This is a genomic window from Streptomyces sp. NPDC096132 (genome assembly GCF_044763345.1).
Lineage (GTDB): Bacteria > Actinomycetota > Actinomycetes > Streptomycetales > Streptomycetaceae > Streptomyces.
On sequence record NZ_JBIWGA010000006.1, the window covers coordinates 55081 to 110508 of the forward strand.

Annotated in this window: 52 protein-coding genes (2 of these 52 cut by a window edge); 22 read left to right on the top strand and 30 right to left on the bottom strand. The window is 72.3% G+C overall.

The features are described 5' to 3' along the window. Positions 1-556 carry the 5' portion of an SDR family oxidoreductase gene (locus tag ACIRF9_RS15900; protein WP_403821393.1) on the bottom strand. 266 nt of this gene lie to the left of the window's left edge, so 556 of the gene's 822 nt are visible here — the first part of the coding sequence; the start codon lies at positions 554-556; the stop codon falls past the left edge of the window. A 104-nt stretch (positions 557-660) separates the two neighbouring features. After that, complete coding sequence (locus ACIRF9_RS15905) at positions 661-1086, bottom strand: hypothetical protein (RefSeq protein WP_403821396.1); 426 nt, start codon at positions 1084-1086, stop codon at positions 661-663. 119 nt (positions 1087-1205) lie between these two features. Here ACIRF9_RS15905 and ACIRF9_RS15910 point away from each other — a divergent pair, with 119 nt between their 5' ends. The 4 genes from ACIRF9_RS15910 to ACIRF9_RS15925 all read left to right on the top strand — a co-directional run bounded on the left by ACIRF9_RS15910 (position 1206) and on the right by ACIRF9_RS15925 (position 3258). Further along, positions 1206-1496, top strand: a complete 291-nt coding sequence (locus tag ACIRF9_RS15910; protein WP_403821399.1) for an SHOCT domain-containing protein — start codon at positions 1206-1208, stop codon at positions 1494-1496. 22 nt (positions 1497-1518) lie between these two features. Next, positions 1519-2112 carry a GNAT family N-acetyltransferase gene (locus ACIRF9_RS15915; RefSeq protein ID WP_403821402.1) on the top strand — a complete coding sequence of 198 codons (594 nt, stop codon included), beginning with the start codon at positions 1519-1521 and terminating at the stop codon, positions 2110-2112. Between the two features lie 80 nt (positions 2113-2192). Further along, a complete protein-coding gene (locus tag ACIRF9_RS15920; RefSeq protein WP_403821405.1) occupies positions 2193-2768 on the top strand; it encodes a DUF4232 domain-containing protein in 576 nt (191 codons plus the stop codon). A gap of 49 nt (positions 2769-2817) precedes the next feature. Beyond that, complete coding sequence (locus tag ACIRF9_RS15925) at positions 2818-3258, top strand: MarR family winged helix-turn-helix transcriptional regulator (protein WP_403822415.1); 441 nt, start codon at positions 2818-2820, stop codon at positions 3256-3258. Here ACIRF9_RS15925 and ACIRF9_RS15930 read toward each other — a convergent pair. Then, complete coding sequence (locus ACIRF9_RS15930; RefSeq protein ID WP_403821408.1) at positions 3233-4495, bottom strand: MFS transporter; 1263 nt, start codon at positions 4493-4495, stop codon at positions 3233-3235. The genes ACIRF9_RS15925 and ACIRF9_RS15930 overlap by 26 nt on opposite strands. Before the next feature lie 81 nt (positions 4496-4576). Between ACIRF9_RS15930 and ACIRF9_RS15935 the strand changes: the two genes are divergently transcribed. The 3 genes from ACIRF9_RS15935 (at position 4577) to ACIRF9_RS15945 (ending at position 7066) form a co-directional block, all read left to right on the top strand. After that, positions 4577-5611 carry an ArsR/SmtB family transcription factor gene (locus tag ACIRF9_RS15935; RefSeq protein WP_403821410.1) on the top strand — a complete coding sequence of 345 codons (1035 nt, stop codon included), beginning with the start codon at positions 4577-4579 and terminating at the stop codon, positions 5609-5611. Further along, positions 5608-6111, top strand: coding sequence for a glutathione peroxidase (locus tag ACIRF9_RS15940; RefSeq protein ID WP_403821413.1), 504 nt, complete (start codon positions 5608-5610; stop codon positions 6109-6111). Before ACIRF9_RS15935 ends, ACIRF9_RS15940 begins: the two co-directional genes overlap by 4 nt. Positions 6112-6181: 70 nt before the next feature. Beyond that, the gene (locus ACIRF9_RS15945) at positions 6182-7066 is read left to right on the top strand and encodes a MerR family transcriptional regulator (RefSeq protein WP_403821416.1); all 885 of its coding nucleotides are present in this window, start codon (positions 6182-6184) and stop codon (positions 7064-7066) included. Positions 7067-7189: 123 nt separating this feature from the next. Here ACIRF9_RS15945 and ACIRF9_RS15950 read toward each other — a convergent pair whose 3' ends face one another. The 3 genes from ACIRF9_RS15950 to ACIRF9_RS15960 all read right to left on the bottom strand — a co-directional run bounded on the left by ACIRF9_RS15950 (position 7190) and on the right by ACIRF9_RS15960 (position 9518). Continuing rightward, positions 7190-7381, bottom strand: a complete 192-nt coding sequence (locus ACIRF9_RS15950) for a DUF397 domain-containing protein (RefSeq protein ID WP_403821419.1) — start codon at positions 7379-7381, stop codon at positions 7190-7192. A 190-nt stretch (positions 7382-7571) separates the two neighbouring features. Next, the gene (locus tag ACIRF9_RS15955; protein ID WP_403821422.1) at positions 7572-8429 is read right to left on the bottom strand and encodes a helix-turn-helix domain-containing protein; all 858 of its coding nucleotides are present in this window, start codon (positions 8427-8429) and stop codon (positions 7572-7574) included. Between the two features lie 330 nt (positions 8430-8759). Beyond that, the gene (locus tag ACIRF9_RS15960; RefSeq protein ID WP_403821425.1) at positions 8760-9518 is read right to left on the bottom strand and encodes a GPP34 family phosphoprotein; all 759 of its coding nucleotides are present in this window, start codon (positions 9516-9518) and stop codon (positions 8760-8762) included. Positions 9519-9747: 229 nt separating this feature from the next. Here ACIRF9_RS15960 and ACIRF9_RS15965 point away from each other — a divergent pair, with 229 nt between their 5' ends. Together ACIRF9_RS15965 and ACIRF9_RS15970 are read left to right on the top strand one after the other, a co-directional pair. Continuing rightward, positions 9748-12342 carry a D-alanyl-D-alanine carboxypeptidase gene (locus ACIRF9_RS15965; RefSeq protein ID WP_403821428.1) on the top strand — a complete coding sequence of 865 codons (2595 nt, stop codon included), beginning with the start codon at positions 9748-9750 and terminating at the stop codon, positions 12340-12342. 170 nt (positions 12343-12512) lie between these two features. After that, the gene (locus ACIRF9_RS15970) at positions 12513-14504 is read left to right on the top strand and encodes an MFS transporter (RefSeq protein ID WP_403821431.1); all 1992 of its coding nucleotides are present in this window, start codon (positions 12513-12515) and stop codon (positions 14502-14504) included. Here the strand turns inward: ACIRF9_RS15970 and ACIRF9_RS15975 are convergent, their stop codons facing one another. Further along, entirely contained in the window at positions 14505-15344 is an 840-nt protein-coding gene (locus tag ACIRF9_RS15975) for a hypothetical protein (RefSeq protein WP_403821434.1), read from the bottom strand. A 77-nt stretch (positions 15345-15421) separates the two neighbouring features. On the opposite strand from ACIRF9_RS15975, the gene ACIRF9_RS15980 reads away from it, so the two are divergent. The 3 genes from ACIRF9_RS15980 to ACIRF9_RS15990 all read left to right on the top strand — a co-directional run bounded on the left by ACIRF9_RS15980 (position 15422) and on the right by ACIRF9_RS15990 (position 18868). Beyond that, the gene (locus tag ACIRF9_RS15980; RefSeq protein WP_403821437.1) at positions 15422-16207 is read left to right on the top strand and encodes an SDR family oxidoreductase; all 786 of its coding nucleotides are present in this window, start codon (positions 15422-15424) and stop codon (positions 16205-16207) included. Between the two features lie 141 nt (positions 16208-16348). Continuing rightward, the gene (locus ACIRF9_RS15985) at positions 16349-17908 is read left to right on the top strand and encodes a sodium:solute symporter family protein (protein ID WP_403821440.1); all 1560 of its coding nucleotides are present in this window, start codon (positions 16349-16351) and stop codon (positions 17906-17908) included. Positions 17909-18001: 93 nt separating this feature from the next. Continuing rightward, positions 18002-18868 carry a GyrI-like domain-containing protein gene (locus tag ACIRF9_RS15990; RefSeq protein WP_403821442.1) on the top strand — a complete coding sequence of 289 codons (867 nt, stop codon included), beginning with the start codon at positions 18002-18004 and terminating at the stop codon, positions 18866-18868. Positions 18869-18887: 19 nt separating this feature from the next. Here the strand turns inward: ACIRF9_RS15990 and ACIRF9_RS15995 are convergent, their stop codons facing one another. Both ACIRF9_RS15995 and ACIRF9_RS16000 read right to left on the bottom strand, forming a co-directional pair. After that, the gene (locus tag ACIRF9_RS15995; protein ID WP_403821445.1) at positions 18888-20006 is read right to left on the bottom strand and encodes an ADP-ribosylglycohydrolase family protein; all 1119 of its coding nucleotides are present in this window, start codon (positions 20004-20006) and stop codon (positions 18888-18890) included. A gap of 110 nt (positions 20007-20116) precedes the next feature. Beyond that, positions 20117-23425 carry a tetratricopeptide repeat protein gene (locus ACIRF9_RS16000; RefSeq protein ID WP_403821448.1) on the bottom strand — a complete coding sequence of 1103 codons (3309 nt, stop codon included), beginning with the start codon at positions 23423-23425 and terminating at the stop codon, positions 20117-20119. 101 nt (positions 23426-23526) lie between these two features. Between ACIRF9_RS16000 and ACIRF9_RS16005 the strand changes: the two genes are divergently transcribed. Continuing rightward, the gene (locus ACIRF9_RS16005) at positions 23527-24048 is read left to right on the top strand and encodes a DUF2165 domain-containing protein (protein WP_403821451.1); all 522 of its coding nucleotides are present in this window, start codon (positions 23527-23529) and stop codon (positions 24046-24048) included. Here ACIRF9_RS16005 and ACIRF9_RS16010 read toward each other — a convergent pair whose 3' ends face one another. The 3 genes from ACIRF9_RS16010 to ACIRF9_RS16020 form a co-directional block, all read right to left on the bottom strand. Beyond that, complete coding sequence (locus tag ACIRF9_RS16010; protein WP_403821454.1) at positions 24049-24645, bottom strand: L,D-transpeptidase; 597 nt, start codon at positions 24643-24645, stop codon at positions 24049-24051. A gap of 50 nt (positions 24646-24695) precedes the next feature. After that, positions 24696-27299: a bifunctional FO biosynthesis protein CofGH gene (locus ACIRF9_RS16015; RefSeq protein ID WP_403821457.1), complete on the bottom strand. Its 2604-nt coding sequence runs from the start codon at positions 27297-27299 to the stop codon at positions 24696-24698. A 1396-nt stretch (positions 27300-28695) separates the two neighbouring features. Continuing rightward, complete coding sequence (locus ACIRF9_RS16020; RefSeq protein ID WP_403821460.1) at positions 28696-30378, bottom strand: MDR family MFS transporter; 1683 nt, start codon at positions 30376-30378, stop codon at positions 28696-28698. A 252-nt stretch (positions 30379-30630) separates the two neighbouring features. Between ACIRF9_RS16020 and ACIRF9_RS16025 the strand changes: the two genes are divergently transcribed. Continuing rightward, on the top strand, positions 30631-32451 hold the full coding sequence (locus ACIRF9_RS16025; protein ID WP_403821463.1) for a BTAD domain-containing putative transcriptional regulator: 1821 nt from the start codon (positions 30631-30633) through the stop codon (positions 32449-32451). A gap of 98 nt (positions 32452-32549) precedes the next feature. On the opposite strand, the gene asnB is transcribed toward ACIRF9_RS16025, so the two are convergent. Next, the gene (asnB, locus tag ACIRF9_RS16030; protein ID WP_403821466.1) at positions 32550-34427 is read right to left on the bottom strand and encodes an asparagine synthase (glutamine-hydrolyzing); all 1878 of its coding nucleotides are present in this window, start codon (positions 34425-34427) and stop codon (positions 32550-32552) included. 91 nt (positions 34428-34518) lie between these two features. Next, on the bottom strand, positions 34519-34956 hold the full coding sequence (locus tag ACIRF9_RS16035; RefSeq protein WP_403821469.1) for a DUF6069 family protein: 438 nt from the start codon (positions 34954-34956) through the stop codon (positions 34519-34521). Positions 34957-35110: 154 nt separating this feature from the next. On the opposite strand from ACIRF9_RS16035, the gene ACIRF9_RS16040 reads away from it, so the two are divergent. The 3 genes from ACIRF9_RS16040 (at position 35111) to ACIRF9_RS16050 (ending at position 37904) form a co-directional block, all read left to right on the top strand. After that, a complete protein-coding gene (locus ACIRF9_RS16040; protein WP_403822418.1) occupies positions 35111-35623 on the top strand; it encodes a MarR family winged helix-turn-helix transcriptional regulator in 513 nt (170 codons plus the stop codon). 125 nt (positions 35624-35748) lie between these two features. Further along, the gene (locus tag ACIRF9_RS16045; RefSeq protein ID WP_403821472.1) at positions 35749-36906 is read left to right on the top strand and encodes a hypothetical protein; all 1158 of its coding nucleotides are present in this window, start codon (positions 35749-35751) and stop codon (positions 36904-36906) included. Then, a complete protein-coding gene (locus ACIRF9_RS16050; protein WP_403821474.1) occupies positions 36903-37904 on the top strand; it encodes a beta-ketoacyl-ACP synthase 3 in 1002 nt (333 codons plus the stop codon). The genes ACIRF9_RS16045 and ACIRF9_RS16050 overlap by 4 nt, the downstream gene beginning before the upstream one ends. Before the next feature lie 151 nt (positions 37905-38055). Here the strand turns inward: ACIRF9_RS16050 and ACIRF9_RS16055 are convergent, their stop codons facing one another. From ACIRF9_RS16055 to ACIRF9_RS16075, 5 genes are read right to left on the bottom strand one after another with little or no spacing between them, the layout of a single operon-like run. Further along, positions 38056-38373 carry an antibiotic biosynthesis monooxygenase family protein gene (locus tag ACIRF9_RS16055; RefSeq protein WP_403821477.1) on the bottom strand — a complete coding sequence of 106 codons (318 nt, stop codon included), beginning with the start codon at positions 38371-38373 and terminating at the stop codon, positions 38056-38058. After that, positions 38370-38681 (bottom strand): antibiotic biosynthesis monooxygenase family protein, encoded by a 312-nt coding sequence (locus ACIRF9_RS16060; RefSeq protein ID WP_403821480.1) that lies wholly within the window; start codon positions 38679-38681, stop codon positions 38370-38372. Before ACIRF9_RS16060 ends, ACIRF9_RS16055 begins: the two co-directional genes overlap by 4 nt. 1 nt (position 38682) lies before the next feature. Continuing rightward, on the bottom strand, positions 38683-39432 hold the full coding sequence (locus ACIRF9_RS16065) for an SDR family NAD(P)-dependent oxidoreductase (protein ID WP_403821483.1): 750 nt from the start codon (positions 39430-39432) through the stop codon (positions 38683-38685). A gap of 52 nt (positions 39433-39484) precedes the next feature. Next, on the bottom strand, positions 39485-40537 hold the full coding sequence (locus ACIRF9_RS16070) for a methyltransferase (RefSeq protein WP_403821486.1): 1053 nt from the start codon (positions 40535-40537) through the stop codon (positions 39485-39487). Positions 40538-40587: 50 nt separating this feature from the next. After that, positions 40588-41055 carry an anthrone oxygenase family protein gene (locus tag ACIRF9_RS16075; RefSeq protein ID WP_403821489.1) on the bottom strand — a complete coding sequence of 156 codons (468 nt, stop codon included), beginning with the start codon at positions 41053-41055 and terminating at the stop codon, positions 40588-40590. Positions 41056-41295: 240 nt separating this feature from the next. On the opposite strand from ACIRF9_RS16075, the gene ACIRF9_RS16080 reads away from it, so the two are divergent. Beyond that, positions 41296-41742 (top strand): anthrone oxygenase family protein, encoded by a 447-nt coding sequence (locus ACIRF9_RS16080; RefSeq protein ID WP_403821492.1) that lies wholly within the window; start codon positions 41296-41298, stop codon positions 41740-41742. A gap of 38 nt (positions 41743-41780) precedes the next feature. After that, positions 41781-42521 carry a SchA/CurD-like domain-containing protein gene (locus tag ACIRF9_RS16085; protein WP_403821495.1) on the top strand — a complete coding sequence of 247 codons (741 nt, stop codon included), beginning with the start codon at positions 41781-41783 and terminating at the stop codon, positions 42519-42521. A gap of 81 nt (positions 42522-42602) precedes the next feature. Here ACIRF9_RS16085 and ACIRF9_RS16090 read toward each other — a convergent pair whose 3' ends face one another. The 10 genes from ACIRF9_RS16090 to fabG all read right to left on the bottom strand — a co-directional run bounded on the left by ACIRF9_RS16090 (position 42603) and on the right by fabG (position 49824). Further along, the gene (locus tag ACIRF9_RS16090; protein WP_403821498.1) at positions 42603-43037 is read right to left on the bottom strand and encodes an SCP2 sterol-binding domain-containing protein; all 435 of its coding nucleotides are present in this window, start codon (positions 43035-43037) and stop codon (positions 42603-42605) included. After that, a complete protein-coding gene (locus ACIRF9_RS16095) occupies positions 43034-43363 on the bottom strand; it encodes an antibiotic biosynthesis monooxygenase family protein (RefSeq protein ID WP_403821502.1) in 330 nt (109 codons plus the stop codon). The genes ACIRF9_RS16090 and ACIRF9_RS16095 overlap by 4 nt, the downstream gene beginning before the upstream one ends. Further along, positions 43360-43821, bottom strand: a complete 462-nt coding sequence (locus ACIRF9_RS16100) for an SRPBCC family protein (protein WP_403821505.1) — start codon at positions 43819-43821, stop codon at positions 43360-43362. Before ACIRF9_RS16100 ends, ACIRF9_RS16095 begins: the two co-directional genes overlap by 4 nt. 1 nt (position 43822) lies before the next feature. Continuing rightward, a complete protein-coding gene (locus ACIRF9_RS16105) occupies positions 43823-44077 on the bottom strand; it encodes an acyl carrier protein (protein WP_403821507.1) in 255 nt (84 codons plus the stop codon). A gap of 46 nt (positions 44078-44123) precedes the next feature. Next, positions 44124-45356 carry a ketosynthase chain-length factor gene (locus tag ACIRF9_RS16110; protein ID WP_403821510.1) on the bottom strand — a complete coding sequence of 411 codons (1233 nt, stop codon included), beginning with the start codon at positions 45354-45356 and terminating at the stop codon, positions 44124-44126. Then, positions 45353-46618, bottom strand: a complete 1266-nt coding sequence (locus tag ACIRF9_RS16115; protein ID WP_403821513.1) for a beta-ketoacyl-[acyl-carrier-protein] synthase family protein — start codon at positions 46616-46618, stop codon at positions 45353-45355. The genes ACIRF9_RS16110 and ACIRF9_RS16115 overlap by 4 nt, the downstream gene beginning before the upstream one ends. Beyond that, positions 46615-47040, bottom strand: coding sequence for a cupin domain-containing protein (locus tag ACIRF9_RS16120; RefSeq protein WP_403821516.1), 426 nt, complete (start codon positions 47038-47040; stop codon positions 46615-46617). The genes ACIRF9_RS16115 and ACIRF9_RS16120 overlap by 4 nt, the downstream gene beginning before the upstream one ends. A gap of 71 nt (positions 47041-47111) precedes the next feature. Beyond that, positions 47112-47432, bottom strand: coding sequence for a TcmI family type II polyketide cyclase (locus ACIRF9_RS16125; RefSeq protein WP_403821519.1), 321 nt, complete (start codon positions 47430-47432; stop codon positions 47112-47114). Positions 47433-47614: 182 nt separating this feature from the next. Beyond that, entirely contained in the window at positions 47615-49087 is a 1473-nt protein-coding gene (locus ACIRF9_RS16130; protein ID WP_403821522.1) for a peptide MFS transporter, read from the bottom strand. Next, positions 49084-49824, bottom strand: coding sequence for a 3-oxoacyl-ACP reductase FabG (fabG, locus tag ACIRF9_RS16135; RefSeq protein WP_403821524.1), 741 nt, complete (start codon positions 49822-49824; stop codon positions 49084-49086). The genes ACIRF9_RS16130 and fabG overlap by 4 nt, the downstream gene beginning before the upstream one ends. 124 nt (positions 49825-49948) lie before the next feature. Between fabG and ACIRF9_RS16140 the strand changes: the two genes are divergently transcribed. Beyond that, positions 49949-52504, top strand: a complete 2556-nt coding sequence (locus tag ACIRF9_RS16140; RefSeq protein WP_403821527.1) for a multicopper oxidase domain-containing protein — start codon at positions 49949-49951, stop codon at positions 52502-52504. Here the strand turns inward: ACIRF9_RS16140 and ACIRF9_RS16145 are convergent. Further along, the gene (locus ACIRF9_RS16145) at positions 52465-53514 is read right to left on the bottom strand and encodes an acyltransferase domain-containing protein (RefSeq protein WP_403821529.1); all 1050 of its coding nucleotides are present in this window, start codon (positions 53512-53514) and stop codon (positions 52465-52467) included. The two genes, ACIRF9_RS16140 and ACIRF9_RS16145, sit on opposite strands and share 40 nt — an antisense overlap. Positions 53515-53609: 95 nt before the next feature. Here ACIRF9_RS16145 and ACIRF9_RS16150 point away from each other — a divergent pair, with 95 nt between their 5' ends. Next, positions 53610-55187 carry an acyl-CoA carboxylase subunit beta gene (locus ACIRF9_RS16150; RefSeq protein ID WP_403821532.1) on the top strand — a complete coding sequence of 526 codons (1578 nt, stop codon included), beginning with the start codon at positions 53610-53612 and terminating at the stop codon, positions 55185-55187. Continuing rightward, a protein-coding gene (locus ACIRF9_RS16155; protein WP_403821535.1) for an acyl-CoA carboxylase epsilon subunit crosses the window boundary here: on the top strand, positions 55184-55428 show its 5' portion. Its footprint extends 7 nt past the window's final position; only the first 245 of its 252 coding nucleotides appear in the window; it begins with the start codon at positions 55184-55186; its stop codon lies off the right edge, out of view. The genes ACIRF9_RS16150 and ACIRF9_RS16155 overlap by 4 nt, the downstream gene beginning before the upstream one ends.

Genomic DNA, 55428 nt, shown 5'->3' on the forward strand with positions numbered 1-55428 from the left:
AGAGCGTGGCCATCAGCATCAGCACCCCGCCCTTGGACGCCGCGTAGTTCACGTGTCCGGACCAGGGGATGAGCTGGTGCACCGAGCTCATGCAGATGATCTTCCCGGCGGAGCGCGACACCTCGGGGACGACGCCCCGGCGCAGGAACTCCTTGGTGGCCTCGCGCGCGCACAGGAACTGGCCGGTGAGATTGACGTCCAGCACCTTGTGCCACTGGGCCAGCGTCATGTCGGTGACGGGGGCGTCCCGCTGCAGGCCCGCGTTGGCGACCATCACGTCGATGGTCCCGAACTCCTTGACCATGCGGTCGACCATCGCGACGACCTGGTCCTCCTGTGAGACGTCCGCCTCGTGCGCGTAGGCGCGGACCCCGAACCCCTCGATCTCGCGGACGACTTCCTCGGCGGCGTCCCGGCCGGCCACGTAGTTCACCACGACATCGGCGCCGACCCTTCCGAGCGCGACGGCGGTCGCCCTGCCGATACCGGAATTGGCTCCCGTGACGAGAGCTTTCTGTCCCCGGAGAAGAGGAATGTCGATCTGCTGAATATCCACCCGCCCACGAAAACACCGCGGGGGCGCGACGGCCCGGCGGCGCAGGCCCCGGCGGCACGTGCGGGTGAAGGCCGGGGCCGAACGGCGCAATTACCGCGGACGGCTCAGGCTCGGGCCTCCCTGCTGGGCCCGACGCACAGCGCCCACATCACGAAGCCGTCGATGACGATCAGCATGATGGCCCAGAACGGGTACCAGGGCAGCCACGCGAAGTTGGCGATCATGGACAGCCCGGCCAGCGCGATGCCGACGACGCGTGCCCACATGGCCCCGCTGAACAGGGCGATGCCCGCGAGCGTGACCACGATGCCGAGCACGAGGTGCAGCCAGCCCCAGCCGGTGAGGCTCCACTGGAAAGTGAAATTCCTGGTCGTGACGAACACGTCGTCCTCGGCTATGGCGGCTATTCCCTCGAATATCGCCATGACACCGCCGAACACCATCATGATCGCGGCGAACAGTATCCAGCCGGATACGGCTACTCCCCCGCGTTCGGTGGTTCGTGTCATTCCCGTGCCGTGCGTGGCCATTTCGAACTCCTTCGACTGGGCGAACACACATTTCCAGCCTGCCACGAATAACCGCCCCCGGCAGATCAGCGAGAACCGTGATGCAATGGACGTACCGTCCCGCACGAGGGGAGATCGCCATGCCAGGTCTTCTTCGCGGAGTCGCCCGCACCGCGGTGGTCGCGGGGACGGCGACCGCGGTCTCCAACCGGGTGTCCCGCCGCCAGCAGGGCCGCTGGGCCGCCCAGGAGGCCGGCCAGGCTCCCCAGGCCTACCAGCAGCCGGCCTACCAGGAACCCCCGCCGGCCCCGTCCATGGCCGACGACACGAGCACCAAGATCGACCAGCTCAAGGAGCTGGGCGAGCTCAAGGCCCAAGGCGTCCTCACCGACGCCGAGTTCGAGGAGCAGAAGCGCAGGCTGCTCGCCTGAGGGCACCCCGTACGATCACCGGATGCCACCCCACCACGTCGTACTCCGAGCCGACGCGCAGCCCGGCACCCCCGCCCTCGTCCTCCGCCCCTGGCGGACGTCGGACGCGGGCGCGCTGGTCGAGGTGTTCCGGGATCCCGTGCTGCGCCGCTGGACCAGTCACCGGGTGAGCGACGAGGCCGACGGGGTGCGCTGGGTGGAGTCCCAGCAGGAGGGCTGGGCGTCCGGCCGCCGGTTCTGCTTCGCCGTCCTCGAGGAGCGCCCCGGTCCCGACGACGCCGGCCGCCTGGTGGGCCAGGTGGTCCTCAAGGAGGCCGCACCCGGCAGGCCGGGCGCGGAGGTCGGGTACTGGACCGCCGCGCACGCACGCGGAAGGGGCGTCGCACCGCGTGCCCTGCGGGCCCTCACGGCCTGGGCGTCCGACACCTTCGCGCCGACCGGCCTGACCCGCCTCGAACTCCTCCACCAGGTCGACAACGCGGCCTCGTGCCGCGTGGCCGAGAAGACCGGCTACGTCCTCGACGGCACCCTGCCCGCCGCGCCTCCCGCCTTCCCGCTCGACGGCCATCGTCATGTACATATCGTCACCGATCCGTCACAAGGCGTCATCCGGTAGAACTCCACGCCGCAGTCCGTCCGTCTGCGTCGGCGGGGCCGGTGAGGACCGGTCCCGGGAGAGCGAGTTCGGGGGACGGTATGCGGTACGGCATCGGCAGGACGGTGTTGGTGGTGGTCGCGGCCTCGGCCGCGCTGACGGTGACCGGGTGCGAGCCCGGCCTGGACGACGCGGGCGTGGACCCGGCCGGCCCGGCGCCGGCATCGGAAGGTGCGCCCACCTGCTCGGTCGAGGACCTGGAGGCCACCGCCCGGCAGGCCGCCGAGCGCCCGGCCGGGACCGGGACCGGCGCGGCGATCGTGGAGTTCGTCAACGTGTCCGGCGCGTCCTGCGTCCTCAAGGGCCACCCGACGGTCGCCGGCGCGGGCAACGGCTCCCCGGAGCGCAACCACCCGCTGAAGGTGACGCCCACCGGTACGGCGACACCGGTGACGGTGGCGCCGGACGGGAAGGCCTGGGTGAAGCTGACGTTCGTACAGGTCCAGGGAGAGGCCGACGGGTACTGCGCGTCGGGGGCGGATCCGGTGTCGTACCCGACGATCGTCGTCGGCCTGCCCGGGTCGGGCGCGCACCAAGTGGCCCTGGACGACGGAGTGTTCGCGGAGTGCGACGACACGGTGACCGTCACCCCCGTCTCCGCGGTCGAACCCGCCTGAACGGAGCTGCGGTTAGGGTGCCCTTATGGGGAGAGCCGCAGCTGAGCAGATGGGGGTCGTGCCCGCGCTCGTACGGTCGGCGTTCCTGGTGAACGCCGTCTACGCCGAGTCGAGCCGGGTGCACGGCATCACACCGCAGCAGGGCCAACTGCTGTGTGTGCTGAGGCCGCAGCCGTACGGCATGAGCGAGCTCGGCGAGCTGCTCGGGCTCGCCAAGTCGAGCCTGACGGGCCTGGTGGACCGTACCGTCCAGCGCGGACTGGTCCGGCGCGAGCCGGACCCGCGCGACGGTCGGGCCGTACGGGTCGGACTCACGGAGGAGGGTCACCGGCTCGCGCAGGAGTTCTACGACGACACGTGCGAGCGGATCGAGACGCTGCCCGCGGGGCTCACCCCGGCCGAGCGCGACCGCCTGACCGCGCTCCTCGCCCGTGTGGTCCTCGACAACAGGGTGCCGGAGGTGTTCACCGACCCGGAGGCCGGAGTCTGAACGCTCGGTCGGCGGGCTGCTCGAGCCCCTGCGGCGGAGCCGCACATGTCACAGCCCCGCGCTCCTTCGGCACGCGGCCCCGGCCCGCCCGGCCCGCCACCGCCAGGGCCACCGTCACCGCGATCGACGCCAGCGCCATCACCGTCATCGCGACGGCCGGAGAGGTGAGTTGGGCCACCCCACCCGCGGCCGCCGCGCCGACCCCCTGCATGGTGAGCATCCCGGAGGAGTGCAACCCCAGTGCGTGGCCGCTGAGTTCGGGTGGGGTGAGGGACATCAGGCGTTCCTGCTGGACCAGGCTCGCGCCGAAGCCGACGGAGGCGAGGGCCGCGCAGCCGGCGGCCGGCGGGAGGGCCGGGTGCAGGGCGAAGAGGACGTACGGGCCGGCCAGGAGCAACAGCAGCGGGGTCGCCGTCCGGGACCGTACGGCCGGCGGGAGCAGGCGGCCGACCGTCACGTCCCCCACCAGCATCCCCAGCGCCGCACAGGCGAACAGCAGGCCCGCCGCTTCGCGGGCGTACGGCACGAACAGGGCCTCGCAGCCGACGACCAGCCCGTTGGGCAGCCACAGGCCCAGGTAGGTGAGGCGGCGGGGGCGGGAGGACCACAGCACGGCGTTGGTGCGCCAGGTCGCCGCGACCGAGGGGCGGCCGGACGCGCGTGGCGGACGGGCCGACAGACCGAGCCGGGTGACGAGGGCGGCGGCCGCGTAGAGCAGGGCGGCCAGCAGGAGGATCGGCCGTGGGGAGAGGGCGGCCACGAGTGCGCCCCCGGTCGCGTAACCCGTGATCTGCGTCAGGCCGTTCATGATGTTGAACAGCGAACGCCCCGTCAGATAGCCCTCCTCCGGGAGGATCTCGTTCAGCAGACCCCACGCCACCCCTCCGCCGAGCGACGCGACCAGCCCTTGGAGGAGTACGACGGCGAGGACGCCGTACACCGGCAGGCCGGGGAGGGCCAGGAGGGCCGTGAGGGCGGCGAAGGCGAGCCGGATGCCGGTCAGCGCGGCTCTCGGCGGCAGCCGGTCGGCGCCCGAGAGGAGCAGGGTCGCGCCCAGCACCTGGGCGAGCGAGGGCCCGAACATGCTCACCGCCGACAGCAGCGGCGAGCCGGTGGCGTCGTACACGAGCATGCCCAGGGCGAGCCCGCCCACCGTGTGGGCGGCGCCGTGCGCGGCGCCTGAGACGAAGAGCGGGGTGAACTCGGGGGTGCGGAAGAGCTCTCGGTAACCGGACATGGACGGAGTCTCGGGCGGGCGCGGGGAGGGTGGTTATTGTTTCGCGGGTGCGCGAAACGTCGTACGCGAGCGGGGGGCCGTATGGGCTGGTGGCAGGTCGACGCGGACACCCTGGCCCGCAGCCGGTTCGTGCTCTCACCGCTCGCCGAGACCTTCGCGAGCCTGAGGCTGCTGCAGTGGGGCGTGGGGGCGCACCCCGGTGAGCAGGAGTGGCTGCGCGAGCAGCTGCCGGGCTACCGCGCCGGCCCGGCGGCCGATCCGGTGACCGCGCTGCTGATCCGCTCGGGGCTCGGGCGATGGGGGTCCCCCCGCGCGAGTGCATTCGAGCGTGGGGGATGGATCGCGGACTTCCTCACCCCGACACCGCGCGACGGCGAGAGCTTCGAGCAGGGCGTGGCCCGGGTGCGGGCGACGGATCCGGCGGCCGCCCGCGCGCATCTGCGGGTGTCCCTCGCCGGGCCGCTGCCCGCCGCCCTGGACCGCGACGACCTGCCCGAACGGGCTGCCGCACTGCTGACGTACGTGTGGGAGGCGACCGTACGGCCGTCCTGGGAGCGCCGCCGGCGCGTCCTGGAGGCCGATGTCGTCGCGCGGACCGCGCAGGCCGGCCGGGGCGGCTGGGCGGCGGTGCTGGACTCCCTGCGGCCGGGGACCCGGTGGCTCGGGGAGAACCGGTTCCAGGTCAACGCGCACGCATACCCGCCCCGTGAGATCTCCGGCGCCGAGCTGGTCTTCGTACCGGTGACGCCGAGCGCCGGTTGGGTGTCGTGGGAGGGGCGGGAGCGGTACGCCGTCGTCTACCCGTGCGCGGGCGCGCTGGCCGGGGACGACCGGGAGCGGGCCGTGCCGGCGGCCCTGGGCGCCCTGCTGGGTCCGGCGCGGGCGGCGGTCCTGGTGCTGCTCGGCCAGGGCCCGCTGAGCACGACCCAGCTGGTCGCCCTGACCGGGCAGGGGCTCGGCTCGGTGGGCCGGCATCTGCGGGTGCTGCTGGACGCGGGGCTGGTGGAGCGGCGCCGGGCCGGACGGTCGGTGCTGTACTGGCGGACGGGGGCGGGGGAGGTACTGGTGGGGGCACAGAAGGCTCGTCACCCGGCGGAGTTAGCATCCGAGGCATGACTACTGATGCCGTTTCCTCCCCCCTCGACGTCGAGATCGGTGCCCTCCAGGGCGGTTCCGCGCAGCTCTCGGAGTACTCGGGCCAGGTCGTCCTCATCGTGAACGTGGCCTCCAAGTGCGGTCTGACCCCGCAGTACACGGGTCTGGAGAAGCTCCAGGAGCGGTACGCCGCCCAGGGCTTCACCGTGCTCGGCGTGCCCTGCAACCAGTTCCTCGGGCAGGAGCCCGGCACCGCCGAGGAGATCGCGGAGTTCTGCTCGGCGACGTACGGCGTGACCTTCCCGCTGACGGAGAAGGCCGAGGTGAACGGCGACGCCCGGCACGCCCTGTACGAGCGCCTGGTCGGCTTCGCGGACGCGGAGGGCCACACGGGTGACATCCGCTGGAACTTCGAGAAGTTCCTCGTCGGCCGTGACGGCGCCGTCGTCGCCCGCTTCTCCCCGCAGACCGAGCCGGAGTCCGACGAGGTCGTCACCGCGATCGAGGCGCAGCTGGGCTGATCCGGACCGCTTGACCTTGCCCCTGGGGCAAGGCGGAGTCTCCTCGTCGCCGGGCGGAGCAGACCGCCCGGTGACGGAGGATGACCAGGTGAACGTACGCGACGACGACGAACTGCTGACCATCGGCGCGTTCGCCGCGCGGGCCCGCCTGACGGCCAAGGCGCTGCGCCTCTACGACCGGCTGGGCCTGCTGGCCCCGGCCCGGGTCGACGAGGTCAGCGGCTACCGCTACTACCGCGCGGGCCAGGTGGACCGGGCCCGGCTGGTGGCGCTGCTGCGGCAGCTCGACATGCCGCTGGCCCGGATCGCCGAGGTGGTCGAGACCGGTGGCGCCGAGGGCGCGGACCTGCTCGCCGCCCACTGGGCCGAGACCGAGGCCCGGTTCGCCGCCCGGCGCACGCTCGCCGAGTACCTCCGTGGACGACTCTCCGGGAGGAGTTCCGAGATGTACGAGAAGTTCGAGGTAACGACCGTCGACCTGCCCGAGCAGGTGATCATCACCGAGACCCGCCATGTGCTGGCGGACGAGCTGCCGTCCTGGATCCCCGCCTCCCTCGGCCGGCTGGAGGAGGCGGCGGTCGCGTGCGGGGGCACCACCGGTGCGCCGTTCGTCGCGTACCACGCCGAGGTCTCCATGGAGAGCGACGGCCCCGCGGAGTCCTGTGTGCCCGTCGCCGACGAGGCGGCGGCCCGGACCTGGGCGGCCGCACAGGGACGGACACGGCGGATCGAGGCGCGGGTGGAGCCGGCCCGGAAGCTCGCGTACACCCGGATCACCAAGGCACAGGTCGCGCATCCCCAGATCATCGCCGCGTTCGAGGCGGTGGAGGCATGGATGAAGCGGGAGGGCTGGGAGTACGACGGCCCGTGCCGCGAGATCTACTTCGCCGACTGGGACGCGGCGGGCCCCGAGGACCCGGTGTGCGACGTGGCGTTCCCGGTCAGGCGGGGGTAGGGCCCGGCGTCCGGATCAGGCCGAGCCCCCTCGGCAAGGACGGCGATCTTGTCGAGAGGGCTCTGTCGGTGGCTGTGCGATGGTCGAGGTGGAACGGGTGCGTTGCTGAGAACGTTCCTCGCCCTACTCCTTCACCGACGCCACGAAGGCGTTCCACGCGCCGGCGGGGAAGGCCAGCTTGGGGCCCTCGGGGATCTTGGTGTCCCCGAGCTCCAGCGTCTCTTCGAAGGTCGACCTGACCATCACACAGGCGCCGTTGCCGTTGGTGTAGGAGGACGTCGTCCACGTGTCCGTGGCGCCCAGACGAATTGCCATTGATTGCTCCGTTAGCCAGTTGGCGAGTCACGGTTTTGCGCCAACGTCGGTGATCGTTGGCGTGATCGACGCTACTCGCCAACCCTGCTAATCGGAGGAGTCATTCACTCGGTCGAATGGCATATTCCAGGTGAGTCTTCCAGTCGAGCGTGTCAGCGGTGTAGTATGCGCCGCCCCTCACGGAAGGGGGTCATCGCGCATACTCTTTCGCCAGGTCGTCGATGACTCGCCGCGAGTGCTCCACGTTCAGCGCCTGCGCCCGCAGGTGCTCGTACATCACCGAGTACTGCTGGACGTCGTACGCCTTCTCCAGGTAGAGGTCGCTCGTCACACCCTCGATGTACACCACGCTCGAGTCGGACGCGTCGGCGAACTCCAGGATCGTGTACTGGCCGTTGAGACCGGGGTGCGCACCGACCTCGAACGGCAGCACCTGCACCGTGACATGCGGCAGCCGCGACAGCTCGGCGAGGTGCTCGAGCTGTTCGCGCATCACCAGCCGGCTGCCCACCACCCGGCGCAGGGCCGCCTCGTCCAGCACGACCCACAGACGCAACGGACTGTCGTCGTTGGTGATTCGTTCCTGCCGCCGCAGGCGCACCTGCACCCGCTTGTCGACCTCGGCCTCCGGCCGCTCCGGCAGCGCTCCCCGGATGATGGCCTCGGCGTACGAGCGGGTCTGCAACAGGCCGGTGACCGTCTGGGGTTCGTACACCCGCAGCGACTCCGCGTCGGTCTCCAGGCCGATGTACACGCTGTAGGGAATGTCCCCGAAGGCATGCCACCAGCCCTGCTGGCGGGAGTCCTTCGCCATTTCCATCAGCGATTCGACCATGCGCTGGTCCTCGACCTCGTAGACTCCGCACAGGTCGCGCACATCGCGCTGGCTGATGCTGCGTCGGCCGTTCTCCAGCCGGCTGATCTTCGACTGGGACACGAGCAGCCGCTCGGCGACCTGTTCGGCGGTCATGCCCTTCTCTTCACGGAGCCGGCGCAGTTCCTGGCCCAACCGGCGTCGCCTGACCGTGGGATTGACATTGGACGTCACGGGACGCGCACCTCCGGCTGCATGCCTGTAATTGACACTTTGCGTATCTGCTGTTCAGCAGACTGCCACCAAGGTGCTTTGTACCGCTGGAAAACGGTGGATATGCGGCCGGTACACGCCAGTTCGGGTCACGACCCCTGCAACGCGCGGGCCGCGAGCCCGTCGCGGTGCCCGAGCCGGGGCGCCCCCGGACATGCGTCCGCGCGGGGCGGTGGCACCGTCTGTCCTACGGACGTACGGCGTCACCACCCCGCGCGGGCCGCGGCGGCTCCCGAACGGGTCATACGGGTCGAGCGAGTCGTGCTCGCGGGCGTGTCGTGGAACTGCGGCTCAGTGGGCCACGACACGCGCCATGGGGCCGCGGCGCGGCTGTGCCGGAACACCACGGGCCGGTTCCGGTACGGGCCTGCCACCCGGTCCTGTCTGCCGGCCGGCCGGAGCCGTCGGGCTGCGGCGCGGCTGGGCCGCCGCACCGTTCTGGACGTCCATCACCGCGTGCGCGACGAGACCGCCCATGGGGTCGTGCCTGATCAGGTCCCGCAGCCGGGAGCGGGACGAACGTCCCTCGTTCCCCGGGTACAGGTGCTTGCCGAGGCCGACCGCGTGCGCCAGTGCGGCGAGCGCCGCGGTCCGCGGGTCCGGCGGTACGCCGGTGCGGATCGCGGAGTCCAGCCGGGCCCTGATCTCCCGGCTGATCTCGGTGTCCGTCGCCTGGTAGCGAGTCGTCGGCAGCACTCCGCACATCTGGCCCGCCACGGCATGCACCATGCCGCACCGCTCCAGATGCGAGAGGTAGGTCTGGCGCAGCCCGAGACGCGGCCCGCCGATCCAGTGGACGGCACGTACAGGAGCGCCACGCCTTCGCAGCAACTCCAACGCGCAGTCCAGAGTCGGATCTCCAGTCGGCCGTGGGGACACCACGGCGATACGATCCCCGTCTGGGGCTATCCGTCCGGCCAGCGCCAGCTCCACTAGCTGTGCTCCGGCCAGACCAAGGTCGAGCGACTGCGGCTGTGCGGTGGTACCCGTGGTCGGGTCCAACGCCAGCAGAAGAAGCTCTTCCGGAATCGTTCTGCGGCTCCTGCCCATCCATGCCTCCCCGCGTGGATGAATGACAGGGTGACCCCTCTCACATTGGTCTGTCGAGGGTGCGTGACCTGTTTGTAGTGGAACCAGTAGGTATGTCGTTCTCGTCTACCGCAGGAGCCAAGCCCTCTACACAGGACACTGGTACATGGTTCGGACAGCGCCCCGAGGCGGGTCCAGGGCGGGCTTTTCACGGTTCGGCAGCACATGCAGCACAAGCGAGGAGGCATCGGTGGCGGGCGAGTCCCCCGACAGGTCGAAGCAGCGCGAGTCGTCGGCGGAAGCGACGTCGGGGAGCGCGGGAACGGTTCCCGAGGCGCGCGAACCCCGCGATCCGCGGATCGCGGTGGCGCGGGAACACGGGGCCTCGGCTTCGGAGTCCACCTCGCGGGGCGGCGTGGACACGGCGACGCGGGTGTTCTCCGTACGGGAACTGGAGATCGAGGACCCGCGGGACGCGAGCGAGGAGGCCGACGGGGCCGCGGGGACCGGCAGTCCGGACGGGGCCGAGGGCGGGAGGGGCACCGAGGAGAGCCCTGAGGGCCCCTCTGAGGACTCCGGGGGCCCCGAGGGCTCCGAGACCGACCCGGACGCCTCCAACGCCCCTGAGGGCCCCGAGGGTGCCTCTGAGGACTCCGACGCCTCCGAGGACTCCGGGGGCCCCGAGGACACCCTGGACGCGTCGGAGGGCTCCGAGGACGACTCCGAGGACGACTCCGACGCGCGTCCGTCGGCCTCCGCGCACGGCGAGTCGGCGGCCGACGAGGACGAAGAGGGCGCCACGGACTCCGCGCCGGAGACCTCCGGGGCGGACTCCGGGACCGAGGACGAGGACGACTCGGCGGAGGAGCGGGCCCAGGACACGGCCGAGGCCGAGCACTTGGCGCCGAGCACCGAGCCGGAGGCCGAACCGGAGGCCGAGGCCGAACCGGAGGCCGACGACGAGCCGGAGGCCGAGGACAAGCCGGAGGCCGAGGACAAGCCTGCGTCCGACGACGCGCCTTCCTCCAAGCCCGCCTCCAAGCCCGCCCCCAAGTGGGCGGCCCGTGCCGACGAGTACGGCGAGGGCGACAAGCAGGAGAAGGAAGACAACGAGGGCAAGGAAGACAAGAGGGAGGAGAAGGAGGAGGACGACTCCCCCGTCGACCAGCCCACCGCCGTCTTCAAGGCTCCCCGCCCCAAGCCCACCGTCGACCAGCCGACCACCATGCTGAAGCTGGGCGGCGCCACCAGGCCCAAGCCGGCCGGCGGCGAGCAGACCGACGGCAAGCAGACCGACGGCAAGCAGGCCGAGGCCGACAAGGCGGCCGACGCCAAGTCGGCCCCGGGCAAGGCGAGCACGGACAAGGCGAGCACCGACTCACCGAGCACGGACAAGCCCGCCGCGGACGAGCCCAAGGCCGCGCCGCCCGTGGAGCGGACCAGCAAGTTCGTCGCGCTCAAGCCGCTCGACGAGCCCCGGCCGCCGAAGACGCCCGGCGACATCACCGCCGTCACCGCCCTCGTGCCCCAGGTGGGCCCCGAGCGGACGACGCAGCAGCCACTGCCGCCGAAGCCGCCGCTGGACCTGCTGGCGGAGCTGACGAACACCCCGCCGCCCCCGCCGACCCCGATGCGCACCCTCGGCCGGCGCCTCAAGATCTGGACCCCGCTGGTCATCCTGCTGGTGATCGTGTTTGCAGTCGTGCAGGCCGTTCGCCCGGTGCCGGCGACCGCGCTGGAGCTGACCGCGAAGGACTCGTACACCTTCGAGGGCGGCAAGCTCTCCCTGCCCTGGTCGGACGAGGGCCAGGGCTGGATGGACGTCGACGGCGTCGGCACGATGGACAGCTTCGGCAAGCAGACGCCCGTCGCCATCGGCTCGGTGGCCAAGACGATGACCGCGTACGTCGTCCTCCAGGACCACCCGCTCAAGACGGGCGCCGACGGTCCGAGCATCACCGTCGACGCCACCGCCGAGAAGGAGGGCGGCTACAACCAGGACGGTGAGTCCACCCTCGACACCGTCAAGGCCGGCGACAAGCTGACGCTGCAGCAGGCCCTCTCGGCGATCATGATCCCGTCGGCGAACAACATCGCCCGGCTGCTGGCCCGCTGGGACGCGGGCACCGAGGCGGCGTTCGTCGAGAAGATGAACGCGGCCGCCAAGGAGCTCGGGATGACGAACACGACGTACACCGACCCCTCCGGGCTGAAGGAGACCACCGTCTCCACGGCCGAGGACCAGGTGAAGCTGGGCAACGCGGTCGTGAAGATCCCGGCCCTCGTCACGATCACCAGCGCGGCCAGCTGGACGGATCCCTCCGGGCGCTACTACTCGAACTACAACGAGCTGCCCTACCTCATGGGCGCGATCGGCATCAAGACCGGCTCCACCACCAAGGCCGGCGGCAACCTCCTCTTCGCCTCCCGCAAGAAGGTCGGCGGCGAGACGGTCACCGTCGTCGGGGCGGTCCTCGGACAGCACAAGCAGGGCATCCTCGCGACGGCCAACAAGGTCAGCAGGGCGGCGCTGACCGCCGCTCAGGACGCGCTGACCTCGGCACAGATCCTGAAGAAGGGCGATGTCGTCGGGTACGTGGACGACCAGCTCGGCGGCCACACCCCGGTCGTCGTCACGAAGGACGTCACGGCGGTCGGCTGGGCCGGGCTGACGGTGAAGCTGAAGTTCGCGGCCGACGAGGTTCCGCACACGGCGAAGGCCGGCACCCAGGTGGGCACGCTCACCGTCGGGGACGGCACCAGCGGTGCGGTGAAGGTCCCGGTCGCCCTGCAGAGCGACCTGGTCGAGCCGGGCTTCTCGGACAAGCTGACGCGGCTGGGCTGACCCGTCGGCCCCGTCCGTACCTCTCACCACCCCGTCGGGCAGCCGCCCGGCGGGGTGCGTGCTAGCGTCGCGAAACGGGACAGGTCGCCGGTCGCAAGGACGCTGTCATGAAGCGGACGCGAACAGGACGCGGCCGAGAACAGAAGACGGGACACGGGGAGTGCCTTCAGGTGGCCACTGCGGAGCCGACACGCACCGACGACACCGGTCCGGGCCCGGACACCGGCCCGCGTATCCGGGTGCCCGCACCCCAGTCCGGTGACCACGACCATGACCGCACCCCGGCGCCCGACAGCCCTGCTGCAGACACCCCCGCGGCCGACACCCCCGCGGCCGGCGCCCCGCCGCCCGACGCCTCCGGCGACGCGATGACCGCCCCGGCGAAAGCCTCGGCACAGGCCCCGGCGGACTCCTCACCGCGGTCCCCGGCGCGTGCCGCCCTCGCCCGCCTCGGCGGCTTCCTCCGCCGGCACCTGGTCCTCTCCGTCACCGCGCTGTCCGGCGCCCTCCACCTCATCTGGTTCTTCACGTTCGCGAACAGCGGTGGCGACCTCGCGGCGCAGGACGCCTGGGCCGAGTTCGTCGGCCGTCACCCCGACTCCGCGTACAACCTCGCCTGGTACGGCGGGATGCACCCGGTGTCATACAGCGTCGTCTCGCCGTATCTGATGTCGGTCCTCGGCGTCCGTACGACGATGATGATCGCCGGGACCCTGTCGGCCGGCCTCCTCACCCTGATCCTGCTGCGCTGCCGGCCGGTGAAGAACCCGGTGTGGCCGGCGCTCGCGGGTGTCTTCGCGCTGCTGTGCAACGCCGCCTCCGGCCGGGTGACCTACGGCCTCGGCAACCTGTTCGCGCTGGCCGCCGTGGCCGTCGTGTTCTGCTGGCCGTACCGCTGGCGCTACCGGCGCTGGGCGAAGGCGCTGTGTGCCGCCCCGCTCGCCGCGCTCGCGACGATGGGCTCACCGGTGGCGGGGCTGTTCGTGGGCATCGTGGCCGTGGCCCTGTTCCTGCAGAGGCGGCGCCCCGGCGCCTGGGCCCTCGGGCTCGCCCCGACCGCCGTCGTCGCCGCCTCCGCCTGGCTGTTCCCCTTCTCCGGCACCCAGCCGATGTCGTTCGGCTCGGCGTCGCTGCCCCTGCTGTACTCGGCGATCGTCTACGCGGTCGTCCCGCGCGACTGGAGGACCGTACGGATCACGGCGGCGGTGTACGGCCTCGGTGTGCTGGGGGTGTGGCTGATCAGCTCCCAGATCGGGTCCAACATCACCCGGCTCGCGATGCTGTTCTCGGGTGTGGTGCTGATGGCCGCGCTGCCGTTCGCGGTGCCGCGCAGCCGCAAGTGGTACGTGATCGTCCTGGCGTCGGTCGGGTTCGCCGGCTGGATCGGCTTCAAGTCGGTCGACGACGTCATCCGGACGACCCCGGCCGCCTCCTGGGCGCGTGAGCTGGCGCCGCTCGTCAACGAACTCCAGGGCGTCGGCGCCGAGAAGGGGCGCGTCGAGGTCGTCCCGGCCCGCTCCCACCGCGAGGCCTCCGCGCTCGCCCCGTACGTCAACCTGGCCCGGGGCTGGAACCGGCAGGCCGACATGGAGCGCAACCCCCTGTTCTACGACGACACGCTCAACTCGGCGAACTACCACGAGTGGCTGCAGCGGTGGGCCGTGCACTACGTCGTCGTCCCCAAGGATGCGCTGGACGGGGACGGCGGAGAACGGGAGCGGGAGCTGGTGCAGCGCGGGCTGCCGTATCTGGAGCAGATCTGGGGCGACGCCAACTGGCAGCTGTTCCGGGTCACCGACCCGGCGCCGCTCGCCGAGCCGGACGCGGTCGTGCAGCGCGCCGAGCAGGGCGAGATGACGATCGACGTGAAGAAGGCGGGCCGGATCACGATCCGGATCCCGTACTCGCCGTGGCTGAGCGTCGTCGACGCGGAGGGCAAGAGCCTGAAGGCCCCGCAGGAGACGGAGGCCTCCAAGCACCGCGCCGAGGGCGAACCGAAGTCGTACACCAACCCCAACGGCTGCCTCTACGAGACGGAGGAGGACGCGCAGGGCGACAAGTGGACGGTCCTGCTCGCCCCGAAGGCGGGCACGTACCGGCTGGCGGCGCCCTACCAGCTGCCCCGGGGCACACCCTGCCCGGACGAGCTGAAGCAGCCGTGATCAGCGCAGCCGGTCGACGTACCGGTCCGTGCCCGGCACCGTCGGGATGAACGGCGCCACCAGCTCCGGCCGTCCCAGGCCGGACTCCGTGAGCGCCTCCCCCAGGTCGGCGAAGTGCGTCTCCCAGCACTCCCTCGGGTCCGCCTCCAGGAACCACAGCAGGGTGAGACGGGTGTCGACGCCCTCGACCTGCTTGACGTAGGTCATGCGGTCGCCGGGCAGGGGGGTCGGGCGGAAGACGGTCACCATGGCCGCCGGGGAGCCGGCGAGGCGCCTGGGGAGGTGCCGGGCGCGCAGCCACTCCAGCAGTCCGGCGCGCTGTTCGGGGGTCTCGGTGTCGATCACCTCCAGCACCAGCCCGGCGTAGGGGTGGTCCAGGGCGTGGTGGTCGCGGGGTCCGGCCGCGCCGTCCCGGTAGACGGTCGCCTCGTGGTCCTGGAACGCGGTGAAGACATGGGTGCGGTCCTGGTAGACCCGCGCGTCCCGGTTGAGGCGCTTGTTGATCGCGACCGTCCACCTCATGTGGTCGTCGTAGCGGCCGGCGGTGATCCAGTACGTGGAGAGGTAGCAGCCGGCGGTGACGGGCTGGGCGATCGCCGACTTCTCGGGGGTGCGCAGCAGTTGCAGCTCGCGGGTCGCCACCCACCTCCGGCCCGCGTACATCCAGGGCATGGCCATCGCGCCGGCGTAGTAGTGGTCGTCCTCGTACCAGCGGTTGTAGGCGTACTCGTGGCCCGGGTGCGGCTCGACCATGGTGATCAGGGCGTGGCCGGGGCGGACCCCGTAGGGCCCTACGGCGGCCAGTTCGGCGTACGTCTCGCTGCGGGTCTCCTCGCTCATGCGTCTTCCCCTTCCTCGGCGGCCGGACCATACTCTGACGCTCCGTCAGACAATGCGCCAGGGTCAGGGAGGTCCCGATGTCACTGCTCGCCGGCAGGACCGTCGTCGTCTCGGGGGTCGGGGCGGGCCTGGGCCACCAGGTCGCCGCGGCGGTCGTACGGGACGGGGGGAACGCCGTGCTGGCCGCGCGGACCGAGGCGAATCTCGCCAAGAGCGCGGCGGAGATCGATCCGGACGGGACGCACACCGCGTGGCGGGCGACCGACATCACCGACGAGGGGCAGTGCGACGCGCTGGCGGGGCTGGCGCTGAAGCGGTTCGGGGGAATCGACGCGGTGGTCCAGGTCGCCGCCTGGGACTCCTACTTCGGCGGACTCGAGGACGCGGACTTCACGACCTGGCAGTCGGTCATCGACGTGAACCTGCTGGGATCGCTGCGGATCACCCGGGCCTGCCTGCCCGGTCTCAAGGTGCGGGGCGGGTCGGTGGTCTTCATCGGCACCCAGTCGGCGGTCGCGGCCCCCTCCCAGGTGCGGCAGGCGGCGTACGCGGCCTCCAAGGGCGCGCTGACCAGCGCGATGTACTCGCTGGCCCGGGAGCTCGGCCCGCACCGCATCCGGGTCAACACGGTTCTGCCCGGCTGGATGTGGGGCCCTCCGGTCCAGGCCTACGTCCACTTCACGGCGGCGACGGAGGGCGTACCGGAGGGCGAGGTCCTCGCGCGCCTCACCGGCCGGATGGCGCTGCCCGACCTGGCCACGGACGGGGACGTCGCGGACGCGGCGGTGTTCCTGGCCTCGGACCGGGCGCGGGCGATCACCGGGCAGTCGTTGCTGGTCAACGCCGGGGAGCTGATGCGCTGAGGCCCTGAGCATGGCGTTCATGTAGATGAACACAGGCCACCATATCGAATACTTTTACCTCCCTTTGACCTTACGGTTCCTTGTCGTGTTCACGCAACAGCGCCCACGATGAGCGCCGGGCTGAACCCTGGGAGGGCGCACATGAACGGTCTCGACTGGGCCGTGCTCATCGGCTATTTCGGTGTGATGGTCGCGATCGGCGTCTGGTCGCACAAACGCGTGGACAACGTCAGCGACTTCTTCACCGCGGGCGGCAAGATGCCCTGGTGGCTGTCCGGCATCTCGCACCACATGTCGGGCTACAGCGCGGTGATGTTCACCGGGTACGCGGGCATCGCCTACACCTACGGCGTGACCTCGTTCGTCACCTGGTCCTTTCCCATCGCGCTCGGGATCGCCATCGGCTCGAAGCTGTTCGCGCCACGCATCAACCGCCTGCGGTCACGACTCCACGTCGCTTCCCCGCTCGAGTACCTGAAGAACCGCTACGACCTGAAGACCCAGCAGGCGCTCGCCTGGTCCGGGATGCTGCTGAAGATCGTGGACGTGGGCGCCAAGTGGGCCGCGATCGCGACCCTGTTGTCGGTCTTCACCGGTATCTCGCTCAACCAGGGCATCCTCATCACCGGCGCCATCACCGCCGTGTACTGCACGATCGGCGGTCTGTGGGCCGACGCGCTCACGGAGTTGGGTCAGTTCGTCATCCAACTCCTCGCCGGTGTCGCGATGTTCGTCGCGGTGGTCCTCAAACTGAACGACAAGGGCATCGGGTTCCTCGGCGCCTGGGACGAGCCCGAACTCCAGGGCCACGGCGAGCCGTTGGTCGGACCGTACGGGACGGTCTTCCTCCTCGCCTTCCTCTTCATCAAGCTCTTCGAGTACAACGGCGGCATGCTCAACCAGGCCCAGCGCTACATGGCCACCGCGAGCGCCAAGGAGGCCGAGCGCTCCGCGCGGCTCTCGGCGGCGCTGTGGCTGGTGTGGCCGGTCGTGCTGTTCTTCCCCATGTGGATGTCGCCGTTGCTGGTCGAGGCGCAGAAGCCGGACGGCTCCGACTCCTACGGCCTGATGACCGAACAGCTGCTGCCGCACGGCCTGCTGGGCCTGGTCATCGTCGGCTTCTTCTCGCACACCATGGCGATGTGCTCCTCCGACGCCAACGCGATCGCGGCCGTGTTCACCCGGGACTGCGCGCCGGTGGTGTGGCGGCGGGCGCGCGGCTGGAGCCAGGGGCAGGGGCTGAGGGTCGCCCGGATCACGACCGTCGTCTTCCTCGGCCTGTCCATGGCGGCGGCCACCCAGGTCAACTCCCCCACGTTCAAGGACATCATCACCGTCGTCATCAAGTGGGTGGCCGGGCTGATGGGCCCGATGGCGATCCCGATGATGCTGGGTCTGCTGCGGCCGTTCCGCCGCTCCGGCCCGACCGCGGCGCTGACCAGCTGGTCGATGGGCCTGTTCGCCTTCTACCTGGTCAACTACCCGATCGACGACCGCGTCTCCGGCGGCGTCCCCCTCCAGTACCAGGTCTCCATCCCCCTGGCCGTCTCCCTGGTGCTCTACATCCTCGTCGGCTTCATCAGGCCGGAGGACACCCCGGAGCGCCTCGCCCTCATCGAGAAGATCAACACGGACGACGACTCGTCGGGAGCGGCGGCGGTCGTTCCGGGTCAGCGGGACGCGGTACCGGCCAAGGACTAGCTCAGGGGGTACCCGACCGGATCGGGCACAGGATGTCGGGTCCGGCAGGGTGGGTCCTTCCTAACGTGAGGGAGCGAAAGGGAAGGAGGCGGGGTGCTGGAGCGGCTGAACCAGGCCATGGAGCACATCGAGTGCCACCTCGATCGGGAGATCGAGGCGGCCGACCTGGCGCGGATCGTGGCGACTTCGGAGTACCACTTCCGGCGGCTGTTCTCCGCGCTGGCGGGAATGCCGCTGTCGGAGTACGTCCGGCGCAGGCGGCTCACGGTCGCCGGAGCCGAGGTGCTGGCCGGGAAGCGGACGCTGTTGGAGATCGCCGTGCGGTACGGCTACACGTCGGGGGAGGCGTTCGCGCGTGCGTTCCGCGTCATGCACGGCGTCGGTCCCGGCGAGGCCAGGCGGTCCGGTGCCAGTCTGCGGTCCCAGCAACGGTTGTCCTTCCGCCTCACCGTCGAAGGGAGCAGCAGTATGCGATACCGGGTCGTGGAGAAGGACGAGTTCCGTGTGGTCGGCAGGAAGGCACGCGTCCCCCTCGTGCACGAGGGGATGAACCCGGCCATCGCCGACTTCATCCGGGGCATCGGGCCAAAGACGCGGCAGCGCATCGAGAGTCTGTCCGATCAGGAGCCGCAGGGGATCGTGGGGGTGAGCGACGATCTCGACCCGAGTCGGGCGGAGGGAACCGAACTCGACTACTACCACGGGGTGGTGACCCGTGCCGCCGTGCCCGAGGACATGGACGCGCTCACCGTGCCGGCCGGGACGTGGGCCGTCTTCGAGAGCTCCGGGCCGTTTCCGCAGGCGCTGCAGTACCTCTGGCGGGACGTGTTCACGCAGTGGTTCCCGTCCAATCCCTACCGGAGCCGGCCGGGCCCCGAGATCCTGCGGACCCGGCTGTCGCAGGACGCCACGCAGGCGGACGCGGAGCTGTGGATCCCCGTGGAGCGGACCGCGGTCTGAGAGCCTGAGCGACAGCGTCTCAGTTCCCGCGCGGATACCGCGCCAGCCACCCCGGTGACGCCCCCGCCGGGTTGTGGAGGGCCGGGCCCTGGGTCATCTCCATCGCGAAGTCGTCGGCGAGTTCCAGGATCGTGGGACGGCCCTCCAGCTCGGCCAGCCAGGCCGGCGGGAGGGCCGTTTCGCCGTGGAGGGCGCCGAGGAGTCCGCCGGTGAGGGTGGCGGTCGGGGCGGAGGCGCCGCCCTGGTTCACCGCGAGGCGCAGGCCGTGTCTGACGTCCTGCGCGACGAGCGCGCAGTACACGGCGCCGGACAGCACGCCCGGTGCCGCCCCACTGCCCACCAGTTCCTCCACTCTCCCCGGCCCCGGCAGCCCCTGCCGTACGGCGCCCAGCGCGTGCTGCAGCGCCTCCGAGACGGGCTCGTGCCCGGGCCGCGCGGCCAGCAGCGCGAGCGTCCGCTGCACCGCCCCGTCGAGGCTCTCGCCCCGGGCCAGCGCGTGCACGGTGACGGCGTACGCGCCCGCCGCGAGATACGCCGTCGGGTGGCCGTGGGTCTGGGCCGCGCACTCCACGGCCAGTTGGGCGACGAGCTGCGGCTCCCAGCCGACGAGCAGGCCGAAGGGCGCGGAGCGGGCGACGGCCTCGGGCCCGTCGGCCGCCGGGTTCTTGGGGTCGTCGAGCGTGCCCATCCTCTCGTCGCCGAGTCCCATGAGCAGGGCCCGCGTCGGGTCCCTGCGGGCGTACAGCCACTCCTCGCGGGCCAGCCAGCCGTCGTCCTTGCGGCGCAGGTCGGGGCCCCAGTCGCGCTGGGTGGCGGCCCATCTCAGATACGCCCGGTGCAGATCGGTCGGCGGATGCCAGGCGCCGGTGTCGCGCCGCACCTGGGCGCGGATGAGGCCGTCGACGGTGAACAGGGTGAGCTGGGTGTGGTGGGTGACGGCGCCGCGCCTGCCATAGGCGGGGGCGAGGTCGGCGACCCCCTCCGGGCCGTGGACCTGCCGGATCTCCTCGATGCCGAGCCCGTCGACGGGCACCCCGAGCGCATCCCCGACCGCCGCGCCCAGCAGCGTCCCACGCACCCGGCTACGGAAGTCCTGCTGTTCGGCACGGCCCCAGACGGCCCCTGATGTCGTACTCACCAAGTCCTCCCAAGGCCACCGGGCACCGTCCGTACGTACGACGTTCGTCACTGTAATCGAACGCGGTCGGGGGGGCGGAGAGGCGTTGGTGGAGGCGCGGTGGAGGTCTCTCAGTCCGGCGCGCCCGCATGCCGGGCCCGGACCGCGTCGCGGGCCTCGGTGATCCGCGCCAGGCGGGGTGCGAGGCGGGAGCGGTCGGCGCCCGGGCTGTCCAGCAGTTCGGTGAGGGCGGCACCCAGGTCGGCCAGGTCGGCCCAGTCCTGTTCCACGGCCAGGACCTCGGCCAGCGCCCGGTCGGCCGCGGCCCAGTCCCCGAGGGCGCAGGCGGCGATCAAGCGCCCCTGGTCCAGTTCCTCGGGCACGAGCCTGTCGTCCTGCGGCAACAGCCGCGCGAACTCCCGCCAAAGGGGTTCGGCGGCCCGCAGCCCCTCGTCCCCGCCGACGGTCAGGGCCAGCACGTAGACGCCGTTCAGCGGATCCGTCTCCCGCACCCGCTCGGCCGCGCGGCGGGCCTGCTCCACCTGCCCGTTCCGCCAGTGCAGTTCGGCCCGTACGAGGTCTAGCTCGCCGTCGTCCGGGTCCGCCTCGGCCAGCCGGGCGGCCGCCTCCTCCCCTCGGCCGCACCGCATCAGCAGTTCCATCGCCCTGCGACGCGCCCAGTCCGGCTCCTGGCCGAGGGCGACGCAGCGGTCCAGGTCGGCCAGCGCCTGCTCGACCCGTCCGGTGGCCAGACCGACCTGGGCGCGCCGGGCGAGCGCCCACCGGTAGTCGGGGGTGAGCGACAGGGCGCGGTCCAGACACCGCAGGGCCTGCGCATGCTCCTTCAGGGCGTGGTGGGCGGCGCCCAGGGACGCCAGCGCGTAGTCGTAGTCGGGGTCCTGCTCCAGGGCGCGCCGCAGCGCGGCGACCGCCTCCCGGTGGCGGCCCGCGATCCGGTACGCCTCCCCCGCCTCGGCGGCGGCCCAGCCGTCCTGCGCGCCCACGGCCTCCGCGCGCCGGAAGTCCTCGAACATGCCCTCCGTATCGCCCAGCCGGCGCCGTACCTCGGCCCGCTTGATCAACGCCCAGGTGTAGTCGGGGGACAGTTCGACGGCGCGGTTCAGATCGGCCAGGGCGTCCTCGGTCCGGTCCAGTTCGAGGTGGGAGGCGCCGCGGCTCGCCAGTGCGGACGCGTAGTCGGGTTCGAGGGAGACGGCGCGGCCGAGTTCGGTGACCGCCTCCTCGTACCGGGCCGCCAGCCGGTAGGCGTCACCGCGCTCCGACGCGATCCATGCGGAGTCGGGGGCGAGGGCGACCGCCCGGTCCAGGTCGGCGAAGGCCTCGTCCCACTCCTCCCTGGTGCGCCGCAGCCGGGCCCGGCGCACGAGCGCCCACAGGTCGTCCTCGTCCAGGCCCACCGCGCGGTCGAAGTCCGCGAGGGCCTCGTCGTACCGCCCCAGCGCGTGCCGGGCCACCCCTCGGCCGGCCAGCGCCCGGGCGTAGGACGGGTCGAGGGCGATCGCCCGGTCGTACTCGGCGACGGCCTCCTCGAAGCGGCCCATCAGCCGGTGGGTCTCGGCGCGCTCCTCGATGATCCAGTCGGTGTCGGGGGCCAGTTCGTCCGCCCGGTCGAGGGCGGCCAGCGCCGCGGGGAAGTCACCCGTCAGCTGCAGGGTGAGGCCCCGGCCGAAATGGGCCCGGACCAGTCCGGGATCGAGGGCGATCGCCCGGTCGTACTCGGCCAGGGCGGGCTCGTAACGGTGGTCGTTGCGTAGTTCCCGGCCCCGCAGCGCATGCGCGATCGCCCGGCCGCGGGCGTCCAGGCCGGGGCGGGCCAGCAGCAGTTCCGCCGCCCTGATCACCCCGACGGAGTCGTCCGAGAGGGCCTCGCGCAGGTCCCGGCCCCAGTTCCGTACCGCCGGCGCGTCCGCCGCGCCACCCGCCTCCTCCAGCATCCGGGCCCAGCGGCGGCCGACGACCGGGGTCTCCCGGCAGGCCGCGACGGCGTCGTGCAGCGCCCCGGGCAGCGCGGTGCGGGGCCTGGCGCACAGCAGGTGGTACGTCTCCTCCAGCCGCAGCTCGCGCCACGGCTCGTGCTCCCACTCGTCGTCGGGGCGCAGCTCGCCGGCCGCCGCCTCGCGCCACCGCGCGAACGCCGCCGCGAGCCGTTCGTGGCGTTCGGTCCAGCCGCGCGGGGAACGGCGCCGCTGCAGCCGCAGCATCGGCTCCCGCACCAGGTCGTGATAGCGGACCTGGGTGCCGCGGTCGTCCACGAAGGGCAGCCCGCGCAGCCAGCCGAAGAGCGCGTCGGCTCCCTCCTCGGGGCAGTCCGCGGCGGTCCGGAACACCTCCGCGTCCAGGCGCCGGGGCAGCGCGCAGGTGAGCGCCGCCGCCCGGCGCACCGGGTCCTGCTCCCACTTCAGGAACCGCTCCACGGCGGTGGCGCTGGGATCTCCCACGTCGTCCGGGTCGGCGGGCCGCTGCTCGGCGAGGGTGGAGACCAGCACGGGCAGTCCACCGGTGAGCCGCAGCACCTCCTCGACCACCGGCTCCGCCACCACCCCCTTGCCGGCCAGCAGTCCGCGCGCCTCGGTCTCGGTGAACGGCCCGAGCGGGACCTCCGTGACGAAGTCCGCGAAGCCGCCCCACCGCGCCGGGGCGAGGGGGAGCTGTCCGGCGGTGACCACGACCGTGTTCTCGGACAGCGAGCTGCCGTACCGGACGGTGGTCATCACCTCGTGCAGCCAGCCGTCGAGGACGGTGCCGGTCCGTTCGTAGGTGTCGAAGACCAGCACCAGCCACGGGACTTCGGCCGCGGCCTCGGCGAGTTCCCGCAACAGGACGGGGGTGAGGACGCGTTCGGGCGACAGGACGAGCTGGAGGTCCTCCTGGTTGCGGAACCGGGAGCTGAGGCCGGCCCGCAACCGGTCGGCGCCCTGCGCGAGGTGCGCCGGATCGAGGGCGCCCGCGAAGGGGCCCACCCCCGGCGTCATGCCCAGGACGACGAGGGTCGCGCGGGCCGCCGCCATGCTCGCGGCCGACGGCTCCCCCGGCTCCGCCCCGGCCTCCACGACCGCGGCCGCCTCGTGCCGCCGTTCCCGGTGGGCGGCCAGCAGCCGCTCCAGCTCCTTGAAGCGCCGGCCCTGCCGGGCGAACTGCTCCGCCAGCTCGGCCATCGCCTCCGGGACGCTGCCGACCGACTCGTCGACATACGCGGTGAGAGCGCCCCGTTCCCGCGCGAGCTGTTCCAACTCCCGTACCAGGAAGGTCTTTCCGACGCCCGCGTTGCCGTGCACATGGAACAGGAACCGGTGCCGCTCGTCCTCCGGCGGCAGTTCCAGGTTCTCCCGGAAGGCGGCCCGCTCGGCACCCCGGCCGACGAAGCCCTGCCGTCTGCGCTGCGCGATCAGCTGCTGCATCGACCGCTGGGTCCGAGCCATCCGTACGCCCCTTCCCCCGGGCCGTCCCCCGACGCCGGGCGCCCACCATTCTGACGCAACTCGGAGGGGACGCAGGTGACTTGACGGGGTAAGGGACCCACATGACCACCCCCATCACACGACTCACACAGACCTCGCGCGTCCTCCCGCTGACCGCCACGCTGCTCACCGGGACGGTGGCGCTGTACATAGCGCTCGTGGCCTTCGGGAACATCACCGACTTCGGGACGAACCAGCAGTTCGTACGGCATGTGCTCGCGATGGACGACACGTTCAAGGACGACGACCTGATGTGGCGGGCGGTGACGAGCAAGGGGCTGCAGGACGCCGCGTACGTCGCGATCATCGCCTGGGAGACCGTGGCCGCGGTGGTGCTGACCGCCGGGACTTGGTTCTGGGCGCGCCGGGACCTCGTCCGGGCGCGCGCCTTCTCGACGTACGGCCTGCTGATGCTGATGCTGCTGTTCGGCGCCGGCTTCATCGCGATCGGCGGGGAGTGGTTCTCGATGTGGCAGTCGAAGACCTGGAACGGCCTGGAGGCCGCGACGCGGGTGTTCCTGTTCAGCGGGGTCGTGCTGATCGTCAACCAGCTGGCGTTCAAGGACGCCGGGCACGACGCCTGACTACTCGACGACCCGGACCTTCGTCCCCAGGTCGCCGAACGCCCACAGGGCCGCTCCGTCCGCCTCGGCCATGCGGATGCCGCCCGTCTGGGTGCCGGCGGCGGCCGGGGGCGGGGAGGAGCCGTCGACCGCGTTGGAGAAGGCGATGTTGACGCCCGAGACGACGGAGAAGTAGATGATGTGCTCGATCTTGACGCCGTCGGAGCCCGTCGTCGCGTCCTTGCGGACGGAGATCGTGTACGTGCCGGGCGCGGGGGCGACCGTGCCCGGCCAGACCGTGAAGGTGCGGCGGGCCGTGTCGTCCGCGTCGACCAGCCAGACCCGGTGGTCGGACAGGTCGTAGACGACCCGGCGGCCGGTGCCGGAGGCGTCCGGTACGTCGGTCTTCGACGGGGCCGGCGACGTCTTCGGCGAGGCGGACGGCTTGGCGTCCGCTCCCGCGGAGGCGGAGGCCGACGCGCTCGGGCGGACCGCCGCCGCCGTCGGGTGCGGACCCTGCTCGGCCTTCACCGTCAGTACGCCGACCGCGGCGATCGCGCCCGCCGTCAGACCGGTGACCCAGACCCACGAGGGAAGCCGTCGGGCAGGCACGGGCACGCATCTCCTCAGCTATGGGACCCCTGTCGGTAGGGGTCGGATCATCGTACTCACTCCAGCACGGGCAGCAGTTCCGGAAGGTGCCCCTCCGAGGCCTCCGCCGCCCGTCGGCGCTCGTCCGCGACCTCGCCGTAGAGCGTCGTACGCGGCCGGGCCGGACGTCCGGCGGCCTCCGCGACGGCCACCAGATCGCCCACGGACTTGTACGAGCCGTAGGACGAGCCGGCCATGCGGGAGATCGTCTCCTCCATCAGGGTGCCGCCCAGGTCGTTCGCGCCGGACCGCAGCATCTCCGCCGCGCCCTCCGTGCCCAGCTTCACCCAGCTGGTCTGGATGTTGGGGATCCAGGGGTGCAGGAGGAGACGGGCCATCGCCGTCACCGCGCGGTTGTCGCGCAGCGTCGGGCCGGGGCGGGCGATGCCCGCCAGGTACACCGGCGCGTTCGTGTGGATGAAGGGGAGCGTCACGAACTCCGTGAACCCGCCCGTCTGTTGCTGGATGCGGGCCAGGGTGCGCAGATGGCCCAGCCAGTGCCGCGGCTGGTCGACATGGCCGTACATCATCGTCGACGTCGACGGGATGCCGACCTCGTGCGCCGTCGTGATCACCTCGATCCAGGTCGCCGTCGGCAGCTTGCCCTTGGTGAGGACCCAGCGGACCTCGTCGTCGAGGATCTCGGCGGCGGTGCCGGGGACGGAGTCGAGGCCGGCCTCCTTGGCCGCGATCAGCCACTCGCGGATCGACAGGCCGGTGCGGGTCGCGCCGTTGACGACCTCCATCGGGGAGAAGGCGTGGACGTGCATCCCGGGGACGCGCTTCTTCACCGCCCGCGCGATGTCGAAGTAGGCCGTGCCGGGCAGGTCGGGGTGGATGCCGCCCTGCATGCAGACCTCCACCGCGCCCACGTCCCAGGCCTGCTGGGCGCGGTCCGCCACCTGGTCCAGCGACAGGGTGTAGGCGTCGGCGTCCGTGCGGCGCTGCGCGAAGGCGCAGAAACGGCAGCCGGTGTAGCAGACGTTGGTGAAGTTGATGTTCCGGGTGACGATGTACGTCACGTCGTCGCCGACCGCCGCCCTGCGCACGTCGTCCGCGATCCGGGTCAGCGCGTCCAGCGCCGGACCGTCCGCGTGCAGCAGCGCCAGCGCCTCGGCGTCCGTGAGCTTCGTCGGGTCGTCGGCCGCCGTCCGCAGGGCGTCCCGTACGTCCGTGTCGATGCGCTCCGGTGCCATGCCGGGGGCGGCCGCCTCCCGCAGGGCGGACCAGTCGCCGTACACCTCGTCGAAGTCGTCACGGCGGTCGGAGGTACGGCCCTCGGTGTCGATCGACGCGTGGAGGTCGGTGCGGCCGGAGGCGGTGAACACCTCCTCGGGCTCCTGCCACGGCCGGCCCTCGACGACGGCGTCCGGCACGGCGAGCCCCGTCGCCGGGTCGGCCAGCGCCCGCACGTGCGGGAGGAGCCTCGGGTCCAGCCAGGGCTCGCCGCGGGTGACGAACTCGGGGTACACGCACAGGCGTTCCCGCAGCTCGAACCCGGCCGCCGCCGACTTCTCGGCCAGTTCCTCGATCTGCGGCCAGGGGCGCTCGGGGTTGACGTGGTCGATCGTCAGCGGGGACACCCCGCCCCAGTCGTCGATGCCCGCGCCGATCAGCCGCCCGTACTCGCTGTCCACGAGGTTGGGCGGGGCCTGGAGGTTGGCGGACGGGCCGAGGAGGTGCCGGGCCACGGCGACCGTCGCCACCAGTTCGTCGAGTTCCGCGTCCGGCATGCCGCGCATGGCCGTGTCCGGCTTGGCGCGGAAGTTCTGGATGATCAGTTCCTGGATGCCGTGGTAGGCGCGGGAGATCTTCCGCAGGGCGAAGAGGGACTCCGCGCGCTCCTCGTACGTCTCGCCGATGCCGATGAGGATCCCGGAGGTGAAGGGGACGGAGGAGCGGCCGGCGTCCTCCAGGACGCGCAGCCGTACGGCCGGTTCCTTGTCCGGGGAGCCGTAGTGGGGGCCGCCGGGCTCGGACCACAGCCGGGTGGCGGTCGTCTCCAGCATCATGCCCATCGAGGGGGCCACCGGCTTCAGCCGCTGGAAGTCGGTCCAGGACATCACCCCGGGGTTGAGGTGCGGGAGGAGTCCCGTCTCCTCCAGGATGCGGACGGAGATGGCGCGGACGTAGGCGATGGTGTCGTCGTAGCCGTGCGCGTCGAGCCACTCCCGGGCCTCGGGCCAGCGGTCCTCGGGCTTGTCGCCGAGGGTGATGAGGGCTTCCTTGCAGCCGAGGGCCGCGCCCTTGCGCGCGACGTCCAGGACCTCGTCGGGGGACATGAACATCCCGTGCCCGGCGCGCCGCAGCTTGCCGGGGACGGTGACGAAGGTGCAGTAGTGGCACTTGTCCCGGCACAGCCGGGTGAGGGGGACGAAGACGCTCTTCGAATACGTGATGACACCGGGCCGGCCGGCCGCCGCCAGACCCGCGTCACGCACCCGGGCGGCGGACGCGGCGAGGTCGTCGAGGGCCTCGCCGCGCGCCTGGAGGAGGACGGCCACCTCGCTCACGTCGAGGGCAACGCCGTCCCGGGCTCGTTTGAGGGCGCGACGCATGGAGTTCTCGGTGGGGCCGGGGGTGGCGCCGGGGCCGGTTCCGGAGGTCGCGGAAGTCGTCATCCTTTGAGCATACGTTCAGGCTGATCAGCAGCGATGAGCACGGGCGGCCGTCCCTCACGACGGATCGTTACACGGTGTCACGGGCTAGCCGGGGGGGCAGGTCGGGGGGTGTCGGGGGGAGGTCCGGGGGGTGTCTCCGCGGGAGGTCCGGGGGCTGGTCGCGGGCAGGGGCGGGGGCGCGGATGCGCGCGGGGGCGGGGAGCTGGCCGCGCGCGGACTTGGGAGCCCTGGCCACGCGCGGACTCGGGCGGACCGGCCGCGCGCGGACTCGGGCGGCACGACCGCGCGCGGACTCGGGCGGCACGACCGCGCGCGGACTCGGGCGGCACGACCGCGCGGGAGATCAGGGGCCCAACCTCGAGGGCCCGGCCGCGCGGGCTCGGGCGGTGCGGATGCGCGTGGAGTTGGGGCGGCCGGCGGGGGGCGTGGGCGGACGCTCTGCCACGGGGGGAAGCGGAGGTCCGCCCACGCTGGGGAAGCTCCCGCCAGGCCGTAGGCGCGGCTTCCGCAGTACAGCCTGCCCGGGGGCGCTCGAGAAGCACTGGGCGATCGGTCATCGCCCGCTGGATCCGGGAACGCCGTCGCATCCGAGGTCGGCCCGCGACTCCACCGGGCTTCGAGTGGGGCCTCCTAGCCTCGCTGCGACCGTATGGAAGGGGACGACCATGGGAAACCGGCTGACGTGGCTGCTGCGCGAGTTCGGAGCCGGGCTGGCCGCCATGGGGCAGTGCTTCGGCGCCATGACACCTCCTGAGTGCTACGGCCTTCTGCCGTCGTCCCGAGCGGACGACGGCTGGAACACAGCCGAGGGCCCCGGCCCGGGAACAACCCTGTCGGCCGAGGAACGAGCCCAGTGGCGAAAACTGGAACGCCGACTGAACGCCGCCTCCTCTCCGCCACGCGCCCGCCACCGACGGCCTCACTGAACGTCAGTGGTCTGTCCGCCCCGCCGGTCGACGCAACCCATCTGACCTGGGGCGCGCCGGGGCACGAAACCGCCGGGTGCGCCAGGGGCCGGCGAGGCTGCCGAGCGCACCGGACATGAGTGGTGTCGAAAGGGGCCCTCTTGCTCGGGACGAGGACGCCCTGTGTGGTGGTGATGTCCAGTCCTCACCGCACGGAGGTCTTCGTGTTCCACCGTCATGCCCGGCCGCCCCTTCAGGGCAGGCGACTGCCGGTCGGGCGGGTCCGCCAAGTCCGCCACGTGCGCTGCGGCACGCGGGCCGGCGGTATGCGAGTCCGCCGCCCATGCCGGGCACGCCGCGCCGGCCGGAGACCGGCACTTCCCGTCGCACGACCGGGACCGGAGCCCGCGAACCCGCCGTGCGCCGGGGCGCGGCGGGTTCGTCGGAGCGATCACTCCCGGCCGCGACAACCGGGACGTTTTCCCGCCTCGTCAGCCGGAGTTGCCGGAGTTGCCGGAGTTGTCGGAGTCATCGGAGTTGTCGGAGCGGTCCGGTCCGCCGGTGCCACCCGCACCGCCCGTGCCCCCGCGCCCGCCCGGTCCTCCCGGTCCTCCCGGCCCGCCCGGCCCGCCCGGTCCGCCGGGCTTTTCCAGGCGGGCGTCCTTCAGCATCAGGGACAGGGCGAAGCCTGCCAGCAGTACCGGTACGGCGGAGAGGAACACCGTGGACAGGGCATCGCTGTAAACCTCCGCGATCTTGGTGAGGGTGGTGGGGGAGAAGGCGTCGCGGTTCGACGGGTCCCAGGTGCCGTGGACGATGCTGTCGGCGGCGGCCGAGGGCAGGCGGTCGGGGGCCTCGGCGGCCAGGCGGGCGTTGAGGAGGGAGCCGAAGACCGTGACGCCGAAGGCCGTGCCGAGATTGCGGGCCAGACCGACGGTGGAGGTGCTGACACCGATCTGGGCCCGGGGGGCCGTGGACTGGGCGACGAGGGTGGTGACCTGGGAGGAGAGACCGACGCCCACGCCCATCACGGCGAGGAGCGCGGCGACGGTGGCGGTGCCGGTGTCCTCCGACGTCGCCGCCATGAGGCCCGCGGCGACCGCGGCCAGGGCGGTGCTCGCCACGGGGAACCACTTGTAGCGCCCCGTCTTCCCGATGATCTGGCCGGCCACCACGGTGGCGAGGGCCATACCGATCATCGCGGGCAGGAAGAGCAGTCCCGTGTCGGTGGCACTGACCCCCTCGACGGCCTGGAACAGCAGCGGCACGAAGGTGACACAGCCGAAGAAGGCGAAGCTGACGGCGAAGGCCACCACCACGCAGATCGTGAACGTGCGGTCGGAGAAGAGCTTGAGGGGGACCACGGGTTCGGGCGCGGAGCGCTCATGACGGATCCACAGCGCGGCCAGCAACAGGGCGCCGGCCACCAGGCCCAGGGCGACCGGGTCTCCCCATCCCTCGCGGCCGGCCTGGTCCGTGCCGAGGACGAGGCAGGCGATGAGCGCGGTGAGCAGAGCCGTGCCCAGGCCGTCGATACGGGGACGCGCACCGGAGCGCGGCATCGAGGGGAGCAGCGTCCGGATGCCGACGAGGGCGAGCACGCCGAGCGGCAGGTTGACGAAGAAGATCCAGCGCCAGCCGAGCTGGTCGGTCAGCACACCGCCGGCGAGGGGGCCGGCGAGGTTGGCGATGACCATGACGCCGGCGAACCAGCCCTGGTACTTGGCGCGTTGACGCGGCGGCATCAGGTCGCCGAGGACGGAGAAGGCGCTGACCTGGAGTCCGCCGCCGCCGAGTCCCTGGATCGCGCGGAAGACGATGAGCTGTTCCATCGATCCGGCGGCACCGCAGGCCGACGAACCGATCAGGAAGATCAGGATCGCGGAGAGGTAGACCGCGCGTCGCCCGTAGAGATCGCCCAGCTTCCCATAGATTGGCATGGCCACGCTAAACGTCACCATGTATGCCGTGGCCGTCCACGCATACAGATCCAGAGCGCCCAACTCGCCGGTCAGGCTGGGGCCCGCGGTCGCGGTGATCGACTGGTCGATCATCGACATCGCGCTGGTCAGCAGCAGGGCCGCGAGCAGAAGCGGGAAGCGGGAGGGAAGGGCGTGCGTGGACGGATCCCCGGCGGCCACCCCCGGGGCACGCGCCGGGCCGGCTTCGGTCATCGCTCCTCCAAGGCATGAGGACCCAAATTGCGGACTTCCGCAAGTGTATGACATCGACATATAAATGTCCCGTGCGAAGAACTTCACGCAGGCGAAGGCCGGTGTCCGGGCGTATGCCCGCGAGCTGGTCCAGGACCGCTCAAGCGGTCGTCAAGCGGGCGGGGGTCAAGTAAGCGACACGAACGAGAGGCGCTTCAGCACCGAGGAAGTGCATCAGGCCGTGAGAACGATGCAAGCGAAACGGGAGGGTCAGTGCTGCAGATCAGGCTGCTCGGAACGCTTCAGGTCGTCCACCGAGGCGTGCACGTCACGCCGTCCGCCCCCAAGGTCCGGCAGGTGTTGGCCCTGCTGGCCCTACGGACCAACTCCACAGTCCCGCTCCATCAACTCGTGCAGGAGCTGTGGGAGGAGCGCCCCCCGTCCAGCGCCGCGACCACCCTCCAGACGTACATCTATCAACTCCGCAAACTTCCCGGGCTGTCCGACCGCCAGCCCGGCTCCCCCGCCACCGGCCACGCTCTGATGACCACTCCGGGCGGCTACCAGCTCTCCGGACCGCAGGGCTGCCTGGACACCCAGGAGTTCGGCGAGCTCGCCGACCGGGGCAGAGCGGCCATCGACAAGGGCGCCCTGGCCGAGGGCGCCGACCTGCTGCAGCGGGCCCTCGCCGTGTGGCGGGGGCCCGCCCTCAGCGATCTGACCCCGGGTCCGGTCATCGGCATCGACGCCCTCCGACTGGAGGAGCGGCGCTACGAGGTCCTGGAGCAGCGCATCAACGCCGATCTGCTGCTCGGCCGCCACCACCAGCTGATCAGCGAACTGACCGCGCTGGCCGCCGACAACCCCACCCGGGAGGGCCTGCACGCCAAGCTGATGCTCTCGCTGCACCGGGCCGGCCGGCGGCCGGAGGCGCTGGAGGCGTTCCAGCGTCTGCGGGGCGTCCTCGCCCGGGAACTCGGCCTCGAGCCCTGCTCGGAACTGCAGCGGCTGCACCAGCAGGTGCTGTCCGGGGACAGCCGGCTCGACCTGCCCGAGGGGCCGGTCTCCGTGCATCCGGCGCCGGGCGGCGAACCGCCGGTGACCCTGCCCGCCGACGTCCCGCTGATCGGTAGACAGACGGAGTGCGCCGATGTCCGCAAGGCGCTCACCGAATACGCCGACGCACAGGGCCCGATGTGCGTGGCGGTCGGGGGCCCGCCCGGAGCGGGCAGCACGGCGGTCGCCGTGGCGGTCGCCCACCGGCTCGGGGACGTCTTCACCGACGGCCGGCTGTACACCTCCTTCGGCGACCCGGCCTCGCCCCGGCCGGTCGAGGACGTGCTCGCCGATCTGCTCACCGCCGTCGGACACCGGCGCGCCGAACTGCCGGAGGGGCGGGCCGACCGCGCCCGGCTGCTGCGTGCCTGGACCGCGGGCCGCCGGGTGCTGCTGGTGGTCGACGATGTGATGGCGAGCCACCAGATCACCGATCTGCTGCCCGCGGACGCCGGTTCGGCGGTCGTCGTGGTCGGCGCGCGGCGTCTGGGCGGCAGCCGGATCCGGATGCGCGTGGATGTCGGCCCGCTGCGCGCGGAGGACGCGGCGGACCTGTGCCGCGCCGCTCTGGGACGCGGTCCGCAGCTCGCCGACGACCATGGGCTGCGCATGCTGCTCGACCTGTGCGACCACCTGCCCGGGCCGGTGATCGAGGCGGTCAACCTGCTGGCCCTGCGTCCGCACTGGACGGTGTGGCGGCTCATCGACTGGATGAACCGCGAACGGCAGCCGGCCCCGGCCCAGCGGACCCACCCCTGCGACCATCTGGTCCGCCGCAGCGGCTGCCTGGATCTGGCCCTGCGCGAGGCGGTCGGCAAGCTCGCCGCGGGGGCGCGCAAGGTGGTGACGGTGGAGGAGGTCGCCTCCGTCCTCGGGCGCAGCACCCTCGAGGCGGAGGAGCTGCTGGAGGAACTCGTCGAACTGTTCCTCCTGGGCGTGGAGTTGTCCGTCGCCGACTCGCCCACGGAGGGCTTCTTTCAGTACCGGCTCCCCCGGCTGCTGCGGACCGCCCTGCGCGGGGCGCCGGTCTACGCATAGGACGCGTCCGCGACGGGCGTTCCCGTGCGAAGAGGCGCGCCGGGTGACACGGAAGGGGCAGGTACCGTGCCGCACCCGGCGCGCCGTCCTGTGCGCCGTCACAGGTCCAGGATGTCGCCGTGCTCCCGGAGCCAGGTGTTGACCTGGACGACCATCTCGACGTTCATCCGGTGCAGCCAGTCCTGCGCGGCCGCCTCGCCCTCAGGGGTGACGACCGCGCGGGCGGCCTCCAGGTCCAGCAGCGGCCGCACGGGCGCCGCCGGATCCGCCAGCACCTCGGCGAACTCCTGGTGCAGCGCCTTGGTGTAGGTGGCGTCCTGGCTCACCGGGAAGGGCGCCTTGGGCCGCTCCAGCACCTGTTCGGGCAGCAGATCGGCGGCGGCGGCCCGCAGCAGGCTCTTCTCCCGGCCGTCGAAGGTCTTCAGCGGCCAGGGGATGTCGTACGCGTACTGCACGAGGCGGTGGTCGCAGAACGGGACCCGCACCTCCAGCCCGGAGATCATGCTGAGCCGGTCGTTGCGCTCCAGCAGCCGGGGCAGCCAGTGCGTGAGGTGGAGGTGGCAGACCTCGCGCGCGCGGCGCTCCTCGGCTCCCTCGCCGGGCAGCCGGGGGATGTCGGCCATGGCCTGCGCGTACCGCTCCGCGTAGTACGTGCCCATGTCCAGGCGGGACTTGAAAGCGGGTGACAGCAGCCCCTGGCCCAGGCCCTCGCGGGTCCCGGGGTGCCACTGCTCGAAGGCGACCCACGGGAACTGTTCCTCGTCCGCCAGGTCGGGGATGTGCACCCAGCTGTACCCGCCGAAGATCTCGTCGGCGCTCTCGCCCGTCAGCGCCACCTTGGAGTGTCCGCGCACCCCGGCGAACGCCTGGTAGGTGGAGGTGTCCATGTCTCCGAAGGGGGCGGGTACGTCCTGGGCGCGCAGCACGGCGCGGCGGGCGTCGGGGGCGATGAGGTCCGCGGTGGTGAGCTCGATCTCCAGGTGGTCGGCGCCGATGTGGTCGGCGACCGCGCGGGCGTACGGCGCGTCGGGGGCGCTGCGCACCAGGTCCGGCTGGAAGTTGTCGCTGTACCCGCTGTAGGTGACGGTGGTGGTGCGCACTCGTCCGCCGTTCTCGGCCTCGAGCGCGCGGGCGGCGAGCGCGGCGACGGTGCTGGAGTCGAGTCCGCCGGAGAGCAGCACGCTCAGGGGCACGTCGGAGACCAGTTCTCGGGCGACGCTGCGCTCGAGCAGCTCCCGCACGGTGCGGACCGTGGTGTCCAGGTCGTCTTCGTGCGGGCGGGCCTCCAGCTGCCAGTAGCGGCGCAGGACCGGGCCCTTGTCGCCGTAGACGAGCGTGTGACCCGGGGGCAGGTCGCGGATGGCGCGGTAGACGCTCTCGCCGGGCGCGCGGGCCATGGAGAACAGCACGCGCAGACCGTCGAGGTCGACCGTGGGCCGGACCGCCGGGTGGGCCAGCAGGGTCTTGGGCTCGGAGGCGAAGACGAGGCCGTCGGGGGTGAGCGCGTAGGACAGGGGCTTGATGCCGAAGCGGTCCCGGGCCAGGAACAGACTGCGGCGGCGCGGGTCCCAGACCGCGAAGGCGAACATGCCCTCCAGGCGCTCCACGCACCGCTCGCCCCACTCCAGATAGGCGTGGAGCACGACCTCGGTGTCGCTGCGGGTGGTGAAACGGTGACCCCGGCCGGTCAGTTCCGCGCGCAGCTCGCGGAAGTTGTACACCTCGCCGTTGTAGGCGAGGACCGCGAGCGGCTCCGTGCCGGCCGGGGTGTCGGGGCGCTCGGCGGTCATCGGCTGGTGACCGCCGGGGACGTCGATCACGGCCAGCCGGGTGTGGACGAGCGTCGCGTGCCCGTCTCGCCACACGCCCCGGCCGTCCGGGCCCCGGCAGGCCATCGTGTGTGCGATGTCCTGCGGGAGCCCGGGGCCTTCTCGGGGCCCGCCCTCGCGAACGACCCAGCCTGCGATGCCGCACATGGGGATTCCCCTTCTGTGTCCGGTGAGTTGCGTGGAGGGCAACCGTGGTCCGGGGCGCTCGAAACGGCGTGGAGGAGCGATGGAACCAAGGTCACGCCGACGCGGCATCCCGGCGGAAGGCGGGGATGAGGAGCGCCCCGACCGTGAGATGCAGCAGGACGAGCGTGACCCGGTTGCCGGCGGTCAGTCCCTCGGCGAACAGCGGGGCGAACAGGGACAGCACCACCACCGCCGCGGCGGCGGCGGTCCAGACGGTGCGCGCGCGGCCGGGCGCGAAGCGCTCCAGCAGGGCGAGCAGGCCCCAGCCGAGGAGGGAGACCACGGCGACCGCGACGACCACGGTGGGGAACGGCAGCTCGGTGGTCGAGGTGGAGCCCGGACCGTCCGGGACCCGCAGGTCCACGTCGAACAGGCCGTGGGCGACGAGCCAGATCAGGGCGTCGGCGAGCACGGCGGCTCCGACGGCGAGCGCGCGGGTGCGCGCCGGGCTTCCGGTGCGGTGGGCGGGGGTGGCGGGGGTTGCGGACATCCGGGCCTCCTCAGGACACGGGTAACGGCCGAAGAGGCCGCACCATCAAGGCGATCATTGCTCTCAGCACATGCATGACTTTAGCACATGATTGCCCGAGGCCCAACAGTGCCCGTTCCAGATGTGTGCCGGTAACCTCGAAAGCGTGAACGCTGTGGAGACCTCAGAAGACCCCGAGACCACGACGGACCACGCCCCCGCCCGGCCCGAGGTGCTGACCGCCGTGGAAAGAGCGCTGATCCGGATCCGCCGGCGACAGTCCCGGCGCACCCTCGCTCGGCCGGTGGTACAGGGCATGTCCCAGCCGGTCGACCTCAGCACGCTCGCCGTGGTCGACGCGGTCGACGAGGGCAACAGCGAGGGCACCAAGGATGTGACCGTGGGGTTCGTCGCGGACCGGCTCGCCATCGACCCGTCCCGGGCCAGCCGGGTCGTCGCCGACGCGGTCCGCACCGGCTTCGTGCGCCGCGTCGCCTCCCAGGAGGACGGCCGGCGCAGCTGCCTGGAGCTCACCCGGGCCGGCCGGGACGCGGTGGACGCCGCGCACAGCACCCGCCAGGCGTTCTACGCCACCGTCCTGGAGCACTGGGATCCCGACGAGCAGGAGGAGTTCGCCCGGCTGCTCACCAAGTTCGTGCACGCGCTGGACAGTGCCGGCGACGGCTGACCGCCCTTCGAGTGAGCTTCGAGACCCTCCGACGACGCTGACGGTGCCAGATCCCCGCATCGACGGCGCGTCGGAGTCCCGCTGCCGCGGGGACGTTCGCGCCCGGTCCCCAAGGAGGCGCGACGGTGAGCACGACCGACCGGACCACAGGGCCCACGGCCCCCGAGGCACGAGGCGATCGCCAGCGGCCCCGCACCGAAGCGACGGCCGCCAAGTCCACAGCCCCGGGCACCACCACCCGCCTTGACACCGCCGCGGACGGCACCGCGCCGGACGGAGCTCTCCGGCCGGGCACCGGCCGGAAGGACGCCGCGGCCCCGGCCCCGCGGCCCCCCGCCGCCGTCGGCTGGGCCTATGTGATGGTGATCGTGGCCACCCTCGCCGCGATCGCCAGCAACGTCTTCGAGATCAAGCACCAGTTCGACACGGGGGTGGCCGGCGCCGCGACCACCGGTGACCTGGCGCTGACCATCGCCTTCTGCGCGCTGTTCGGCTTCTTCGCCGAGATGCTGCGGGCCGGCCGCCAGTGGGGGCGCGTCCTGCTGACGATCTTCACCTCCCTGGGCCTGCTCTTCACCGGGCTCGGCCTCGCCCGGCTCGGTGGCCGGCCCCTGGTCGGCCCGCTCCAGGAGAGCCTCGCCATCGCGAGCCTGGTCCCCTCCGTCATCGGCCTGGTGCTGCTGTACGTCCCCTCCGTGAACCACTGGATGGCCGCGGTCCGCACCCGCGGCCGCACCATCTCGCCGCGTCTGCGCAAGGCGGTCCTCACCATCCACGTGGCCATCTCGGTGGGCTGGCTCGGCCTGGTGACCGGGATGTTCGCCATGTCGGTGGCCGGGGCCACGACCCACGACGCCGCGCAGCAGGCCGCGATGTACCGCACCATGTCGCTGCTCGACGAGATCTTCCTCGGCATGACCAGCATGTTCGCGCTGATCAGCGGGATCGTGGTGAGCGCGGGCACCAAGTGGGGCCTGCTGCGGCGCACCTGGGTGGCCACGAAATTCTTCCTCACCATGGGCGTGATGGTCCTCGGCTTCTCGGTGATCCACCAGCTGATCCTCGAGGCCAACACCCTCGTCGACGAGGGCGCCCCCGCCCGGGGCGGCGAACTGGACGGCGTCGGCTGGGCGATGAGCGGTGCCGCCCTCGTGGCGCTGTTGTCGCTGATCTTCATGACGGCCGTCTCGACCTACAAGCCCTGGGGCACCACCCGCTGGGGCCGCACCCCCGCCGCCCGCACCCGCCCCGTCCGCCCGTCCGTACCGGAAGGACAGTCATGACAGCTCTTCAGGACACCCGGGTCCTGCGGCACAGCCGCCTTCTCGCGGTCGGCGCGTACCGGCCCCGGCGGTCGGTGCCCAACTCCGAGATCGCCGAACGCACCGGGCTCGACCCGGACTGGATCGAACGCCGCTCGGGTATCCGCTCCCGCCGCTACGCCGCACCCGAGGAGACCCTGCCCGGCATGGCGACCGCGGCGGCCGAGAAGGCCCTGGCCGCCGCCGGCATCGGGGCCGACCGGATCGACACGGTGATCGTGGCCACGATCACCTCCATGGAGCAGATGCCCGCCGTGGCCGTGGAGGTGGCCCACCGGCTGGGCGCGGAACGGGCCGCGGCCTTCGACATATCCGCCGCCTGCGCCGGCTTCTGCCACGCCGTGGCCCTCGCCTCCGACCTGGTGCGACTCGGCCGCTCGGACCATGTGCTGGTCATCGGCGCCGAGCGGATGACGGACATCCTCGACCACCAGGACCGTGACACCGCCTTCCTGTTCGCCGACGGCGCGGGCGCCGTCGTGGTCGGCCCCTCCGACGAACCGGGGATCGGCCCCGTCGTCTGGCGGGCCGACGGCTCGCGCAACGCCGCGCTGAAGATGACCGACCCCTGGCACGACGGCACCGGGAACCGGCCCGACGACAAGCCCGCCATCACCATGTCCGGCTGGAAGGTCTACCGCTGGGCCACCACCGAACTCGTCCCCGCCGCCCGGAGCATGCTGGAGTTGGCCGGCGTCACCACCGACGAGCTCGACGCGTTCATCCCGCACCAGGCCAACATGCTCATCACCGACCATGTCGTCGGCGAACTGGGGCTCACCGAGCGCACCGCCGTCGCCCGCGACATCGTCACCAGCGGCAACAGCTCCGCCGCCTCCATCCCGCTCGCCATGGAGGAACTGCTCTCCTCCGGCAGCGCTCCCTCGGGCGGCCTCGCCCTGCTGGTCGGCTTCGGCGCCGGCCTGGTCTACGCGGGCCAGGTCGTCCGGCTCCCCTGACCCACGGCCCACGACGACGGGCGCCCCGGCCGACGGCCGGGGCGCCCGTTTCGCGTGCGGTACGACGGCCTTCGCCGTACCGGACCCGGTACGACGAAGGCCGCGGGGAGCCGGTGCTCCCCGCGGCCGATACCGCGTCGTGTGCGCGCCGTCAGTACTGCGCCGTCACCTCGTACAGGGCGAAGGGACTGGGGCGTCCGCGGTCCTGGAAGGCGCGGAGCGGGGACGTCGTGCCGCGGTGGGCCGAGCCCTCCTCCCAGGCGCGGAAGGCGGCCATGGTCTCCCAGGCGCTGAGAACCGCGTAGCCGCCGGGGGCGGTGAGGTCCCGCAGGAGTTCGTTGCCCAGGAGGCCCGGGGTGCCCGCGAGTTCCTTGCTGATGAGGTGGTAGGCCTCCTCGACCCGCGGCACCTGCTCGGGTTCCGCGTGCAGATGCAGCAGCACCCGCACCCGGCCGGGCTCGGCGCTCATCGGCCGGACTCCAGGACCTGCATCATCGCCAGGGAGCCGCTCTCGCGGTACGGGTGCAGCTTCTCCCGGTGGCGCACATGCCCGGGGCTGCTCTCGAACGTGAAGAACGCGTCCCGGTCGGTCCAGTCGCTGACCACGTAGTAGACGTCGTCCTCCTGGGCGCTGTGGGCGAGGGTGTGGCCCAGGTTCGCCGGCTGGGCGGTGACCTCCGCGCTGCCCTCCGCCCAGACCTTCTCGAAGTCGGCCCCCATGCCCGGCTTGACCCGCACGGTCAGCAGCACCCGGAACGTCCCGTTCTGCGCCGCCATCTCAGACACCTCCGTCGACGTGCAGGGTCTCGCCGTTGACGTAGGTGGACAGGTCGCTCGCCAGGAACAGCACCGCGCCGGCGATCTCGTCGGGGCGGCCGAAGCGGCCCAGGGCCATCATGCGCAGATACCGCTCGTTGTACTGGGCCCGCTGGTCGTCGCTCAGTTCGTCGGGCTCGGAGGTGTCGATGACACCGGGGGCGACCACGTTGAACCGGATGCCCTTGCCGCCGAACTCCTTGCACAGCGACCGGGTGAGGCCGACGAGACCGGCCTTGGAGGCGGTGTAGTGGCCGCGCAGCGGAATGCCCGCCATCGCGCCCCGGGAGCCGATGGTGATGACGGAGGAGCCCTCGCGCAGCAGCGGCAGCGCCTTGCTGATCACCATGAACGGTCCGGTGAGGTTGGTGGCCAGTACCCGCTCCCACTCCTCGAACGGCAGCTGCGCGAACGGGATCTGGCTGATCACACCCGCGTTGTTGACGAGCACGTCCAGCGTCTCGAACCGGCTGCGGCACTCCTCCAGAACGCGTTCCACGCCCGCCGCGGTGCCCACGTCGGCGCGCACCAGGACGTGGTCGCCGCCGATCTCCTTCAGCTCGCGGGCCAGACTGTCCACCGCCTCGCCCTCCTGCCGGTAGCAGGTCACCACCGTGGCGCCGGCCTTGGCCAGAGCCAGCACGATGGCTCGCCCGATCCCCCGGCTGCCGCCCGTGACCAGCGCGTTCTTTCCGACCAGTCGAAGTTCCATGCCATCCTCCGTGATGTCGCGGCCCACGCCGCATCGGATCGGATCGGTCAGATCACCGGCCGGCGGGGACGGGGCGGCACTCCAGGACCGCCCAGCGCCCGGCGACCGGCTCGTTCACCAGCTCGAAGCCCGCCGTCGCGAGCAGCGCGTGCCACTGGTCCGCGGTGCGTTCCCGCCCGCCGAACCGGACGAGCATGTCCAGGTCGAGCAACTTGCCGCGGTCCCACTCGTTCGCCGGCCCGACCAGGAACTCGCAGATCAGCAGCCGGCCCTCGGGCACGTCCCGCAGGGCCTCGCGGATCCGGCGCAGGATGGCCGCCGCCCGCTCGTCGTCCCAGTCGTGCAGCACGGCCTTCAGCACGTACGCGTCGTGCTGTGCCGGGAGTTCACCGAAGAAGTCGCCCGGCACCACCTCGACGCGGTCGGCGACGCCGGCCTCCTCGAACAGCTTGGGCGCCTCCTCCACCACCGTCGGCCGGTCCACGAGCGTGCCCCGCACGCCGGGGTGGCGGGCGAGCAGCTCGGCGAGGAACAGGCCCCGGCCACCGCCGACGTCGGCGAGCCGGGGGAAGCGGCCGAAGTCGTAGGAGTCCAGCAGCATGCGGGAGGTCGCCCGGCTCATCCCGGTCATCGCCCGGTCGAACAGGGCACCCGCGCGCGGGTCGGCCTCGAGGTGCTCGAAGAAGCCATGGCCGTAGACCCGCTCGAACGCGGGGCGGCCGGTGCGGACGGTGTGCATCAGCTCGCCGTAGGAACGCCACAGCATCTCGTCGCCGTTGTAGAGGACCATGTCCCGTTGGCTGCCGGGCACGTCGGCCCGCAGGGCCTGGCCGACCTCGGTGAGCGTGTACCGGCCGTCCGGTTCCTCGGCCAGGACGCCGAACGCGGCGGCGACCCGCAGGACACGCCCCAGCGAGTCGGCGTGGGTGCCGGTCCGCTCGGCGAGGTCGGCGACCGTGAGCGGGCCGTCGGCGAGCAGTCCGGCGATGTCGAGTTCGGCGACGACATGCAGGACGCGGGAGATCCGCTTGCCGTCGGTGAGCAGCAGCAGCCGTACGTGGGGCGGCAACGCGGCGGCCATCGCCGGGCCGACCACTCCGGTCATGGGGTCCACAGCTTCTCCTTGTCGGACGAGACGTCGGGGGCGAACGGCGGTCAGAGGAGTACGGCTGCCGCGGCGACGTTGGTCAGCAGCGCCATGACGGCGAGGGAGCCGCGCACCCGGTTCCAGCGGATCCACCGTTCCCTGGGGTCGAGCCGGTCGAAGTCCGCCGGCAGGTTCTGCGGATCCAGCGTGGACAGCCACCGGTTGATCGGGACGTTGCGGGTGAGCGAGACCGTCATGGCGGCGGCCAGCAGCAGCGCGGCGAGCGACGCGAGCAGACGCACTCCGGTCCGGTCGGCGAGGGCGGCCAGGGCCAGGTCGCACAGCAGGCAGCTGAACAGCGACACCGGCATGAACGGGTCGAAGCGGGTGACGAGCCCCTTGTGCACCGGCACGTACATCCCGGTGGGCAGCGTGGTGAACAGCGGCGCCGCCAGAACGGATATGGCCAGGCCACCGGCCGCGAGGCCCCCGGCGAAGAGTGCGATGGGCAGCAGTATCTGCACCGGATCGACCACGATTCAGCCCTCCCGGACCCTCCCGGACCGCCGCCGCTCGGTGCGGCGGACTCTGCGACGACTCTCGGAGCCGCCGGTCGAAGGGGGCTCGAAGACCGCTTGACGATCACGGGCGGACGCGGGGCGGCGTGTACGGGCAGCCGCGCGGGCCCGGTGTCGAGCACCGCTCCACAGCGAGTCGAGCAGGCCGGGGCACGGTGACCGGACACCACATCCAAGGCAGCGGGACCGGGAGTAGTGATGCTCGAAGAAGTGCTGAGCGGGGTCGTACTGATGGGAACGGGGACCGTCACGGGTGTCTTCGTGGCGGTCCTGGTCAGTGTGGGCCCCGCCATGTCCGCCATGGACCGCGCGGATTACCTGCGGGCGCACGCCCTGCTCGGCAAGGGGTACCACCCGCTGATGCCGCTGCTGGTCAACGTGGCCACGCTGAGCGGGTTCGCCCTGGCCTTCCTCGCCGAGGGGCCCGGGCAGGTGCTGTTCCCGCTGGTCTCCGTGCTGCTCATCGGGGTGCAGGCGGTCTCGCACCTCGGCAACGTGCCGATCAACCGCTCGCTGAGCGCACTCGCGGCGCACGGCCCCTGGCAGGATCCGCGCCCGCTGTGGCGGGCCTGGCACCGGCTGCGCACCGCCCTGGCCGCGCTGGCCCTGGTCCTCGTCACCGTCACGGTGCTCATCACCCGCTGACGTGTGCCGTTCCGAACGCTTCGACAGGAGGAACCGTCATGCCTCTGGACGCCATCACCTACCGTGTCCGTCCCGGCCATGAGGAAGAACTCACCGAGGTCTTCTCACCGCACAACTTCACCCGGGTCGACTCCCCCGTGATCAAGGATTCCGAGGGGGAAGCGGCGGGGATGCTGCTCGGGACCGGCCTGTTCGTCCAGGACGACGTCCTGGTCCGGGTGATCCACCACGACGGCGTGGGCGCCGCCGAGGTCGCCCGGCACATGTCGGTGCAGAAGGGGGTACGCGAGGCCGAGCGGGCGATCAGCCCCTATCTGACCGAGCCACGGGACACCGAGACCCCCGAGGGCTTCCGCAACCACTTCCACCGCAGTCTGATGACGGTGCTGGAGCAGCACAGCCCCGACGAACGGCCCGCTCTGGGCACCGTCGCCCTGCGCTACCCCCTGCGGGCCGGGGCCGGCGCGGAGCTGACGGCCCTGCGCGAGACCGTCAACAGCCGGGCCTCGCTGACCATGGCGCCGGAACACCCCTCGATCATTCGCACCGCGCTGTTCCTGCACGAGGACACCCTGGTGCGGGTCGTGCAGTACGACGGTCATCCGTACGACGTCGTCGGCTACCTCACCGACCGCTGTCACGGCCAGAACGCCGAGCGGTGGCTCGACCCCTATCTGGAGAGCGGCGGGCGGCCCGGCCACCCCGACGCGTATCTGGCGCTGGTGCACGAGCAGGCGATGCTGATGATCGCCCACATGTCGGCGCTGGGGGTCGGCTGACGCCGAAGCCCCCGCACAGGAAACCGCCGCCGGGCCGAACCCGGCGGCGGTTTCCGTGTGCCCCTTCGACGGGGCGCCGTCTCAGACCTCGGGGTGGTCGAACCACTCGCCCAGCTTGGTCCCCATCAGCGGGCTGCCGCGCAGCTTCAGCTTCCCGGTCAGGAACGCCTTCGCGCCGGGCAGCTTGCCGACGCCCATGGCGAGCATGTCCGGGAACTTGATCCCGATGGTGATGTCGGGGCTCTCGTGGAGGCCCTTGTCGGTGCGGCAGGTACCCGCCTCGACGTGCACGTAGTGCAGTTTCTGGCCCTCGCCGGAGGCGATGTCGAACTGGAAGACGCCCTTTTGGCCCTTGGCCTTCTCGGGGTTGAACTCCGACACGAGGAGTTCGAAGATCAGCGTGAGGGCCGCGTCGAGACCGCCCTGCCGGGCGGCCACCACCGCCTCCAGCTCCTTGGCCGGCACGGACTCGACCAGCTCGATCAGTTCGGTCACCTGGTCCGCTTGCGTACTCATGCGTTCCTCCAGTTCGTTGGGGTACCGGACAGCCGGTGGAGCGGTTCCAGCAGGCTCATCGCGCCGCCCTCACGCATCGACCAGAGCCGCCCGAGGTAGGCCTGCTGGGCGTCGCTGCGCTCGAAGGCCCGGAAGGACGGCTCATCCGTCCAGTCGGTCAGCACGGTGTAGTGGCCGTCCGAGCCGGCCAGCCGGTACAACTGCTGGCCGTGGTTGTCCGGGAGCCCGCGGACGTGCTCGGCGTGCTCCCGCCACAGTTCCTCGAAGTCCGCCTCGCGGCCGGGCGCGATCCTGATCTCCAGCAGGACGCGCAGACCGGCGCTCACCGCGCCACCGCCCGTCGTGCGGCCTCCTCCACGAGGCCCTTGATCCGGGCCATCTCCCGGCGGGTGTTGGTGTTCAGCCGCTCCGTCATCTCGGCGTCCCCGAAGGGCAGTCCCTGACGGACCGTGAACTCCTGCTGCCAGCGCATCTCCACGCCGGCGGCGGTCCGGGTGTACGACCAGTACAGGTTCATGAACTCGAACGGGCCGGTCTCGATCCGCCGGGCGCGCACGGTCCGGGTGGCGGGGTCCGGGGTGCGCTCGGAGACCCAGCTCCAGACCTTGCCCTGCTCGTCGGGGTGGAGGGTGAGCCGGAAGCGGACCGTCGCGCCCTCGCGTTCCAGGATCTCGGCCGCGGCGTACTCGGAGAACAGCTGCGGCCAGGTCTCGACGTCGTTCGTCATGTCCCAGACCAGATCCATGGGCGCGTCGACGACGATCGCGTTGTCGGTACGGGCCACGTCAGACCGCCGCCAGGCTGGTGTTGACGTAGTCGATCACGGCCTGCGGGGAATCCATCGACTCGATGGCCTCGTCCGGGATCTTCAGCCCGTACTCGCGCTGGACCTGGCTGGCGATCTCCAGCACGGCGAGCGAGTCGTAGCCGAGGTCGGTGAAGGACGTCCCGAGGTCGTTCTCGGTGATCTCCTGACCGTCGAGCTCACCGATGCAGCGGCTCATGATCGCCTTCAGGTCCTCGAAGCTGATGGTGCTCATGCGTTCCTCCTGGAAGTGGGGACGTCGGTGCGGAAAAAGAGAGGGGTCATGCGGCGCGCAGCACTACGGCCGCGTTGAATCCGCCGTACCCCCGGGCGACCACCAGGGCGGTGCGCAGGGCGGTCTCGCGGGGAGGCCCGGTGACCACGTCGAGGCGGTGGGCGGGGTCGGGGCGGATGTTGACCGAGGGCGGGATCACCTGGTCGCGCAGGGCCAGCACGGCCGCCGCCACGTCCAGGGCGGCGCCGCCGGCGTAGAGGCGGCCGGTCATCGTCTTGGGGACGGTCACCGGCACCCCGGCCGGTCCGAAGACCGCCGCGAGCGCCTCGGACTCCTGGCGGTCCAGCTCGGGGACGCCGTAGCCGTCGGCGAAGACGACGTCGATGTCCTCGGCGGCCGTCCCGGCGTCCTCGAGGGCGAGTTCGATCACCCGCCGGATGCCCGGCGGGCGGCCGGAGCCGGGGCGCGGGTCGGTGGTGGCGGCGTAGCCCGCGAGCTCGGCGTAGATCCGTCCGGCGCCCCGGGCGCGGGCGTCGGCCGCGCTCTCCACGACGAGGATCGCGCCGCCCTCCCCGGGCACATAGCCGCGTGCCTCCGGATCGAACGGCACGAACGCGCGGTCGGGCCGCGGCTCCTCGCTGAGCCGCCCGTTGGAGAGCTGGCAGACCATGCCGTACGGCGACAGCGAGGCGTCGGTGCCACCGGACAGGACCAGCCGGGTGCCCTTGGCGAGGACCCGGCGGGCCTGCGCCAGCACGTCCAGGCCGCCGGCCTGCTCCGAGCAGAGCACCCCGCAGGGCCCACGCATGCCGTGCCGGATGGACAGTTGTCCCGTGGTCGCCGCGTAGAACCAGGCGATGGACATGTAGGCGCCGACGGCCTGCGGCCCCTCGGAGTACAGCTTCTGCAGCTCACGCTGGCCGAACTCGACACCCCCGGAGGAGTTGGCGGTGATGGCCGCCATGTCCAGGTCGGCGAGCGAGTCCTCGGCCACGCCCGCGTCGGCCAGGGCCTCGTTGGCCGCGGCGTAGGCGTACTGGGTCATCGCGTCGGTCTCGGCGACCAGCCGGGCCGGGGCGTGGTCGGCCGGGTCGAAGCCGGTGGCCTCCCCCGCGACGGTGACCGAGTAGGGGGCCGGGTCGAAGCGGCTGATCCGGCGCAGCCCCGAGGTGCCCTCGAGGGTCGCCCGCCACCAGGTCTCCCGGTCCAGCCCGTTGGGCGCGACGACCCCGACGCCGGTGATGACGGGCGCGGACGCCCGCTCGCGTACGGCGCTCACACGATCCTCCTCGGTGACGTCAGGACCACGGCGCTCTGGAAACCGCCGAAGCCGCTGCCGACGCTGAGCACCACGTCCAGCTCCGCCTCGCGGGCGGTGCCGGGGACGTAGTCCAGGTCGCACTCGGGATCGGGCTCCTCGTAGTTGGCGGTGGGAGGCACCGTGCCCCGGTCGATGGCGAGCGCGCTGGCCGCGATCTCGATGGAGCCGATCGAGCCGAGCGAGTGCCCGACCATCGACTTGATGGAGCTGACGGGGATCCGGTAGGCGTGGTCGCCGAGACTGCGCTTGTACGCGGCCGTCTCGTGCCGGTCGTTCTGCCGGGTGCCGGAGCCGTGGGCGTTGGCGTAGTCGACCTCGTCCGGGTTGATCCGGGCCTCGTCGAGCGCCGCGGTGATGGCCTCGCCCATCTCCCGTCCGTCAGGCCGCAGTCCGGTCATGTGGTAGCCGTTGGCCCGGGCCGCGTATCCGGCGACCTCGCAGTAGATCCGGGCCCCGCGGCGGCGGGCGTGCTCCAGTTCCTCGACGACGAACACCGCCGATCCCTCGCCGAGGACCAGGCCGTTGCGCCGCAGGTCGAACGGGCGGCAGGCGTGCTCGGGGTCGTCGTTGCTGGTGGAGGAGGCGCGCAGGGTGTCGAAGCAGGACACGGTGATCGGATAGATCGGCGCGTCCGTGGCCCCGGCGACCATCACCTCCGCGGAGCCCTCCCGGATCAGGTCGACGGCGTACCCGACGGCGTCGATGCCGGCGCAGCAGCCCGAGCTGACCACCGTGGACGGCCCCTCGGCCCCCACCGCCCAGGCCACTTCGGTGGCCAGGGAGCTGGACATCACGTACGAGTACAGGTGCGGCACCATGTAGCCGGGGTCGACGAGCCACTGGCGGCCGTTGTCGCTGACGGTGCGGTACTCCTGCTCCATCGAGATCGCGTTGCCGACGCCGTTGCCGATGCTCACCCCCCGGCGGTGGGGGTCCGTCGCGGCCAGGTCGAGGCCGCTGTCGGCGACCGCCTCCCGGGCGGCGGCCAGCGCGAACTGGCCGGCCCGGTCGGTGCGCCGGATCTCCTGGTACGACAGTCCGGCCTGCTCCGGGTCCCAGTCGACCTCGGCGCCGATGCGGCTGCGGTACGGCGTCGGGTCGAAGAGCGTGATGCGCCGGGTCGCCGTACGGCCCTTGACGATCATCTCCCAGAACTCCTCGCGGCCGGGTCTGCCCGGAGCCACGACACCGATGCCGGTGATCACCGCGCGTGCGGTCATCGGGCGTCACCCACTTCGGGCAGGGTCCCCTCGCCCGGCAGCGGCTCGCAGTCGACGTGGCCGAGGTCGGGGCGGGGCGCGAGCGGGCTGAGGAAGAAGGCCACGTGGGCCTGCTCGTCACCCGGGTTCTCGATGCGGTGCCGGACGCCGATGGGGACCATGAAGGACTCCCCCTCCTCCAGCACCAGTTCCCTGCCCTCGACGCGCAGCAGGATCCGGCCCCGGACGGTGTGGAAGAACTCCTCGGAGTAGGGGTGGTAGTGCTCGGAGACGAACTCCCCGGGCTCCAGCGTGCCGACGCCCATGAAGCCGGACGTGGCACCGCAGGTCTTGGGGCTGAGCAGGACGCGCAGATCGCCCCCGCGCCTGCGGTTGGGGGCCACGTCGTCGAGGGCGACCTTGGTGAGGCCGGTGGTCTGCATGGTTGCTCCACAGGTGTGGGGAGTGGGAATCCCGGACGGATGAGGAGGGTGCGGCGAACAGAGCGGTGGGATCAGGGCGTCCAGCTGTAGAAGGGCTCGGCCATGGAGTCCTTCGGTTCGCGCCACGCGGGGTCGTAGGGCGTCATGTACTGCTGGAGCGCGACGTTGATGTCCTGGTAGAGCGGGTGGCTGCGGGCCTGGTAGAGGCGCTCGCCGATGGTCTCCTCGGCCTCCACCAGGTGGAAGTACAGGCCGTGGAACCGGAACAGCGTGCGGCGCTGGACACCGATCATGTGCGGCAGTTCGGTGGCGTCGGACTCGGCGAAGAGCGCCGCCACCTTGTCCGCGTCGTCGTGGTTCATCCGCGCGACGATGAGGGTGCGATGAGCCATGGGAACTCCCTTGGGCGGGACGGGGACAGAAGAGGGAAGAGGAGAGAGCGGCCTGAGCGAAGGCCGGGGGGACACGCGGGCGGTACGGCCTCACCGAAGGAGCGGGAGCGGTGCCTTGGTCCGGCGGCCTGGAATCGATGGTGGGTCGGGCGCCTTGAGGGCTCGTCCAGGCCAACTCGACATCAGACCCGAACCGTTCTGCGGGACAGGACGAGGGCCGTCGTGGCGGCCGTGACCGTGAATCCCGCCAGGTAGGCCCAGAGCGGCAGGACGCCCACCAGGTGCGACAGCTGGCCACCGACGCCCGCGCCGAGGGCGGCGCCCAGATAGAACAGGCCCATCATGCGGCTGCGGTGGCCGTCGGGCGCGACCTCTGCGGTGGTGCTCAGGCCGACCGGCCCGAAGACCAGCTCCCCGCAGGTCATGCACAAAAAGGCGCCCAGGAGCCACAGGGGGGACACCGGGCGGCCGTCCACGGCGAGCCCCGCGCCGGCCGCCAGCACCAGGAAGCCGCCCGCCGCGCACAACAGCCCGACGGAGAACTTCCGGGCCGTGCCGGCGCGGTCGCCGATCCGCAGCCACAGCCAGGCGGAGAGCGGCGCCAGCAGGAGCAGGAACAGCGGGTGCGCGGACTGGAACCAGCTGGCCGGCACGGTGAATCCGGCCAGCTCCCGGTCGGTGTGCTCGCGCGCGAACAGGCTGAAGACGGAGCCGATCTGGCCGTACATGGCCCAGAACAGCACCGACGGCACGAACACCGCCCGGTAGGCGCGCAGGCGTTCGCGGGCCGCGCCGTCCAGGCCCTCGGCGCGCAGCAGCCGGCGGAAGACGACGACGGGCAGCACCAGCGAGGCAAGACCGCACAGCGCCAGCACCGGCCGCAGCGGAATCCCGCCGGCCGCCACCACACCGGCCGCGACCAGCACGGCGGCGGCCGCCGCCGCCCAGGCACCCCGGACGAACCGGCGCAGCGCCGCAGGCGGCAGCGGGCGGCTCGGGCCGGTGCGGGCGCCGGACAGCGAGGAGGCACCCGCCACGTACTGGAGCACGCCGAGGAGCATGCCGGCGGCGGCCGCCCCGAAGCCGAGGTGCCAGTTCACGCGTTCGCCGAGGATTCCGGTGACCAGCGGGCCGACCAGCGCGCTGACCTGGATGCTCATGTAGAAGAGCGAGAAGGCGGCGCGGCGCCGGGCGCTGTCCGCGCCCGGGTTCATCTGGTCGAACATGACGGGGAGGTTGGGCTTGAGCAACCCCGTGCCGCCGGCCACGAGGCACAGTCCGCCGTAGAAACCGGCGTGGGCCGGGACCGTCATGCACAGATGGCCGGCGGCGATGAGCAGTGCGCCGGTCAGCATGGCCCGGTGGGTGCCGAGCACCCGGTCCCCGAGCCAGCCGCCGGGCATCGCGGCGAGGAACGAGGCGGAGATGTACAGCCCGAACAGCGCGCCCGCCGATCCGTCGGAGAGACCGAGCCCGCCTTCCGCCTCGGGCGCGGTCGCGTACAGGAAGAGCAGGGCCTGCATGCCGTAGAAGCTGAAGCGCTCCCACATGTCGGTGAGGAAGAGCGTGCTGAACCAGCGTTCGCGCAGCAGGCTCCAGACCGGCGCGGCGGTGGGGGCGTCCGAGGCGCGGACGGTGACCGGCCGGCCGGTCACAGGGATATCCCGCCGTCGATCTGCACCACCTGTCCGGTGACGTAGTCCGCCTCGTCGGAGAGCAGGAACGCCACCAGCGCGGCGACGGACTCCGCGGTCCCGAAGCGGCGCATGGCGATCTTGCCCACCGCGGCCTCGCGGGCCTTGGCCGTCATGCCCTCGAGCATGTCGGTGTCGATGAAGCCGGGGGCGACGGCGTTGACCCGCACCCCGTACGGCGCGACCTCCTTGGCGAGGGCGCGGGTGAGGCCGTTGAGTCCGGCCTTCGCGGTGGCGTAGTTGGTCTGGCCGGGGTTGCCGTACACCCCGATGACCGACGAGACGTTGACGATGGCGCCGGCCCGCCGGGAGATCAGGCCGCGCAGTACGGCACGGGTGACGTGGAACGCCCCGTCCAGGCTGGTGCCCACGACCGCCTGCCAGTCCTGCGCGGACATCAGCGCCATCGGGCGGTCCCGCAGCACGCCGGCGCAGTTGACGACGCCGTAGGGCGGGCCCAGTTTCTCCTCGCACTCCTCGGCGAAGGCGCGGACCGCGTCGGCGTCGGTGACGTCGCACACGACGTGATGGACCGGCGCGCCCGCCTCGGCGACCAGGCGGGCGGTCTCCAGGGCCGCCTCGTCGGCGGCTCGGGAGCAGAAGCCGACGGCATGGCCGGAGCGTGCCAGCCGGACGGCGATCGCGCGGCCGATGCCCCGTGATCCGCCGGTCACCAGTACACAGCGTTTGTCCTGCATCCGTACCCCCGGGACTGTGGTGCGGCGGCACCGGACCGCCGTGACCGCGGCGGGCCCGCAGTCACCGCGAGAATCGGCGAGCGGCCTCGAGGGAGCCTCGAAGGAGCGCGGCCAGGCTGCCCCCATGGTGGAAAACCTCTTCGAACAGAACCTGCTGTGGTCGGTGCTGGCCGCGGTCTGCTGGCTGTTCGCCGCGCGCGGCGCGCGCCGTCTGGCGACCCGCCCGAACCCACACTCCCTGCGGCGCCGGGCCCTGCTGGGCGTCATCCTCCTCGGTACGGCTCTGCTGACCCTCGCCGTCCGCGCCGCCCTGGGCGTCGCCCTGGCCGCCGAGACCGACTGGTGGGGCGCCGCCGACTTCGTCCTCCTGGCGGTGGTGCCGCAGGTCGTCGTCGGCGTCGCGGTGGCCTGGCTGAGCGTGCCGGAGTACCTGCGCCTGACCCGCCGGCGGCTGTCGGCGGAGGCCGGCGGCGCCGCGCGGCGGGTCGGTGGGGTGAGGAATGGCCCGGCCGGCGCCACGGAGGCGGCGAGGGAACCCGCGACGGCGCCCGGCCGGGGTGCGGGTGCCGACACCGACGCGTCGGAGCACACCCTCGCCCGCGTGGCCGCTCTCCCCGGTGGGGGAACCGGCGGGCGGGGCGAGGCCGGGATCACCGCCGTGGACAGCGGCTCCCCCGCGGACAGTGGCTCCCCCGCGGACAGCGGGCGTCGCCCAGGCGTCGGATCCGGTCCCCGTGCCCCGGGCTCCTCCGTCCAGGGCTCCTCCGTCCAGGGCTCCTCCCTCCAGGGCTCCTCCCTCCCGACCCCCGACGGCACCGCCGCCCTCCGCTCCGCCGCCGCCCGTCCCCGGCTCGTCGTGCCCGTGCGGGTGGGGGGTGTCGCCGCCGTGCTGGGCGCCCTGCTGACGTTGCATCCGCCGGCGCCGCCGTACACCGCGTTCTTCCTGCTGGAGTCGACGCTGCTGGTCCTCGCGGCGGGCGGGCTGACGCTGCTGCAGCAGCGACGGCAGGGGGTGGTCGGAGCGGTGGGCTGGCGGCCCGTGTCGTGGGGGCGCCGACTGGTCCGTACGCTGGCCTTCGTGACCTGCGGGGCGCTGGTGCTGGCCGGCGGATACCGGGTCGCGGAGCGGGCGAGCCGGTTGCCGGACGTGATGGCCACCGCCCACCACCACACCTACGACACCGGCGGCGGTCCCGGCCCCGGCACCGCCCCGGCCCGCTCCGTCGCGGACCTGACCGGGCCGCGCGCGGGCGCCGCCGACCGGCGCTTCACGCTCACCGCTTCGCAGCGGACCGTCCGGCTGGCGTCGGGCGAGAACGTGGACGCGCTCACCTTCAACGGCGTGCTCCCCGGCCCCGAACTCCGCGTGCCGCAGGGCGCGTTGGTCGAGGTCACCCTGGTCAACCAGGACGTGGCCGAGGGGGTCACCGTGCACTGGCACGGGGTCGACGTGCCCAACGCGGAGGACGGGGTGGCCGGTGTCACCCAGGACGCGGTGCCGCCGGGTGGCCGACACGTGTACCGGTTCCGGGCAAACCGCGCGGGGACCTTCTGGTACCACGCCCACCAGCAGTCCAGCACCGAGGTGGCCCGGGGCCTGTTCGGCGCCCTGGTGGTGACCGAGGGCACGGCGCAGACCGAGGGCACACAGTCGTCGCGGAGTCTCGACCGCACGGTCGTCGCGCACGCGTGGCCCGTGGGCGGGGCGTCGGGCTCGAGCGCTCCGAACGGCGCGCTGAGCGGGCGCAACGGACTGGGCGGCATCCTGCGGACGGCCTTCGGGGCCGACACCGGCGAGCGGCGGGAGCGCGTCGCCGCGGGAACCGCCGTACGGCTGCGCCTGGTGAACGCCGACAACTGCCCCCGCACCTACGCGCTGACCGGAACCTCGTTCCAGGTCGCCGCGATCGACGGCAACGCGGTGTCCGCGCCGACCGATGTGCGCGGCCGACTGCTGCGCGTGGCGGGCGGCGGCCGCTACGACCTGACGTTCCGCCAGCCCGCCGGGGCGGTCCGGCTCACCGTGGTCGGCGACGCCAACGCCGGCAACGGCAGCCAGGGCTTCGAGGGCTGCGGCGAGGACGGCGCGTACGGCGCGCACGGGGACCTGGCGTCCCCCTCGCTGATCCTCGCCGCGGACCCGGCCGCGCGGGTCCCCGCCGCCGCCGACGCGGGCGGCCCGGTGTTCGACCCCCTGCACTACGGGACTCCCGCCGGCCCGCGGCCCCTCACCCCGGACAGCGACTTCGACCGCGACTTCCGTCTCGTTCTCGGCAACAGCGTGGGCTTCTACGACGGCGCGCCGATGATGCTGTGGACCGTGAACAACGCGGTCTACCCGGACATCCCGGCCCTGCTGGTCCGGGAGGGCGATCTGGTGCGCGTCACCTTCCTCAACCGCAGCCTCGACGACCATCCGATGCATCTGCACGGCCACCGCATGCTGGTGCTGTCCCGCAACGGCGAGCGGGCGGACGGCAGCCCGTGGTGGACGGACACGCTGAACGTGTCGCCCGGCGAGCGGTTCGAGGTCGCCTTCCGCGCCGACAACCCGGGTGTGTGGGCGGACCACTGCCACAACCTCGACCACGCCCGCGACGGGATGGTCCTGCACCTGGCGTACGACGGGGTGAACAGCCCCTACGAGACCGGCAGGTCCAGCGGCAACACGCCCGAGTGACCCGGCGTACCGAGGAGGCCCGCGCCGGCGAGCCGTTCACGGGCCGCGTGTACGGCTCGCCGGTCCTCCTCGGGCCCCAGGGCCCGCGGCGGCAGGGTGCTCAGCACACCGCTGCGGCCCGAGCGCACGGCCCGGTGGCCGCGCGCCAGCACGGTCAGGCTCTGGCCGGGTCCGGCCTCCACGAGCATCCGGTCGCCGTCGCCCAGCACCCGGTCCAGCGTGCGCCAGAACAGCACGGGAGCGGTCGGCTGCGCGGCCCAGAACTCCGTGCTGGTCACGTCCTCCTCGCGCACCGGCCGGGCGAGGTAGGCGGAGTAGAGCGGCCGGGCGGGCGCGGACCGCCGTACCGTGCGCAGCAGTTCCTCCGTCTGCCGCGCGACCGGTTCCAGGGCGGGGCTGTGGTACGGGGTGCGGGTGGCGAGCCGTCGGCTGGTGCGGCCGTCGGCGGTCAGTCGGCGCTCCACCGCGCGCAGCGCCCGCTCCGGACCGGACAGCACGGTGTGCCGCGGCGCGTTGACGGCGCCCACCACCACGCCGTCGCCCAGGTAGCCGGCCAGTTCCGGTGCGCCGGCTGCGACCGCGAGCATCCCGCCGGGCGGTGTGGCGTGCTGTGTCCTGACCCGTTCCCACATCAGCGAGACCGCGTCGGCCAGGGAGAGCACCTCGGCGAGGACCGCGGCGACGCACTCGCCCATGCTGTGCCCGAGGTACGCGGCGGGCCGTACGCCCCAGCTCTCGACCAGCCGGCCCATGGCGTAGTCCACGGCGAACAGCAGCGGAGCGGCCCGGGTGTCGGCGTCGAGCGGCGGAGCCGGCTCCCGTGTCAGCCAGTCGGCGCGGGCCGCCCGGCCCTCGGCCCCCAGCGGATCCAGTACGGCGTCGACGGCCTCGGTGAAGACCGGCTCGTGCCCGTACAGGCCCGCCGCCATACGGGCGTGCTGAGCACCGGTGCCCGGGAACATCAGGACGACGGAGGGCCGATGACCTTCACGAGCGGATGACGATGACATGCCGCAAGGCTGGCGCGGTCGGTTGGAGCCGTTCTCCACCCGTGGTTGGAGGCGCTGTCGAGCCGGTCTTGAGCGTCCGGGCGCACGCTCCGGGCATGAGCGTTGTCGATGAATCGCCTACCGACCAGGTCGCCGACCGGGTCGCCGAACTCGCCGATCTGCGGGAGAGGGTGCGGCAGGGTCCCAGCGAGCGGGCCACCGAGGCCCAGCACGCGAAGGGCAAGTTGACCGCCCGCGAGCGCCTCGAACTCCTCTTCGACGAGGGGACGTTCACCGAGACCGAGGAACTGCGCCGGCACCGTGCGACCGGCTTCGGCCTGGAGCACCGCCGGCCGCACACCGACGGAGTCGTCACCGGCTGGGGCCGGGTGCACGGCCGTACCGTCTTCGCCTACGCCCATGACTTCCGTATCTTCGGCGGCGCCCTGGGCGAGGCCCACGCGGAGAAGATCCACAAGCTGATGGACCTGGCGGAGTCCGCGGGCGCCCCCCTGGTCGGGCTGTGCGACGGCGCGGGGGCGCGGATCCAGGAAGGCGTGACGGCGCTGGCCGGCTACGGCGGCATCTTCACCCGCAACGTCCGCAACTCCGGGGTGATTCCGCAGATCAGCGTCATCCTGGGCCCCTGCGCCGGCGGCGCCGCGTACTCGCCCGCGCTGACCGATTTCGTGTTCATGGTGCGCGGCATCGCACAGATGTTCATCACCGGCCCGGATGTGGTGCAGGCGGTGACCGGCGAGGTCGTCTCGCACGAGCGGCTGGGCGGCGCGGACACCCACGCGTCACTGTCGGGCGTGGCGCACTTCGCGTACGACGACGAGGGGTCCTGCCTGGAGGACGTACGGCACCTGCTGTCGATGCTGCCGGCCAACAACCGCGAACTCCCGCCCGCCGTGGCCGCCTCGGATCCGGCGGACCGGCGCACCGAAGCGCTGCTGGACCTGGTGCCGGCGGATCCGGGCCGTTCGTACGACATGCGGGCGGTGATCGCGGAGATCGTGGACGACGGCGACGTCTTCGAGGTGCAGGAGAACTGGGCCACCAACGTCGTCTGCGCGCTGGCCCGGCTGGACGGCCGGGTCGTCGGGATCGTCGCCAACCAGCCCGCCGCGTTCGCCGGGGTGCTGGACATCGACGCCTCGGGCAAGGCGGCGCGGTTCGTGCAGATGTGCGATGCCTTCAACATCCCCCTGGTGACGCTGGTGGACGTGCCCGGCTTCCTGCCCGGAGTGGACCAGGAGCACGGCGGCATCATCCGGCACGGCGCCAAGCTGCTGTACGCCTACTGCAACGCCACCGTGCCCCGGGTCCAGGTGATCCTGCGCAAGGCGTACGGCGGCGCGTACATCGTGATGGATTCCCGTTCCATCGGGACGGACGTGTCGCTGGCCTGGCCGCACAACGAGATCGCGGTGATGGGGGCGGAGGGCGCGGCAGGCGTGATCTTCCGGCGGGAGATCGCGGCGGCCGCCGACCCCGAGGCCACCCGCGCCCGGCTGGTCAAGGAGTACCGCACGGAGCTGATGCACCCCTACTACGCGGCCGAACGCGGGCTCGTCGACAGCGTCATCGACCCTTCGGAGACCCGGGCCCGGCTGATCGACGCGCTCGCCGTGCTGCGCGCGAAGCACGCTCCCCTGCCCAGCCGCAAGCACGGGAACCAGCCCCAGTGACCGCGGCCCGGGACCTCCGTGGCCTGGTGCGCGTCGTGCGCGGCACTCCCCGTCCGGACGAGCTGGCCGCCGTCCTGGTGGTCCTCACCGTGTTGACCGCGTCCGGCCGGGGCCTCGCCGCCACCCCGCCGGGCCCGCTGCGGGCCGGGTGGCCGGACGCGGCCCGCCCCTCCGCGGCCCGCACCACGGCGGCTCCCGCCTGGGCGGCCGCCCCGGGCCCGCAGTGGCGGGAGTCGTTCAC

Bases quoted from the DNA above. Each gene is read 5' to 3' on its own strand.
- ACIRF9_RS15905 (WP_403821396.1), bottom strand. From the start codon at position 1,086: ATGGCCACGCACGGCACGGGAATGACACGAACCACCGAACGCGGGGGA.
- ACIRF9_RS15910 (WP_403821399.1), top strand. From the start codon at position 1,206: ATGCCAGGTCTTCTTCGCGGAGTCGCCCGCACCGCGGTGGTCGCGGGG.
- ACIRF9_RS15915 (WP_403821402.1), top strand. From the start codon at position 1,519: ATGCCACCCCACCACGTCGTACTCCGAGCCGACGCGCAGCCCGGCACC.
- ACIRF9_RS15920 (WP_403821405.1), top strand. From the start codon at position 2,193: ATGCGGTACGGCATCGGCAGGACGGTGTTGGTGGTGGTCGCGGCCTCG.
- ACIRF9_RS15925 (WP_403822415.1), top strand. From the start codon at position 2,818: ATGGGGGTCGTGCCCGCGCTCGTACGGTCGGCGTTCCTGGTGAACGCC.
- ACIRF9_RS15930 (WP_403821408.1), bottom strand. From the start codon at position 4,495: ATGTCCGGTTACCGAGAGCTCTTCCGCACCCCCGAGTTCACCCCGCTC.
- ACIRF9_RS15935 (WP_403821410.1), top strand. From the start codon at position 4,577: ATGGGCTGGTGGCAGGTCGACGCGGACACCCTGGCCCGCAGCCGGTTC.
- ACIRF9_RS15940 (WP_403821413.1), top strand. From the start codon at position 5,608: ATGACTACTGATGCCGTTTCCTCCCCCCTCGACGTCGAGATCGGTGCC.
- ACIRF9_RS15950 (WP_403821419.1), bottom strand. From the start codon at position 7,381: ATGGCAATTCGTCTGGGCGCCACGGACACGTGGACGACGTCCTCCTAC.
- ACIRF9_RS15960 (WP_403821425.1), bottom strand. From the start codon at position 9,518: ATGGGCAGGAGCCGCAGAACGATTCCGGAAGAGCTTCTTCTGCTGGCG.
- ACIRF9_RS15975 (WP_403821434.1), bottom strand. From the start codon at position 15,344: ATGAGCGAGGAGACCCGCAGCGAGACGTACGCCGAACTGGCCGCCGTA.
- ACIRF9_RS15980 (WP_403821437.1), top strand. From the start codon at position 15,422: ATGTCACTGCTCGCCGGCAGGACCGTCGTCGTCTCGGGGGTCGGGGCG.
- ACIRF9_RS15985 (WP_403821440.1), top strand. From the start codon at position 16,349: ATGAACGGTCTCGACTGGGCCGTGCTCATCGGCTATTTCGGTGTGATG.
- ACIRF9_RS16000 (WP_403821448.1), bottom strand. From the start codon at position 23,425: ATGGCTCGGACCCAGCGGTCGATGCAGCAGCTGATCGCGCAGCGCAGA.
- ACIRF9_RS16005 (WP_403821451.1), top strand. From the start codon at position 23,527: ATGACCACCCCCATCACACGACTCACACAGACCTCGCGCGTCCTCCCG.
- ACIRF9_RS16015 (WP_403821457.1), bottom strand. From the start codon at position 27,299: ATGACGACTTCCGCGACCTCCGGAACCGGCCCCGGCGCCACCCCCGGC.
- ACIRF9_RS16020 (WP_403821460.1), bottom strand. From the start codon at position 30,378: ATGACCGAAGCCGGCCCGGCGCGTGCCCCGGGGGTGGCCGCCGGGGAT.
- asnB (WP_403821466.1), bottom strand. From the start codon at position 34,427: ATGTGCGGCATCGCAGGCTGGGTCGTTCGCGAGGGCGGGCCCCGAGAA.
- ACIRF9_RS16035 (WP_403821469.1), bottom strand. From the start codon at position 34,956: ATGTCCGCAACCCCCGCCACCCCCGCCCACCGCACCGGAAGCCCGGCG.
- ACIRF9_RS16050 (WP_403821474.1), top strand. From the start codon at position 36,903: ATGACAGCTCTTCAGGACACCCGGGTCCTGCGGCACAGCCGCCTTCTC.
- ACIRF9_RS16055 (WP_403821477.1), bottom strand. From the start codon at position 38,373: ATGAGCGCCGAGCCCGGCCGGGTGCGGGTGCTGCTGCATCTGCACGCG.
- ACIRF9_RS16060 (WP_403821480.1), bottom strand. From the start codon at position 38,681: ATGGCGGCGCAGAACGGGACGTTCCGGGTGCTGCTGACCGTGCGGGTC.
- ACIRF9_RS16065 (WP_403821483.1), bottom strand. From the start codon at position 39,432: ATGGAACTTCGACTGGTCGGAAAGAACGCGCTGGTCACGGGCGGCAGC.
- ACIRF9_RS16070 (WP_403821486.1), bottom strand. From the start codon at position 40,537: ATGACCGGAGTGGTCGGCCCGGCGATGGCCGCCGCGTTGCCGCCCCAC.
- ACIRF9_RS16080 (WP_403821492.1), top strand. From the start codon at position 41,296: ATGCTCGAAGAAGTGCTGAGCGGGGTCGTACTGATGGGAACGGGGACC.
- ACIRF9_RS16085 (WP_403821495.1), top strand. From the start codon at position 41,781: ATGCCTCTGGACGCCATCACCTACCGTGTCCGTCCCGGCCATGAGGAA.
- ACIRF9_RS16090 (WP_403821498.1), bottom strand. From the start codon at position 43,037: ATGAGTACGCAAGCGGACCAGGTGACCGAACTGATCGAGCTGGTCGAG.
- ACIRF9_RS16105 (WP_403821507.1), bottom strand. From the start codon at position 44,077: ATGAGCACCATCAGCTTCGAGGACCTGAAGGCGATCATGAGCCGCTGC.
- ACIRF9_RS16115 (WP_403821513.1), bottom strand. From the start codon at position 46,618: ATGACCGCACGCGCGGTGATCACCGGCATCGGTGTCGTGGCTCCGGGC.
- ACIRF9_RS16120 (WP_403821516.1), bottom strand. From the start codon at position 47,040: ATGCAGACCACCGGCCTCACCAAGGTCGCCCTCGACGACGTGGCCCCC.
- ACIRF9_RS16125 (WP_403821519.1), bottom strand. From the start codon at position 47,432: ATGGCTCATCGCACCCTCATCGTCGCGCGGATGAACCACGACGACGCG.
- fabG (WP_403821524.1), bottom strand. From the start codon at position 49,824: ATGCAGGACAAACGCTGTGTACTGGTGACCGGCGGATCACGGGGCATC.
- ACIRF9_RS16140 (WP_403821527.1), top strand. From the start codon at position 49,949: ATGGTGGAAAACCTCTTCGAACAGAACCTGCTGTGGTCGGTGCTGGCC.
- ACIRF9_RS16145 (WP_403821529.1), bottom strand. From the start codon at position 53,514: ATGTCATCGTCATCCGCTCGTGAAGGTCATCGGCCCTCCGTCGTCCTG.
- ACIRF9_RS16150 (WP_403821532.1), top strand. From the start codon at position 53,610: ATGAGCGTTGTCGATGAATCGCCTACCGACCAGGTCGCCGACCGGGTC.